This is a genomic window from Sphingobacterium puteale (genome assembly GCF_003627955.1).
Taxonomy (GTDB): Bacteria; Bacteroidota; Bacteroidia; order Sphingobacteriales; family Sphingobacteriaceae; genus Sphingobacterium; species Sphingobacterium puteale.
On record NZ_RBWS01000028.1, the window covers coordinates 1 to 57,671 of the forward strand.

The window sequence follows — 57,671 nt, forward strand, 5'->3', positions numbered from 1 at the left end:
ATTTTGGCCGCTAACCTTATTATTCGGGGGAATACACGAAGATAATAAAACCCCAACTATTTATTTATCAAATAGTTGGGTTTTTTCTGAATATCCCAACCATGATAGTCAGCAGGAGGGGGATTTCTGCTCAATAAAAACAGATATTATAAAAAAAGCAGCGTTAAAGCTGCTTTTTTTATAATATAGATTGTAATTCTTTCAGATCGACGATCATATGCGGGACATCTTCGGGTTTTTCCATCCTATTAGGGTTAAAGAAGATTGCGTCCATGCCAACATTCATTGCCCCGCGTATATCCGCATCCAGGTTATCACCGACCATCAGTGACTGTGGTGCCTCTGCGCAAGTCGTCTTCAGCGCAAATTGAAATATTCTCGGATCTGGTTTGTTTACACCCACGACCTCAGAAATAAAGATATTTTTGAAATATTTATTCAAATTGCTTTTTTTCATTTTGGTCTCACAAGCTTCTTTAAAACCATTGGAGATTAAATGTAGGTTGTATTTCTCGTCCAAGTAAGCTAAGGTTTCATGGGCGTGGGGAAATAAATTCGTCTTTTGGGGACAAATAGCCAAGTATTCCAATTCAAATTCTTCTGGAAATAATTCAGGATCTACGCCTAATGCTGTAAAGGTATCGGCGAACCTTGCCTTTCTTAATTCGGGTTTTGAAATTTTTCCATGATGGTATAATCCCCAGAGTCGATGATTGTTGACCGTATAAGTTTCGATGAAACGGGTGGGGGATTCCTTGTCAAACAAGCTGTCAAACTTGTATTTAAAATATAATTCGTGGAGACTTTCTTCGGCATTCTTGTCAAAATCCCAGATGGTATGATCTAGATCAAAGAAAATATCCTTTTTCTCACGATTAAACATATGCAAATATACTACCTCCGGGGAGATTTTATCTTATTGTGAATCGGCTAATTTTCTTCTTTGTGTCATAATCTTCGGGATATTTCCGAATGCCTTGGTGAATAGCTATTTTTGTTACATGAAGAAAGCGCTTTTACTCTTTTATTTTCTTTTGTTTTATGCGATCATGCAGTTGATCTGGTGGGGGGTGATGTTCATCCGGTTTGACCCAAGCAAAAAGAATATGATTATAGGCGAGGGTATTTTCTTTTTGATCATTTTTTTATGGGGTGCATGGCGGCTAAAGCGTCTTGTAGAGCGCGAGCAGAAATTGCTGCAACAACAGCAGAATTTCCTTTTAGCCATCACACATGAGTTGAAATCTCCTTTAGCATCAGTGAAGCTTTATATTCAGACTATTTTACGACGGGATCTGGATAAGGAACAGCAACAGACTTTTTTAAGAAATTCATTAAAAGATATTGAACGGTTGGACGATCTGGTTGAGAATGTATTGATGACAACAAAGCTGGACAGCCGCAATTACAGCATGCCCAAAGAGGACTTTAATTTTACATCTTTGGTGGAGCAAATTGTCGACCGGCTTCAAAAAAATTCATGCAGTTCGCAGGTATTGAAACCTTATCTGGAATCGGATATTATTATCCATGGTGACAAATTTGCGATAAGTAATGTCGTGACAAACCTCATAGAGAACGCTATTAAATATTCACCGGCTTGCGCTATGGTGGATGTAAAATTATACACAGAGAACAATAAAATAATTTTTTCTGTTGCTGACCACGGTATTGGTATCAGTGATGAAGAGAAAAAACTTATCTTTAATAAGTTTTATCGCGTGGGAAGTGAAGCAACACGGAAAACCAAAGGTACTGGTTTGGGGTTATATATCGTGAAAACCGTGTTGCAGAAGCACGACGCGACCATTAAAGTTAAAGATAACACTCCTAAAGGGAGTATTTTTGAAGTAACATTTGAAAGAAATGCAAAGTAAACAAAGAATATTACTTGTCGAAGACGAAGAACACTTGTTAGAAGCTATCAAGTTGAACCTCGAAATGGAGGGTTACCGTGTCACTACGGCGACTGACGGAAAAAAAGCATTGAAAGTTTTTAAGGAAGAACGTTTCAATCTCGTAGTTCTGGACGTTATGATTCCTGAAATTGACGGATTCCAAGTTGCTGAAACAATTCGACTACAGAATACCGAGGTTCCGATCATGTTTTTGACTGCCAAGAACAGTAGCGAAGACCGTATCACAGGGCTCAAAAAAGGGGCTGATGATTATCTGGTAAAACCTTTTAATCTGGAAGAGTTGATTCTTCGTGTTGGAAATTTGGTCCGTCGTGGAATGAAACCGGATGATCTAAAAGAATTGAATTCTTATCAAATCGGTGATAAAACCATCTATTTTAATTCTTATGAATTGCATCACGCAGATGGAACGATTACCTCTCTGACGAAAAAAGAAACCATGCTATTGAAGCTGTTGATCGAACGTCGTAATGAAGCGGTTTCCCGTGAGCAGATTTTAGAGACTGTATGGAATTATGACGTCTATCCTTCAACGCGTACCATTGACAATTTCATTTTGACATTCCGGAAATATTTTGAACCTGATCAAAAACACCCGATCTATTTCCATTCTATCCGAGGAGTTGGTTATAAGTTTACCGACAATAACGCATAGCAAATAAAAGATGATGACAATTAAGGCTAGAATAGCCGTTATTTTTATTGCTGCATTACTTTTGGGTTATGGTTTATATCAAGGACATTATCAGACAGCTGTCTTGCTGGCTGGTGGAATTGGTTATCTAATTTGGAGCCATTTCCGGGAGGGCTCAGTTTTTTTGGCAACGCAAGCTTTTCATAGACAAGACTATGAGAGAACAAAAAACTTGTTATCCGAAATAAAAAATCCAGATACCCTTCGTAAGGGGCGCCGTAATTTCTATGAATTTATGATGGGAAATATTGCCTTAAAAGAAGAACGTATCGATGAGGCTGAATATCATTTTCAGCTCGCTTCCCGTCTACCTTGGAAAAAAGATAATGAAAAAGGCATGGTAATGATCAATCTGGCCAATATTGCACTGCGAAAGACAGATTATGAAAGAGCAAAGGCATATACAGATGTGGCCAACAAATTGCATTTAACCGCAAGACAGGTCAGTATTATTACAAAAATAGAAAACGAAATTTCAAAACATTTATAGTGATTAGTACTTTACAAAACGACTTATTGATTAGAGCTGCATTCTCGCAGCAAACGGAGAGACCTCCGGTGTGGATGATGCGTCAAGCTGGGCGCTTTATGAAAGAATACTGGGATATCAAAAACAAGTATTCTTTTCTTGAAATGTGCAAAACACCAGAGATTGCAGCGGATGTAACGATGTTGCCTGTGGATTTGTTGGGAATAGATGCAGCAATCTTGTTTTCGGATATTTTGGTTACAGCAGAAGCAATGGGTGGAGATCTGTCATTTGAACAAGGTGTAGGTCCTCGTTTTTCTAATCCAATTCGTTCTGTCAAGGGGGCAGAAGCATTATCAATTGACTGTTTGGATAAACTGCAATATGTAGCTGATGCCATAAAAGTAATTCAGCAACGCCTTGATAATCGTATCCCATTGATCGGTTTTGCGGGAGCGCCTTTTACCATTTTAAGCTATTTGGTCGAAGGTGGTTCGTCAAAGGATTTCAAGTTGACGAAGTTGATGTTAAACAATCAACCTGAATTAGCACATATGATCCTTCAAAAGATTGCTGATGTCACTGTCGCCTATCTTAACATGCAGATCGAGGCAGGTGTAAATGCAATCCAATTGTTTGATAGCTGGGCATTGGCTTTATCCTGGAATGATTATCGTGATTTTTCACATTATTACAACAAACAGATTATCTCCAAGTTGAACCGCAAAGATATTCCGGTAATCTCTTTCTGTAAGGGATCATCTGTCTTTGCTCCAATGATGGTGGAGGCGCAGCCAGATGTGGTTTCAATCGATTGGAATGCAGATCTTAAAAATATGAAGCAATCCTTGCCACAGGGAATAGCTGTTCAAGGGAATTTAGATCCGTTTGTACTATATGCTGAAAAACCTGTTATCAGAAAGAAAATTATAGAATTATTCGAACGTATGCGCGGAGAGAATGGTTTTATATTCAATTTGGGACATGGTATTATGCCTGATATCCCTTTTGATAATGTAAAATATGCAATCGAGGTGGTGAAAGAATTTCGCTATTAAATTTTCAATTGCGATTATCCAAAGAAAAGATTTTAGCGATATATCCGAATAAAATGAAGACTTGCTGTAACTGGCAGGTCTTTTTTATGTGATGATGATTTGCTGTGAACAACTAAAATTTAGTTGATTTACCTCTATGAAGTATTTGAACCCAGCTTTTACGGAATATAGTAAATAAGCCGAAATAAAAGGCTCAAACAAGTTCCAGTCTTTTGTATACTCCATGTAAGATTTTTCTAATCAAAGCTTAGCTTTATTGATTGCCCCTAACTTTTCTTACTTTTGTACCCATGGTCTATTTATACGCAAAAGCAGTTCATATTATTTTTGTGGTTTGTTGGATGGCTGGATTATTTTATATTGTTCGCTTATTCATTTACCATACCGAAGCTAAATCCAAATCTGCGGAAGAGTATGGGGTTTTGCATAAACAATTTATACTGATGGAGAGTAAATTGTGGTGGATCATCACTACACCAGCCATGTATCTCACTATTGTGGCTGCTCTCGTTATGCTGTATATCAATCCGGGATTATTGACCATGGGCTGGATGCATGTTAAGCTCACTTTTGTATTAGGGTTGATTCTTTATCATTTCGCGTGCCAACATATTATGTTTCAGTTAAAAGGGGAATCATCGACTTGGTCCTCGACCAAATTGCGTCTTTGGAATGAGCTGGCGACCGTCTTATTATTTGCAATCGTATTTACAGTTGTATTAAAGTCTGCTCTCAATTGGATATTTGGTGTCCTCGGACTTTTAATATTGTCGATTTCCTTAATGATGGCTGTGAAGCTCTACAAAAAGTTCAGAAATAAAAGTAATTCGAATAAAACGTTAAATTCATAGTTTTCTTAATCCTTTTCTATTCTCGTTAGTCGAACGATTATAAATTAAAAAGGAATATGTACAAAAGACTTTTGACTGTGATCATGTTGCTTGCTATTGCAACTGGGGTATTTGCCCAACGTTATAGACCTTATGGAGGAACATTAAATATCTATTCTATCGATGTTCCTTTCTTTCTTTATATTAATAATGTTTTGTACAATAATAGACCCTCCAACGATATTCGTGTGCCGAACTTACAAAATCCAAGGTACAATCTCCGAATAGTATTTGCAAATAGACAGCGTAGAACTCTAAACGGAACTGCGGTGCAGCTTGTTAATCGAAATGGCCAATATCTTGATGTCGTATTTTCCGTAAGCAGCCGTGGGGGGAATCGAGGGATTGTACTGGAGTCCATGAATCCTGTAGGTCGATATAGTGATAATTACCGTAATGGGGATAACTACGGTGATGATGATTACAACGAGGATAGATATTATCGGGATCAACAACAAGACGAGCGATATGACGAGTCTGAGCATGATATAAATAATAATCGACAAAATCAGGGAGATCCGATTGACGATAATGATTATCTGCAAAAAAACGATGCGAACCAGTTGAATGATCTGCTCAATCAAAAAGAAAATGATCATGACCGCTTGCAGATCGCTGCGCAGGAATTGGAAAATAGGAGATTGCGCAGTTCCGAAATCATAGACCTCATGGAACTATTTATAAGAGACGACAACAAATTGGCTTTTGCTAAATACGCTTATCCAAGCTGTGTGGATAAAGAGAACTATGATAAGGTAGGTGATGCGCTGTCATTTAGTTCAACTCGGGAAAAATTGACAGCATTTATTAAAACTCAGCGTTAGTTTGCCTGTTGGTTTGGATTGAAATTAACCTTTTTAATTCCAATTGCCTATGAACGAGGTCAAATGAGATTAGCTATATGAACAAAGGGGCTATCTGCATCAAATTTCCAAGCAACAATGGATTTTGTGGTATGAGTAACCCCTTTCAGTTAAGCTATGTCGTATTTATTCGGCGAAACAGATGTATTTCAATTCCATGTACTCATCTAGGCCATGTTTTGATCCCTCACGGCCGACGCCAGATTGTTTTACCCCACCAAAGGGGGCTGCTGCATTCGATATTAATCCCGTGTTAACACCTACCATGCCCGCCTCCAATTGTTCGGCAACACGGAAACAACGATTGATATTGGTACTGTAGAAATAGGAGGCAAGACCAAATTCAGTCTGATTGGCCATGGCGATACCATCTTCTTCTGTTTTGAAACTGAATAATGCACAGACTGGACCGAAAGTTTCCTCGTGAAATATTAGGGCCTCTTTAGGGATATTGGTCAGTACAGTTGGCTGGAAGAATAGGTCTTTGATTACATTACCTCCAGTTGCCAGTTCTGCTCCATGCTTTAGAGCATCTTGGACGTGATGTTGTACTTTTTCCAAACCTTTGGCATTGATCAAAGGTCCAACTTGAACACCCTTATCTAAGCCGTTGCCTACCTTTAATTGACCCACAGCATGGGCTAGTTTTGTAGCGAAATCGTCGTAAACGTCTTCCTGGACCAAAAAACGGTTGATTGAGACGCAGGTTTGTCCGGAATTACGAAACTTACCGGCGATAGCACCTTCCACGGCGGCATCAATATCTGCGTCGTTAAAAACAAGAAAAGGTGCATTTCCTCCGAGTTCCATGGAGACTTTCTTAATGTTTGAGGCGGACTGTTCGATCAATGTTCTGCCAACCTCAGTAGAGCCCGTAAAAGATAGTTTTCGCACCAGGTTGTTGGTGGCAAGTTCCTTTCCGATACCAGCACTGTCCTTTCCGGTAATAACGTTAAAGACACCTTTTGGCAGGCCTGCCTCTTCGGCTAGTTTGACCAACGCGATTGCGGACAAAGGTGTTTGGGAGGCGGGTTTGAGTATAACTGTACAACCTGCAACAAGTGCTGGAGCGACTTTTCGAGTAATCATGGCTAAAGGGAAATTCCAAGGCGTAATTGCTGCGACGACACCGACTCCTTGTCGGATGGTCATCATTCTTATCCCTTTTTTCTGAGTGGGGATCGTTTCCCCATAGGCTCTCTTACCCTCTTCTGCAAACCACTCAACAAATGAATTCCCGTAATCTACTTCTACTTTCGACTCGTTGAGCGGCTTTCCGCTCTCAAGTGTTATAATTTCTGCAAGTCGGTCTTTATTTTGTTGAATGAGATTGTACCAATTGCGAACAATAAGACATCGTTCCGAAATTGTTGTATTTTTCCAGCTTTTCCATGCTTTATCAGCAGCCTGTATGGCTTTTGTGCAATCTGCAACCTTTAAATCAGGTAAGGATGCGATTGTTTTTCCAGTGGCGGGGTTGACGACATCAAACGTATTTTTTGATGTGATGAATTTTCCGTTTATATAGGCTTTGTCAATTAAGAGTGGATTTTTCATTGGATTCATTATTTTTTGTTAAGGCATCGCTTCTACATGTGCCCCTTACTTATTTATTCTTGTGGACATATCATCATCTTGGTCTGCTTGGTATATCAGCTGCTTTTGGAACAAAATTCTTCTACCTATTGTTTCGCAGACAAACGATTTTATGGGAAGCTTTATCTAGACGAATTTTTTTCGTTGCTGCTCATTGGGAACCGCACAATACTTATTTGTGCCAAACCATTTGTAACGATTTTTTGCAAAGTAATCATAACCTGCGTCACGCCATTTTTTGGGTAGTATTTTTAAAAAATAAACGATTGAATAGGGAAGACCTAAAGTTTTGCAGATATTCAATATCGCTTCGCTTTTGATATATCTACCTGCGGGTGATAAATAAATGATGGAATCTATATTTTTTGGAATCGCATTTAAACTATTTTTAGCAAAGTCAGACTGTAAGGAACTAAACAGAAACCTATTATTGGTATCTATTTTCAATAGAATTTGAACAAAACGATTACAAACTAAGCAATCACCGTCAAAAAAGATGATATGTTTCCCTTGCGTATCCATTAATATAAAGTTACTTCTATTTCCCGAAAGAACTGCCATGATAACATCACATCTTTCATAAAAAAGCGGTGTTTTTCCCTAGAAAAACACCGCTTTTGAAATTCTTTCGGATCTTTATTATAAATTCTTCATAATGGTATGCCCCATACGATCCCTTTTTGTTTTCAGATATTCCTCATTATAGGGGTTCGCTGTTATTTCAATTGGAACGTTTTCTACAATTTCTAAACCATAACCGACGAGTCCTGCACGTTTTGTAGGGTTATTGGACATCAGACGCATTTTAGTTACCCCAAGGTTTCGCAGGATCTGTGCTCCTACACCATAGTCTCTCAAATCAGCTTTAAATCCAAGTTGCACATTGGCATCAACAGTATCTAATCCATTCTCTTGCAATTTGTAAGCATGCAATTTATTGATCAGTCCAATACCACGGCCTTCCTGATTCATATAGACAATCACTCCTTTTCCTTCTTTTTGGATCATTTCCATTGCCTTGTGAAGTTGAGGCCCGCAGTCACAACGGCAGGAGCCAAAAATGTCGCCTGTCACACAAGAACTATGTACACGGACAAGAATAGGTTCGTCTTCGTTCCATTCTCCTTTATAAAGAGCAAGATGTTGTTCTCCAGTATCTTTTTGTGTAAAAGCTTTCATTTGAAAATCACCATATTGCGTGGGCATATTGACCGTTACTTCTTCATTGATCAACGAATCGTGTTTTAAGCGGTATTCAATAAGGTCCTCAATACTGATAATTTTTAGATCAAATTTTTTGGCAACTTCCATTAATTCTGGTAGTCTTGCCATTTCACCATCTTCTTTTAAGATTTCGACTAATACACCTGCTGGTTCAAAACCTGCCAAACGGGCAAGGTCAACAGTTGCTTCGGTATGTCCTGTACGACGCAGTACACCACCGTCTTTAGCAATCAATGGAAAGATATGTCCCGGTCTGCCTAACTCTTCGTAGTGAATATTTGGGTCGATCATTGCCTTGATGGTTTTTGAACGATCGGATGCCGAGATTCCTGTTGTACAGCCATATCCCTGTAAGTCAATAGAAACGGTGAAATTAGTCTCGTAAATGGCTGTATTTTGCCCTACCATAAGATCAAGATGTAAAGCATCAGCTCTTTCTTTGGTAATAGGAGCACATACTAAACCTCGGCCGTGGGTTGCCATAAAGTTGATAATTTCGGGAGTTGCGTTGCGGGCGGCGGTGACGAAATCACCTTCATTTTCACGATCTTCGTCATCTACGACGATAACTACTTTTCCTGCCTGTATATCAGCGATCGCTTCTTCGATCGTGTTTAATTTGAATTCCATTTATTGTTAAATTGTATTGATACAAAGTTAGTGTAGAATCTAATTTTATTTATAATAAGGCTGTCACAAATCTAATGTGACTCCTTTAATTTATTCTTTTTACCAAATTTCTCTTTGATCCACTTCCAGGTTGCTTCAGCTTTTAATTTATACTGATCTATATCAAATAGTGCTGAATCTGTGGTTGATTTATAGGTTAAAAATGCTGCTAGTGGCGTCAATATGATAATGGCCATCCACATACCCACAGCTGACGATATCGCACCATCTTTGGCTGTTTTTTCGGCGACAGTAGAGATGATATGATAGATTAAAAAGAAGATAATGGCCATAACGACCGGAAGACCGAGACCACCTTTTCTAATAATAGCGCCTAAAGGTGCTCCAATAGCAAATAAAAGAAGACAGGATACCGCTAATGTGAATTTTCTATGCCATTCGATCCGATACCGAATATCTTTGGTCTTGTAGTCCTTAAATTCAAGTGTACGGCTATTGAGATCTTCTTTTAAATAGTTTAGCTGGCTCAACGCATTCATGGTGACCTGAGTCCGTTGTTCAGGCGGCACTAAATCAGCTACTAAATCGTTATAAGGTTTAATTTTTGCTTCTTTTACTTTAGCTTGTCCTGGTTGAACGGCATTAAAATACTTTGAATAAATATTATAACGTGTATCCAGGGTTCTTGTAATTGCCCTGCCCATACTGTCAATTTTGATATGGTTCGAGTCAATGTACATGTCCAATTGCTTGAGATTTAGCATGGCATGGTGGCTTTTAAAAAGGCTTTCATCCGTTTTGCCTTGTTGAAAACTCCCCATGTCAAACTTCTGTTCCGTCTCCTTAAACTTAAATCGTGTGAATTGCTGGCGTGGATCGTATGTTTTTGAGTTCTTGGTTCGCGACTCTTCATAGCGTATTCCATCCTTCAATTTGAGGATCATATAGCTGTTGTCAGGCGAATTATAAATGTATCCCTCTTTAGCCATCAAAACATTGTTGGCGGTATTGCCCCCGCGATGATCATAAATCATCAGATCATATAGAATCGTTCCTTCCTTATTTTTTCCTCTTGCACGAATGGAGTATCCCGGTATTGTATTGTTAAAAATACCCGGTTTGATTAGAAAATCAGCTTTTTTATTGCGGACATCTGTCAATAGGGTTCCCATTTTTAGGTTGACAACCGGTAAGATGTAATCGGAAAATAGAAAGGAACTTGAGGCAAAAATTGCAACAAGTACAAATAAGGGAGTCATGGCTTTGCGTAGCGACACACCTGCAGCCTTGATCGCCACGAGCTCATAGCTTTCCCCAAGGTTACCGAAGGTCATAATGGAAGACAATAGCATGGATAAGGGCATTGCCATTTGAATCTGAACAACGCATTGGTACCCAATAAGCTCCATAATGGTATACCACTCGAATCCTTTTCCGATCAAATCATCAATGTATTTGAATAGAAAAAGCATCAATAATACAAACATCACAATAAAAAATGTGACGATGAATGGTTTAATGAAAGCTTGAAGAATAAGTAAATGAACTTTTTTCATCCGTGACGCTAAGCAAATTGATGCCTTTACATTAAAGCATCTTCCAGCCAAGGAGCTCTTTTAGAGCCCTTGGTGAAAATATATTGCAAAGATAGGTTTTTTTATGCACCTATAACACTCTGAAGATAGACGATTGAATTTTTCCAGATTAATTTTCTATTTTCCAAGTCCTCTTCTTTAGCAAAATCTGTTATTTTAAGTGCAACATCGTTTGTCAGCTCATCCTGATCTATCTCTAGATCGAAATAGTATGGATCATCATCGAGCCACTTAAAACGCACTGATTTGTTTTCTTTGGAAGCTACGATTTTTGCGCGATGCGGTTCATCATCCCAAATGAAGGTATAAACAGTGTCTTTGTAGTTTACATCATCTGCAAACCATTGAGCCAGTTCGTTTGGTTCTTGCAAATACGGAAATAAAATTCTAGGTGAAGAGTTGATGATATATTCTAGTTGGAATTTTATTTTATCTGCCATATAAATGTTTTTTTAAATTTTAGTTTGTTTAAATCAAAAATAAGCTATATTTGCATTCCCAAAATGGCGGGGTAGCTCAGATGGTTAGAGCGTTGGATTCATAACCCAAAGGTCGGCAGTTCGATTCTGCTCCCCGCTACAAATCTCTTTCCATTTTGCTTTCTATTGCATAAACTTATTATTTGTAATAATACATATTTATTTTGTTATTGCAAGTTTTTTTGTGAAAAGTTGAAGGCTTTTTCACAATTTTTTGAATTAAAAATCTTTACCATCTTATCCCGACTTTTTTTGCGATTGAGTCATTATTTTACTTTGTTAAGAATGAGTTTGTTGTGTGGGATGTAGGTTTTTGGTCGTAATAAATCCTTAAAAAAAATAAAAAAATCTTTTGAATTGACAGGTGAAGTGGTATATTTGCATACCGAAACGGCGGGGTAGCTCAGATGGTTAGAGCGCAGGATTCATAACCCTGAGGTCGGCAGTTCGATCCTGCTCCCCGCTACTTAAAGAAGGAAAGTCTAATTTCAGACTTTCTTTTTTTTTGATACTAAATTTTTGGAATAGTCCCGGATCAATCAGAATTCTCCTTAAATCAACTGGAACCGTTGCTTGAGCTTTAGAAGATTCACTGGTTTATATTCCTTAAGGTTTGTGCACTAGCAATTTTATATTATTTGCTTACGTTTCCATCCTAAGCGCTGCCTATCGACAGCCATCTGTTAGTGGTCATGCGTTGTTATCTAATACAATTTTCGTGGGAGCGATGCCTGATACTTGCTCATAATAGGTTGCGATATTAAATGTATATTTGCGCATTTTCTTACCTATTATTCTATTACTATAATGAACTTCAGGCCTATTCTTATTCTAGTGTGGCTTATCATCGGCTATCCTGCTATTGCGCAAAAGCCAGCAATAACCCATGTTGTCACGCACAACCGTATTGGTGTCCGGGGGATCTGCAGCAACCCGATGTAATTGATTTATTCACAAAGCCGGGACGGCATACTGCAGTTTTGCGCATGGAACCCTATACTGCAGCTGATATTCATGGTAATTGCTTAATTGTCATCAAAAGTGAGGCTTTTCCAATCGTCTTTTTGGAGGTATTTGAGCATGATAAAAAATAATAACCAACCAATCGCCGCTAAACCCCAAACCAATAGTTCGTATTGAAAAATCACTTTATGAAGATAACCCAAAAGTCCCAGCAAGCCTAAAATCAATAAATTGACCAGCGCTTTGGAACTGGACTGACTTGCTTTGGAAAAAGGATAATTTTTGACCAGAAAGAGCATGATGAGAATACTTTCTATCCCACCGACAGCTGAGGACAGCAATAAATCATTTATCGAACTGATACCAAATAAAGGAACACAGATACAGAAAAACAAAATGTTAAATGGCAGCACATATTTAACGAGGCAGGCTTTAAGAACCCCCGTCATAAATTGCCCCGGACGGTCTATTGGAGCAGCATAATAGATCCAGGCTGCTTTATATTTATTGCTCTGCGTGATCAGCTGAAATACCGTTAATATGGTCAACAGTGACAGATAAAACATGATAATGTATAGGCCCGAGTCTCTTAATTTGTCCAGTGTCTCTGCGAATGGTAGCCCCTCGCCGGTCCGTAAAAACAGGAATATAAAATAGATGGGAAGATAAGCTAAAGAGGGATAGAGTTGCTGTTTAAATTCTCTTGTTTTTGAACTTATAAGCCATACAATACTAAATCCAGCCTCTTCAAGCGGAGATGAGCATATACTGGCACCCAATTTTTTATAGAATGGTCGTTGTTTACCAGTGTTTGAAATCGAGTGACCAGTTTCAGATAACGGTGTATCACTACTTGCTAGAGCAGCTATTTTGGCATTAAAACCTCTGGAAAATAATTTTGTACAAGCATAAATTCCAAAGAAAGGAACAACTAAGCCCAAAATGGAAAATATAATGGATTGTAGGCTATGGTCGCCCTGAAGCAAAGACTGAAAAGAGGCGACCCAGGTACTGGGAAATATCCATAGAAATTTAAGCTGTTCAATTGTCAGCTGTGACTCAACAATTGTTTGAATCAGATTGGGACCAAGATAATAGGCTAGAAAAATGATCAGTGAAAGTCCGATCTGTATATAGGCAATAATATCTTTAAATTTTTGGATGGACAGATATTTGATGCTGATCATATAGAACCCGTTGACAAAAACCAGCGCAATCAGTGTACTCAATAGAAGTTGTAGAATCAATAGAAAAATGCCCGTTATATCCCAGTTAAATAAGACATACACCACTAGCGGCAGACATAATGCAATAATCTGATTGAAAAGTTTAATGGCGATAAATGTTATTCGTGATAAGGCCACTGTCCTATCGCTTACGGGCTTTGGCATAATAATGTACTGGTCCCTCGTGTCTAAAAGTATGGGTGAAAAGTCTGATACCAATGTAATGCTAAGCATGCTGGTAAAACAGAGTAGCATAAGAGCAAGAGCTAAGTAACGATCTGGAATAAGGATGAGAATAACCATGAACATCAGGCCAATGATCATATACATAATAAATTGTATAATGGAGGTAGAAGAGGAGGATTTTCCGGTGTTCCGTTTTTTAAATGTGATCGGTTTTCTGTTGTCTAGCGTAACTTTAGTCTCTAAAATAATTTTAAACTGTGCATAGTTCACACCTAGGCTTTCCCAGATACTCCTAAACAGAAGAATAAATCGTAAGATAAATTTTTCCATATTATTGAATAGCGCGAATGATGTTAGATGCATCCAGTGCACCATTATCGGTATTGGTTAATTTGGCAAATATATGTTCAAGTGATTCATTGGGATCCGACTTCAGTTCATCGATAGTACCATCCGCAATGATACTTCCCTGATTGATCAACAGGATTCTATCGGAAACTTTTTCAACGACGTCCATCATGTGAGAACAGTAAAAAATAGTTTTACCTTCTTTGGCCAACAATGATATGAGTTCTTTTACAAAAATCACCGCGTTGGCATCGAGTCCGGACAGGGGCTCATCCAGGATGATGATCTGCGGGTTATGGATAATGCCAGAAATTAAAAGTACTTTCTGCCGCATGCCTTTAGAAAAGGTATCCATTCTACTTGTAGCGTTTGCGGCGAGTCCAAATGCACTCAATAATTTTAAGGATCGCTCTTGAATTGTAAGATCGTCCATGCCGTATAATTTTCCGATAAAATCAAGGTATTCCATCGGAGTCAATACTTCGTATAGCTCCGCATTTTCGGGAACGTATCCGAGCAGGGATTTTATCGAAAGAGGATCCTTTTGAATATCGATACCATTGATCTCGACATGTCCGGTAAAATCTTCGATCAAGCCTGTTAAGATCTTAACTGTCGTGGATTTTCCTGCGCCATTAGGGCCTATATAGCCGATGACCTGGCCTGGGAATATATCCAAATAGATTCCTTTTAGAATTTCTTTAGTTCCGTATGATTTTTTTAGGTCAATAATACGAATGAGCGGTAAGGTACTTTCCATGTATTTAAAACTTTCAACATAAACTTACATAAAAATAAAGAGTTACCCACTTATTTGAATGTCGAATTCCATATTTTCTTTGCAAAAATGTAATATAAAATAAAAAAGGAATAAAAAAGGAGTCCTAAGACTCCTTTCAAAACTACTTTATAATCGGAAAACTACCTGTCATTTTTTGGATATCCCTCTTCATCAAGATCCTCTCTTAGATCTTCTTTGTTCTTGGCCAATTTTTTATCCAATGGGGATAAACGGTCATGTTTGAAGGTATCTATGCGCATATGTGCATCCTCGAGATCCTCTTCCTCCAAATCTTCACGATCAGCATACTCATCGCCTACAAAAGGGTTGGAATCGTCATAACTTGAATCATCGTCTATTGCCCCTTCAGATAGTGTATCATAATCTGCCGGATGATCATAATCCGGATCATTGTCATCTACATCCAGTTCATAACTTTCCAGCTCTTCATTATAAGTTAAGTTTTGCTCTGAATCTGGGTAATCTGATTCGACCTTTCCCTTTGTTTTTTTGTGTTCTGTGCCAGCCATAATGCTCTGATTTATCTACAGTAATAAAACAGGTTGGAAGATAAAAAGTTTTAAAAATTAATGCTGATAATTAGGAAAATGCATTGTTTTTTTAGCTCGAAATGACTTTGAAGTAACTGCCATAAAAACGTAAAATTTGTCCTGATAAAGCAAACAAATGGAGAACAATTATGTTTTATTAAAAACAGTAAATATTGGCCACTATGATTTTCAAACGTTTAAATTATCAGACATTACAGAGTTTACGTCTACAAGGGTATAATATCCTGTTGACTATCGGGCGTTCGGAAGATGAGAACCCAATTTATTTTCCCATGAAATTGGAGTCGTTCAATTCTACACAGGCAAATGCCAATGGGGGGGAAGAACACATGGTTCAAGGTCAAAAGATATTGATTTTAGACGAAGCGATACAACGATCATTGAACAATGACCTCAACGGAATCATTCAGCTTGATCATTAACTAGATCCTTTCTTCGATCTTTTATAAGCGCTTGGGGTCATATTTCTTTTTTTCTTATAAAAGTTGGTGAAGTGGCTTTCGTCGTTAAAGCCCAGTTCATCTACAATCTGTTTCATTGTGTATTGGCTAGATCCTAACCTGTCTTCAATAAGTTGGATACGGATATCATCAATATATAATTTGTAGCTTTTCTGCTGTCTTTTCTTAAAAAAAGCGCCGAAATAATTAGCTGAAATCTGAAAGTGATCTGCTATATTTTTAATTTGTAGTTTGTCAGGGAAATAGATGTTCTGTTGAATATAGGCCTCTATTTCCAGAGACATTTCACGAGACTCATTGACCGGTAGGTTCAGTTCTTTCAATATATTTTCAATGAATGCAAACAGCGACATCACTTGATGGAAAATAAATGTGGAAGTTGCCGCCTCTTCAGATTCCGCCTGTTGATAAATCAACGACAAGACTTTTTCGATTATCTTGCGGTTTTCTTTTTTTAGGGACAGGCTTTTATTTAGTAATGTTTCCGAATTGAAAATATGTTGCGGATTGTGGGACAGACAAAAATTTTGCTGTATATGATGCAGATCTTTGAAGTAGTGACTTGAGAAATATAAAATAAATACAGTTGAATCTTTCTTGGTTTCAAGTATTTCTGAACTAGTGTTCAGGAAAAGTAAATTTTCTTTAAGAAATTTAGCCCCGGTATTTTTCGATACCAAGAGACCTTCCGAGATATAAACTAAAGCAAAATCAAAGCCTAATTCGTGCAGATTGATCTTTTGTTTATGTTTGATTTTTTCAGGAAGGAAGAGTAAGCTCATTAGACGTATGTAGATTTTATTGTAAAAACTGTTGATGAATCTCAGAATGCCGTGATATTCTCTGTCGGAATTGCCCGCAATAATCACGCGAATACCTTTAGTGTTAAACAGGATTGGCGAACGGTATCAGCTATCGAACGCATCCCAATATCATGTATATCCAGCTGGCATCGAAGGGCAAATATCGTTATTTTGGCCTTATACCCGTTGGTTTTTACGGGAAAAATTGGATGTTTTTGAAACAGGGAAATCATTAGGTACTTTTTGCATTTCGCGTCATTTTCTCAATATTATCCCATTGTTCCTCGGGAATAATATCCAGACCGTTAAACTCTCCTGCGCCTTTTAACCATTCTCCACCATCTATTGTTATCACATCGCCATTGATGTAACTCGAATAGTCAGACACAAGATAGGCGGCGAGATTTGCTAGCTCGTCTAATTGACCTAGACGGCCAAGGGGGATCCGTTTGGTCGGAGATAACAGTTCTCCCAATTCGCCAGGAAGCAGGCGTTCCATAGCACCGGAAGTCTGAAAAGGCCCCGGGGCAATAGCGTTTAAACGTATCCCTTTCTTGCCCCATTCGACGGCAAGAGATCTTGTCATGGCTAAGACACCGGCCTTGGCTGTAGCCGAAGGAACAACGTATCCCGAACCCGTCCAGGCATAGGTGGTTACGATACTGAGTACCGTTTTGTTTTGATCCTTATTATCGATCCAGCGTTTGCCTAGTGCCAATGTGTAATTTATACTTCCCTGAAGTACAATTCCAATGACGGACTCAAAAGCACGATGACTCAGGCGTTCGGTGGGGGATATAAAGTTTCCCGCAGCGTTGTTGATTAAGATGTCTATGCCGCCCAGTTGTTCATACCCATAAGCAACTACACGTTCTACATCTTCATAATTCCGAACATCGCCTGCTATGGCGAGGCATTTGCCCTGATGTTTGTTAGACAATTCCCTTGCTGTATGTTGAATCACATCATCCTTTCGGCTGCTGATCAGACAGGAGGCGCCTAATTCCAAGAAATAATCAGTCATCGCTTTTCCTAGCCCAGTACCGCCGCCTGTAATTAAAATGCGTTTGCCTTTTAGTGAATCGTCTTTTAGCATGCCCATATCTTATTTCGTTTTTATATAATTTAAGTTACATAAATTTGAATTAAAAAAAAAGCGGTAGCTGACAGACAGGGAAATGCGGAGAATGATAATAAATGATGAGGAGATAAGGCTGTAAGGAGTAGCCGTCTATAAATAAAAACAGGGGCTATTTTGTGAATAGTCCCTGTTTTTATTTATCCGATCTATTGCTAGAAAGGGAGCTTGCTTATGCGCCTAATTGTACGCGTTTGAAAGCAGTTACAGTCAATCCTTTAGAAACTGAATCTAAGAATTGAGCGATATTTTTAGAAGAATCTTTTACAAATTCTTGGTTCAATAAAGTGGTGTCTTTGAAGAATTTGTTCAATTTACCTTGAGCGATTTTCTCAGCCATATCTGCCGGTTTTCCTTCAGCAATGATTTGTTCTTTCGCGATAGCGATTTCACGCTCGATTGTGTTTTGATCAACACCATCTTTATCAATTGCAATAGGGTTCATCGCTGCGATCTGCATTGCAACATCTTTACCAGCTTCTTCAGCACCAGCTGCATCAGCAGAAAGACCTACCAATACACCTAAACGGTAGTTACCATGGATATAGGCGATTACTTTCTCTGCAGAGATTGTTTCGTATTTAGAAACGTCAATTTTCTCTCCGATTACACCAGTTTGCTCGATCAAAGCATCAGCGATTTTCTTGCCATCAAGTTCCAAACCTTTTAATTCTTCCAAAGAAGCGGGTTTGTTATTTAAAGCAAGGTCTGCGATTTTTTCTGCGAAAGCTACGAAATCTGAGTTTTTCGCCACGAAGTCAGTTTCACAGTTTACTTCAACTACGATACCTGATTTACCATCGGCAGTTGCTTTAGCGATGATAACACCTTCGTTAGAGTCGCGATCCTGACGGCTAGCAGCTACTTTAGCACCTTTTTTACGCAAGTAATCTACAGCAGCTTCGAAGTCACCATTAGACTCAACCAAAGCTTTTTTACAATCCATCATACCAGCGCCAGTTTGTTGACGCAATTTGTTTACATCTGATGCAGAAATTTGTACTGACATGTTTATTTCTTTTTATTATTGTTTACTACTGAAAATTTTGTACAATATTAACCTAAAACATGTTAAGCTAATATGAAGTTTAACATTCCTTGATCATCAAGTGTTGTTAAACCAAAAAACCGGACAGATAGGCTAGTTCAAGAAAAGTAATCTTTTCCAGAAACTAACGCTACGCTATCCGGTTTGGAATAAAAATATTATTCTCCGTCTTTCGCTTTGCGAGGACGTTTAGCTTCTGAAGCTTCACTATTGTCAACTTTTGCTTTAGCAGCAGCAGCATCTTTTTCAGCTTCTTCTTCTTTGTCGCGTTTGCGCTCGTCCAAACCTTCTTGGATTGCTTGACCAATAATGCTTGCGATTAAGCTAATAGATTTACTAGCGTCATCATTCGCGGGGATTGGGAAATCAATGTTTGAAGGATCAGAGTTTGTGTCTACCATCGCGAAAGTAGGGATGTTCAATTTCATTGCTTCAGAAACAGCGATGTGTTCTTTTTTCACATCAATGATGAATAAAGCAGCTGGCAAACGGTTTAAATCAGCGATACCTCCTAAAAGGTTTTCTAATTTGATACGTTCACGTTGAATCATCAACTTTTCTTTCTTAGACAATACATCATAAGTACCGTCTTTTTGCATTTTGTCGATGTTAGACATTTTTTTGATAGACTTACGAACTGTAGCGAAGTTAGTAAGCATACCACCTAACCAACGTTCAGTAACGAAAGGCATATTAACCTCTTTAGCTTGCTGTGCGATGATTTCTTTTGCTTGTTTTTTCGTTGCTACGAATAAAACTTTACGACCTGATTTTACGATTTGTTTAATAGCTGAAGCAGCTTCTTCTAATTTCGTAAGAGTTTTGTTCAAGTCAATGATGTGGATACCGTTGCGCTCCATGAAAATGTACTTAGCCATTTTCGGATCCCATTTACGTGTAAGGTGACCAAAGTGCACACCTGCATCCAATAAATCTTGATAAGTAGTTCTTGCCATTTTTTGATCCTCCTTTGATTAACGTTTACTGAATTGGAATCTTCTACGAGCTTTACGACGTCCTGGTTTCTTACGCTCAACCATACGGTCATCACGTGTTACTAAACCTTTAGCGCGTAATGCAGGTTTAACTTCTGGGTTAAGCTCAACCAAAGCTTTAGCGATCGCTAGACGAACAGCTTCTGCTTGACCTTTAACACCACCTCCGTTAACGTTTACTTTTACATCAAAGTTTGCTAATTCACCAGCTACGCCTAATGATTGTGTAGCGATGTATTGCAAAGGTAATGTTGGGAAATACTCTTTGTAGTCTTTACCGTTTATAACAATGTTTCCGCTACCAGCAGTTAAGTAAATGCGGGCAACAGCAGTTTTTCTTCTTCCTGAAGTGTTAGTTGTTGACATGTCGATTCTCCTTAAAATTTAACTGGTTTTGGATTTTGTGCTTCATGCTTGTGCTCAGTACCAGCATAAACGTAAAGGTTCTTAAATAATTGACGACCTAAACGGTTTTTAGGAAGCATACCACGAACAGCTTTCTCAATGATGCGTTCAGGGAATTTAGCCATTAACTCTTTAGGAGAAACGAAACGTTGACCACCTGGATATCCAGTGTAGCGTACGTAAACTTTGTCGCCTAATTTGTTTCCTGTCAATCTAATTTTGTCTGCATTGATAACAATAACGTTATCTCCACAGTCTACGTGTGGGGTGAATGTAGGCTTGTGCTTACCACGAATTACCTTCGCGATGTTGCTCGCCAAACGCCCCAAAATCTCTCCTTCAGCGTCAACAACGATCCACTCTTTGTTAACGGTGTTCTTGTTGGCAGAGACAGTTTTGTAACTTAACGTATTCACTTGCTTTTGTTTAAATAATTTGTAAAATTTTATTTATCTTCCCCTTATCACAAGGGTCTGCAAAGGTACATCTATTATTCTATATTTTAAAATCTATTTCACTTATTTTATTGAAAACGAGCCAAGTTTCTTGCGGACTGGGCTAATCTCAATATTTTTACAACTTACGCGAATGAATATTGTTACATTAGTTAGTATATTGCAGGAAGAATTTTTAATTATTTAGTGGAAGTAGATGAGATTGACTTTTTTAAATAAACGTGTTGTTTTAAGTTTTGTTGGATTTCTCTTTGGTACCGTCAGCGCTTTACAGGCGCAATCATTAGAAAAAAAAAGTAGACCTTATGATACGCGACTCAAAAATGTGCAAGAGATATTAAAGCAAGGGAAAATTGGTCCGGGCGTGGATTCATTGGATGCTATACTCGCAGATTACCCCAAAGCAGATGATATCTATTTTACAAAAGCGATCCTTTTTGCTCAAATGAGAAATCAGGACGGCGCGATTGATGCAATAAAAGCCGCGTTGGAAATTGAACCGAAACCCGAGTACCTCAGCTTCGCCATAGATGCATTCAAAAGCAAAAATGATGCAGATAGTGCATTGATCTATTTGGATAAATTGATTGATTTAGATGATAATAATACTGCTTCATTAAAGCGTGAACGAATGATGCTACTTTTTAACGGAGGACATAAGGACGCGGCGTTGGAGTATTTTTATAAAACAAAGGAAATTGAATCTGCTTCCGATACATTGGATATGGTGGGTAGTGTGCTGTTGAACGATGCCGGTAATCACAAGGCAGTAATCGACCTTTTGAAACCTTGGGCTGACAAAGGAACCAAATTGGCCCAAGTATATGGGCAATTGGCGCAGGCTTATAATCTTTCCAAAAACTCAAAACTTGCCTTAGAGTATATCAATAAAGGAATTCAAACTTCAGAGGAAGATTTTCTTTATTTTGATTTAGCAGATCTGTACCGCTTTGATAAAAAGATCAAATTATCGTTCGATGCCTTAAAAAAAGGCTTTCAATCTAAAAAGATTGATTTTGGTGATAAAAATAGAATCATCATGACTTTGTTGGGCCCAAAAAGCCCCTACACAAATGCGCAGCTTTTGGAGTTGGCTAATATCTTAGTTGAGGTTCATCCGCGAATAGCGGAGAGCCACATGGCCAAAGGACAGGTATTGTGGCTCAATGAAGATAAAACGGCGGCGCAAAGTTCGTTAGCTGTTGCCGTAACTATGAATCCTTATCAGATCGATGCTTGGCGGATGTTAATGAGCTTGGATATGGATAAGGGCGAGTTTGATCAAGCTATTGCTCATGGTGGTGAAGCCCTGCATTATGTGGCCAATAATCCGACCATACTCTATTTTACCAGCATGGCCTATCTGATGAAGAAGGATACAGAGAATAGTCGCAAGTTCATGGAGGCTGCATTAAATAACGCCCAGGATGAAACTCCTTTTTTACAAGCCAATATCTACGGTGGGCTGGGCGATATCTACAATACATTGAAGATGTATAAAGAATCGGATGCAGCTTATATGGAAGCGATTCGACTGGATAGTACAAATGTGACGGCCATGAACAATTTAGCGTACTATTTATCGTTAAGAAAAGAACGACTCGATGAAGCGACAAAGTACGCTGCTATGGCTACCGCAATGCAGCCTAATAACGGGACATTTGAGGATACTTATGCCTGGGTCTTATTTGCCGACGGTAAATATGAGGATGCGTTAGTCTGGATTCAAAAGGCTCTAAAAAATACAAATCCGCAGACTGCAGTATTACTGGAACATTACGGCGATATTTTGGTTAAGCTCGGTAAGACGACAGAAGCGGTGAAGCAATGGAATCTGGCATTGGAAAAAGGGATGGATTCTGAAGAGAGTAAACAGAAACTAAAAAAGAAGATTGAGACTAAAAGTTATGTGGAATAAAATTGTTTGGGTAGGTATTCTGGTTCTTCTGCTTTCTTCCTGTAGCTCAAAAAAGAAACTGCTGAAAGGAGCGGATCTCAAATCAGAGAATGAACTGGTCATTAAAGATGATACACGGGAGGCAAAGAAAACGACTTTGCGTAATCTTTTTTTGACCAATTTAAATTACTCGACCTTTTCAGGGAAAGCAAAAATGCGGCTCGACCTCGGCAAGGATAACTTCGATGTCACCTCTAATATCCGGATTGAAAAAGATAGAAAAATCTGGATTTCGATATCAGCAACCCTTGGGATCGAAGTCGCTCGTATGTTAATAACACCAGATAGTGTCCAGATCCTGAATAAGTTTCAGAGCGAATATCTGGTCAAACCATTTGACTACCTATACCGTTTTGCCAGCCCGGATCTTACTTTTGCTAATCTACAGGATTTATTATTGGCGAATCTGTCTATTAACCTCTTGTCAGATATTGATGCGGTGAACTTTCAGCAGGATCCGAATTCTGTACAATTGGACGGAACATTGAATGAGCTTGATTTTCTATATAAATTGAACAATAATAATCGGCCTTACCAGTTCCGGTTGTCACAGTTGTCGAAGAAACAGTTGCTCGAAGCAAACTATGGTGAATATGCAATGGCCTCTGGACAGGAATTTCCGATGCTGTTAAAAATGATTATCTCCGATGGAAGTCAGGAGATAAAAACAGAAATTAATTTTAACAAGGTTACGTTTAATGAACCTGTTGAAATGCCTTTTTCAGTGTCATCGCGATATAAAGTAATCCGATAAGAAGTGATCTATTTCCGTTAGATTTATTACTTTCGCATTTAGTTTGCTAGTGTTGATGAATATAATGGAGCTGGGAAAAAGGCAAATACGAAATAAATAGTACTGTAAATGAACTTTAAGAAGACGATATTTGGTATAGTAGCATTCATTTTGATGATTGGTATTTCGGCGGCACAGACAAGGGCTGAGCTGGAAAAGCAACGGGAGAAACTCAATCGCGAAATTGCTGAATTGCAGAAAACTGTTAAAGAAATTGCCAAGGAAAAATCGTTGACACAACAGCAGGTGACAGCATTGAGTAAGCAAATCAACTTACGTGAACAAAAGATAAATACTATTACTTCTGAGGTAGCAGTAATCAATAAACACATCAATGCCAATACAGCTGCAGTTAACAAATTGAAGGCTGAACTGGAAAAAATGAAACGTGATTATGAAAAAATGGTCATGTTTGCTTTTCGTAACCGTAATGCCTACAATAAGTTGATGTTTATTTTTGCTTCCAAAGATTTTAACCAAGGATTTAGACGTGTTAAATATTTGCAGCAATTTAATGATTCCCGAAAATTGAAAGCCGCTGATATTGAGAATACAAAGAAACAGATTGAGCAAAAAATTGCGCAGTTGAAGGCCGATCGAAATAAGCAGGTCGCACTTATGAAGGAGCAAGAAAATGAGAAGCGAACCATCGCTCAACAGCGCTCTGTTTACTCTGGGCAACTGAGCGAGCTTATTGTTACGGAACGTGGCGTGAAGAAAGATATTACACAAAAGCAAAAAGAGGAGCGTCGTATCAATGCAGCGATCAAAGAAATCATAAGACGGGAAATTGAAGCTGAAAGAAGGCGTGCAGAAGCTGCCCGCCGTGCTGCTGAGGCTGCTGCCGCGCGTAATCGGAAAGCCAATGAGTCGGCAAATGCGTCGAAAGGTAAAAACAATACGAATACGAAGAGTGGCAATACCGCGCGTAAATCAGATTCTGAGGTCTTGCGTAGCACACCAGAAGCGATCAGGCTTTCCAATGATTTTAGATCTAACCGTGGCAGCTTGCCTTGGCCAGTTTCCAATGCGAAGGTCATGCAGGGCTTTGGTGGAGAAAGTGTTGGTAGAAATGTAAACTGGGATCACGAATCAGTGAAAATTCAAACGTCCACTGGTGCTGCTGTCAAAGCTGTTTTTGCAGGTGAGGTAAGTAGTGTGTTGACGATGTATGGACAGCGTATTGTGATGATCAAACACGGTGAGTACTTTACAGTATATAATAATTTGGGTAGTGTAAGTGTGTCTAAAGGGCAAAAGGTAAGTACAGGTCAAACAATAGGTACGGCGGATGTGGATTCAGATACGGGCGTACCAATGGTAGACTTTTCTGTTTATCAGGGATCAACCCCACTGAACCCGATGTCCTGGTTGGCGAGATAAGAAATAATTACTATATTTAATAATTATCATTACATTTGTAAGGAGAGAGAAAAGATTTAGTTTAAAAGAATTGAAAAACAAGAAATTATAGTTATGTCAACATCATTATTAATCATGGGAATCGGGGGGCAGGAGTTAATTATCATTGTAGTAATATTGTTACTATTATTTGGTGGCAAGAAGATTCCTGAATTGATGCGCGGATTGGGTAAGGGCGTGAAGGAATTCAAAGAAGGCCAAAAAGATGAGTCTTCCCCTGAAAAAAAATCCGAAGTAGAAGATAATACCAAATAAGGGAGATCACCGCCCTAGTAATATAGATACGATTTTGTGTTGAGCAAAATCGTATTTTGTTTTATTCTGGACCTATAGCTGAATAGGTCAGAACCATTTTTATACTAAAATCCATTTCTAAACGTTTAGATTATTGTTGATTTTTAAGAGAAAAAATCGAACCTGGATTTAACAGTAAATTTATGATCGGAAAACAGACGTTAATTTCAATACTAGGAGGGGTGTGCTATATGCTGCCGCTCATGGCTCAAGAAAGCGCTGTAGAAGGCATGAGAGAAGCCACGCATCAAATCATCCAAGAAAGGATTGAAAAAGAAAAACAGGAGATTTATCAATACTTAGACAGTGTTAAATCTTCAGGGAATAACCGAAATGATGATGTTACTATTACTGACGAAGAAATACAACTTGTTCGCAAACTCAAAGCAATAGAGCGGGAAATACCTTTAGATTACTCACCACGGGTAAAAGATCTGATCTCCAAATACACCTCTGATAATTACAATCCATATATGTGTAGAATGATGGGGCTTGGTCAGTATTACTTTCCAATGTTTGATCGTATTCTGGACGAAGTTGGAGTGCCTAGGGAGCTGAAATACCTCAGTGTGGTCGAATCGTCATTGAACCCCAGGGATATTTCGAGCGCCGGTGCTACGGGGCTGTGGCAGCTGATGTATTATGAAGCAAAGACTTATAACTTGACTGTTGATAGTTATACCGACCAACGCATGGATCCCATTGCTTCTAGTTACGCGATCGCGAAGATATTGAAAGAGGCGTATGACCAATATGGTGACTGGCTTTTGGCAATTGCATCCTACAATGGCGGAAAAGGTGCTGTGGGCAGGGCAATTCAACGATCGGGTAAGGAAAAGCCTACCTTTTGGGATATTGCCCCCTATCTTACCCAACAAACCCAAAATTACATTCCCAAATTCATAGCCATGACTTATGCGATGAAATATGCGGAGGAAAACAACATAAATGCTGCTGATACTGAGCTTTCTCTACGAACTCAAGCATTGGAGGTCAATAAACGGATCTCTTTAAACCAGATTGCGGAAGTGATGAATGTATCCAAAGAAACACTTCGTGCGCTAAATCCGAGCTTTAAAAAGAATATTTTAAATGGTACGGAAGAAACACCTCTAAGATTGGTATTGCCTGTATTGGATAAGAAAATAGCGGCCGAAGAACTTTACGCTGCGCTTACTACACCTATTCCTGCTGCGGTATCAACGGCGAGCAGTGCTGGCGCCAATGAACCTGCCGAGCTTTTAAAAGGCGGTAAATACAAGGTTAAAGTAGGGGAAACATTCGCTTCCATCGCTGAAAAGTTTGAAGTTACTGTTCAGGATATAAAATCGTGGAATAACCTACGCGGAAATCAAATCGTACCGGGACAAAATCTAACGATCAAGAAAGAAGATAATTATATCAATACAAGACTAGCACACAATGCTGAGAAATCGGTCAAGAAGAGCCAACAACGTGCTTCTACACGTACAGCATACTATGTGGTTAGAAAGGGGGATACCTTATCTCAGATAGCCAATAAAAATGGCGTATCTGTTAGCCGATTAAAAAGCGATAATGATCTGAACGGAAGCCGGATTAAGCCGGGAATGAAACTGAAAGTGTCAAAGAAATAGCAACATGGTTATACCAACCATGCTGCATCTTCTTCGTTATCAAATTCTTCTAGGGTAACCGTAACATGTTCTTTTAGGATCGTGGACAATTTGGTGCCATAGTAGTCACTGAAGATCGGGAACTTGTGGTGACTCCTATCGATCAGTACGGCAGTTCTCATTTTCTTCAATGGAACATTCAGGAATACACCCAAACCGTAAGCCAGCGCTCTGCCACTATTTAATACATCATCCACTAGGATAATCGTTTTGTCTTTTGCCATGTCAACAGGTAAATCCGTGCTCGCACTCAATGACCGGCTTGTTTTCTTCATGGTCACTTTAATCAAAAGAATTTCCTTGTCTGAGATCTCCTTTAATATCGCCTGAAGGCGTTGTGCAAATACATAACCCCGATCGGCAATTCCAACCAAAACAAGTGTTTCGTCTTCAAAATTGTCTTCTAAAATCTGATAGGCAATACGGATAGACTTCTGTTTTATTTGTTCTTTATTTAAGATGAGCGTTTTCTTTGAAGACATAATAGTATTTCGATGATTATAGGGTAAAAATAGGATATTAAATTGTATAAAAAAAGTCCAAAGCCGTTTAAAGCTTTGGACTTTTGTATCTCGATAACGGAATCCTTAATTCAGTTTATTATCTTTTTCTGCTTTTAATATTTCGGCAGTGAGCGATTTGTTGTCTTCTGGCAAACGGCCACCATTATAATAATAGCGTCTCCAATAAGGTTCGTTTAAGTTGCTGATCATTACGCCTTTGCTGGACGAAGCGTGAGCAAATTTGTTATCACCAATATATACCCCCACATGAGTGATGCTTCTGCTTCTGATTTTGAAAAATACCAAATCACCTGCTTTCAATTCATTTTTCTCTACTGTCTTTACTTGCGAATACTGATTACGGCTGTTGTAGCCTAAAGAGGTGTTAAACACCTTGTCGTATAATTCGTAAGAAAATTTAGAACAATCAATACCTCTTTTTGAGTCTCCGCCCAACCGATATGGCGTACCTAGCCATTCGTAAACAAATTGATAAAGTTTTGTATTTGTAGTTGCTGAGACTGCAACTCCCATGATTTGTGAGAAGTATTCTTTGGCGAGGTTATCAGGATCTGATTCTGGTTTGGAGTTTCTGTTGGTTTGTGCCTGCGACACTAGACATAAGCCGATAAATAGCATTGACGCTATAAATTTCTTTGTTTTCATTAAATCGCTTTTTTGTACAACATTTAACTTTTTAATATTCAATACTGTCATCTATTTTGGACAGCACTGTTGCGAATATAATACAATATCAGTTCAGGGTCAAATTTTTTTTAGGCGATTTAACGAAATTTTAACAATTTTAACATCTTTCTTAACGCTTTTTGGACATATTGAAATTTAATCGGTCTGTCGAACTTTTACTACAGCCATATAGCGGTATCAGTTCCGATCAACCAATCGGCTTATGGTAGAATATCATTCTTTAAGGCTTGTTTTTGTGAATCTGAAAAAAAATATTAATTTTCTTTAGGAATGTGATAATATTTGTTCTATATTTACTGCACATAAGCAATAACAATGAGCACAAACACAATTATTACAACGATTATTATTACCACCGGGATAAAACTTAGGAGGAAGTAGTTTCATTGTATATAATTGTAGACACAATATTTCGAAGCGCTTTCCTCAAAAAGGAAAGCGCTTCTTTTTTATCACATAAATCAAACTAAACAAACGGTATAAATCAGTATGAAAGTTTTAAAATTCGGAGGAACTTCAGTCGGAACAGTAGAAAGTCTCAAAGCAGTCTTAAGCATTGTTAAGAAATCCTATGATGCTAAGGAAAAGCCACTGGTGGTATTATCTGCGATGTCAGGAGTAACAAATTTACTAACCCAGTTGGCAGAGGAAGCTGCAGAAGGAAAGTCCTTTTCTGATGGGCTTAAATCTTTGGAGGATAAACATTTTGCAGTAGTGAAAGAGCTCCTCGCAGTCAAGTTCCAAAATCCGGTTTTCACCAAACTTAAGTTATTTTTCAATGAGGTCGAGGATCTGCTCCAGGGAATTTTTGCACTGAAGGAGCTCAGTAATCAAAGTAAGGATCTAATTCTGAGTTATGGTGAGCGATGCTCGAATTATATGGTTTCTAAAGTAATGGAACAGTATATACCGGAGTCTCTATTTATTGATGCCTCGCATTATGTAAAGACCGATTCGGACTTTGGCAACGCTCATTTAAATGAAACCCTGACGGAGCAGCTCGTGAAATCAATGTATATCACACACAGTGATAAATTGCTTTTTGTAACCGGTTTTATCGGTAGCAATGAGAATGGTCGCATCACTACCTTGGGAAGAGGTGGATCGGACTATACTGCTGCCATTTTTGGATCGATTCTAGATGCGACAGCTATTGAAATCTGGACTGACGTTAACGGCATGTTGACTGCAGATCCCCGGATCGTGAAAAAAGCCTTTTCACTCCCGGTGCTTTCCTATACTGAAGCAATGGAGCTTTCTTATTTTGGTGCTAAGGTAATCTACCCACCAACCATGATACCCGCATTTTTGAAGAAAATTCCGATTGTCATCCGCAATACTTTTGAGCCTGATTTCTCGGGTACGGTAATCCAATTTGACAGCGGAAAAACTGCGTTGCCGATCAAGGGGATTTCTTCTATCTCGGATATTTCTGTCATCAATTTAAGTGGATCAGGAATGATTGGCAAGTCTGGGTTTAGCGGGCGACTTTTTACGCTGTTGGCAAGGGAGCAGATTAATGTTGTATTGATCACGCAGTCTTCTTCGGAGCATAGCATCACCTTTGCGGTTAATCCCTCGGATGCGAAGCGAGCGATACAGTTGATTGAAATTGAATTCGAACTGGAAATCCAAGCAAATAAGCTGGTCATTCCTGCTATAGAGGATAATCTTTCTGTATTGGCCATTGTTGGCGAAAATATGAAACGGACTCCGGGGATGTCCGGAAGGTTATTTGCTGCTCTTGGACGAAATGGTATCAACGTAAGAGCTATAGCACAAGGGTCATCGGAATATAATATTTCCGTCATCATCGGTAAAGAAGATTTGGCCAAAGCGCTCAATGCTGTTCACGATGCTTTTTTCGCGGAATTGAAAAAAACATTGCACGTGTTTAATATCGGTACAGGTAATATCGGGGCAACGTTATTTAAACAATTGGAGGATCAACATGATTTTCTGCTGGATAAGAACGATATCGAGATCAAAGTGGTTGGAATTTCCAACAGCCGTAAGATGTTGTTTAATACCGAAGGTGTAGAACTAAATAATTGGTCGGCTGAGCTCGAAAAAAATGGTTCCGAGGCTGATCTGGCTTTATTTATTGAAAAAATGAAAGCCTTAAACTTACCAAACTGTGTGTTTATTGATAATACAGCAAGCAAGTTGCCGGCCACGTATTATGAAGATATCTTTAAATCCAATATCTCCATCGTAACCTGTAATAAAATCGCGAATTCTGGAAAGTATGCACAATACAAGACGCTTCGCGATACTGCCCATAGACATGGGGTTGACTTTTTCTATGAGACGAATGTCGGTGCCGGGCTACCTATCGTAAGGGTTCTTAAAGACTTGATGTTGAGTGGCGATCGTATCTTAAAGATTGAGGCCATTCTTTCCGGTACGATATCTTACATCTTCAACAATTTTAAAGACGATGCTACCTTTTTCAATGTTGTAAAGCAAGCGCAAGAGTTGGGTTATACCGAACCGGATCCAAGGGATGATTTGGGGGGAATAGACTTTATGCGTAAAATGTTGATTTTGGCAAGAGACGCTGGCTACGCCGTTGAAGCGGAAGATGTAGATCTGGGACCGATTCTTCCGGAAGCCTGTCTGAAAGCCGATACCGTGGATGCCTTCTATGCGGAATTACAGAATGAGAATGCTTATTTTGAAGATATGAAAGCAAGAGCTGCCCTTGAGAAGAAGGTAATACGTTATATCGGAAAGCTTGAAAATGGAAAAGTTTCTATCGCGATCCAATTTGTAGATGAAAACCATCCTTTTTACGCGCTATCGGGTAGTGATAACATTATTTCTTTTACCACAGAAAGATACAAAGAACGCCCTTTGGTTGTCAAGGGGCCCGGTGCCGGTGCCGAAGTGACTGCGGCGGGTGTGTTCGCGGATTTGGTTAACGTTGGAGCATAAGACTATTTTGAAGTAAATAACGATTGAAGTAATGGCTAATAATTTAAATGTAGAATATCTAAAAGGTAAAGTCATCGATTTGGACAAGATGCTGCCGGAAGTTCGGGTATTTGCTCCTGCAACTGTTGCGAATATGATCTGTGGTTTTGATATACTGGGTTTTGCTGTGGAGCAACCTGGAGATGAAGTTATCATGCGGCGAAAGCAGCAACCCGGAGTCACCATAAAAGAGATCACAGGAGATGATGGTAGGCTCCCGCTCGAGCCAAGTAAAAACACCGTGTCTGCTTGTGTTCAGTATCTGTTGCAAGCGTTAAATATTGCGTCGAAAGTCGGTGTCGAAATTGAATTGCACAAGCACATGCCAATCGGATCGGGTTTGGGCTCCAGTGCGGCGAGTACGGTGGCAGGACTTTTTGCGATCAATGTTATGCTTGGCAACCCATTAACGAAAGAAGAATTGTTACCGTTCTGTGTCGAGGGGGAGCGGTTAGCCTGTGGTACAGGTCATGCCGATAATGTTGCGCCGGCACTTTATGGTGGTATAACGTTAATCAGGGGCAATGAGCCTTTGGATGTTGTTTCTATTCCTTCACCGAAGGAATTAGTGGCAGCAGTGGTGTTTCCACAGGTCGATGTCCCTACACGTGATGCACGACAATTAATCAAAGATAAAGTCTTGCTAAAAGATGCTGTGACGCAATGGGGCAATATTGCCGGATTGGTAGCGGCTTTATTTAAAGAAGATTATGATCTGATTTCCCGGAGCATGAAGGATATTCTTATAGAGCCTACGCGTGCGATATTGATTCCGCAGTTTTATGAAATGAAGGAAATCGCCCTAAAGCATGGAGCTCTGAGCTTTGGTATATCAGGTTCAGGCCCTTCGGTCGTTGCAATGACACGGGATGAGCAGATCGCCCAAAAGATTGCAGACAGCATCCAGGCTCATCTCAAGGAAAATGAAATTGAGAGCTTTGGCTACGTCTCAAAAGTAAATATAGAAGGACCGAGAGTATTAAATTAAAATTTTGCCATACCGTGTTTATAAAAATAGTACATGGAAATGGCGTCTGACTGATCTATGACGACTGTATAATATGGGGAGATCATATTCAGTATAGATGTATATTAAAGTAAATATAAAAAGATGAAGTTTTACAGTACAAATAATAAAGCATTGGCTGTCTCTTTCAAAGATGCCGTATTTAATTCGCTGCCAGTAGATAAAGGTCTATATATGCCCGAACAGATTCCGCAATTGGATCCCTTGTTTATCAAAAATATACAACAATACTCTCTACAGGAAATTGCGTTGGAAGTCGCTTCAACACTTTTGGGCAATGATATTCCCAAATCGGATTTAAAGAAAATCATCGATGAAGCGATTAATTTTGAAGCACCCGTAAAATTCCTGACCGATAGTACGGCTGTACTGGAGCTATTTCATGGACCTTCTTATGCTTTTAAGGATTTTGGAGCTCGATTTATGAGCCGTATTATGGGATACTTTTCTCAAGCTGATGATAAATTGTTGGATGTACTCGTCGCAACTTCAGGCGATACTGGAGGAGCTGTGGCATTAGGTTTCTTGGGAGTAGAGGGGACTCGTGTGACCATATTATATCCCAAGGGCAAAGTTTCCGAGGTACAAGAGCTACAGTTGACAACAAACGGGCAAAATATACGCGCCCTTGAGGTCGATGGTACATTTGATGACTGTCAGGCGCTCGTGAAACTGGCGTTTAATGATGAAGAGCTCAATCAAACATTGCGACTGACATCTGCCAATTCAATCAATATTGCCCGATTGATCCCGCAAACCTTTTACTATTTTTATGCTTATGCCCAACTGAAATCCCAAGGTATCAATGAAGTCGTATTTACCGTGCCAAGTGGTAATTTTGGAAATATTGGCGCAGGTTTGTTAGCTTACAAAATGGGGCTTCCTGTCAAACATTTTGTGGCAGCGACAAATGTCAACGATACAGTGCCACGATTCCTTTCTTCAGGACAATACGAACCCAAACCTTCTGTCCAGACGTTGAGTAACGCCATGGATGTTGGAAACCCAAGCAATTGGGTGCGGATTCAGGATCTTTTTGCAGGTAATCTGGCAGAGTTAAAAGCTATGCTCTCTTCTTATACCTTTACTGACGAAGAAACAAAAGCTGGGATGGAAAAGCTCGTTCAAGAAACAAATTATATTGCCTGCCCTCATACGGCTATTGCTTGGTTGGGTGCGAAGGCTTACGCGAGCGAATTTCCCGGAAATTATGCTTCGGTATTCTTATCGACTGCACATCCTTGTAAATTTCCGGATGCGATAGATACAGATGTGTTCGCAAAAATTGTATTGCCGAACGGTGCAGAAGCGTTGCAGGGAAAAGAAAAATTAGCGGAACCTTTGGCGGTCAACTTCGAAGCGTTCAAAAGATATCTAATCAACCATAACTAAACTTGGAGGGCTCCATTAGGAGCCCTTTTTTATGCCAAGATAGTTGTCTATGTAATTCTTTAATTCGAGCTTTTTGCTTTTATCGGAAATAAGCTCATAGAGTAGAACCGGCTCGTATCTTCCAAAGCTAATAAAATCACCATTTTCTTCTGTTAACGTATTTAACCATGCACTGACATCAATGGTATTCTTGGTTGGATGAAAATCGAATACTCGAAGATCTCCACCTAGGACAAATGCTGAAATTTTCCAATCTTTTGCAACTTTATTCTCGAGTATGGTCTTTTTCTGCAGGTATTTGATCAATTTTGCTGATGCTCCTTTGGAACAGCTAATTATAATGTGTGTCCCATATTTTTTTACGATATCGGTCGGAGTATTGTTATTGACAAAGTTGATAAATTCTTGAAGCTGAAATACTGGTTTTTTAGCGCTAAACTCATAAGTTCCATAGGAAAAATTTTCAGCATAATAATGTGAAAGCTGAATATCCTCGCTCGATTCTGGAATGTTTGTGAGTATTTCTGTTTCGGTCGTACCGAATTTCTCTGCGGTGAAGCCGAAATACAGTTCCAGCTCGCGTAATAATTGATCTTTTGACATATTTTCTCTGACTTTCCCACCACCGGTTGACCCAAATTGTCTATAAATTTCGGTAGATTGACTTAGTTTTTTTGTGTCGAGGATTTTTGCACGCAGGCCTTTATTGACAAAAAGTAGGTTCTCTTTTGCATCATAACCATAGCCGACCATAAAATATGGTTCAGCTTTAATTTCTTGACTGACTTTCATTTCTATTTTCTCAAATGAAGTCGAATTGACAACCTCAAGATCTTCCTCATTTTTAATTGTGGGTTCAGGATCAGATTTTTTGCAATAAAATATAATAGCGATAATTGCTGTAGTTAAAAAAAACATGTTTTAAATTCATTTTGTAAATATACAAGAATATTTCTTTCAGAATACTTTTTTATTACACTAAAGAATCTAAGTTTTACAATTAATAAGTTAATTTTGCAGTAATGAAATCAGTTTATTTGAATAAGGGTAAAGATAAGGCTGCTTGGCAATTGCATCCTTGGGTATTTTCGGGAGCAATTAAATCATTGTCCGATAAGATAGAAGATGGCGAAGTTGTTGGTGTATACAATGCGGAGCGTGAGTTTATTGCATACGGATTGTTTCACAATAGCTCCCGGGTAGCGATTCGTTTATTGGAATGGAATCCACAAGCTCAGATTGATGCGGATTGGTGGCGCAGCCGTATTCAAAAGGCGGTGATAGCTAGACAACATTTGCTGCAGGAAGGCATTACCAATACCGTTCGTTTGATTTTTGCCGAGGCAGACTTTCTTCCTGGATTAATCGTGGATAAATATGCTGATTTTATTTCTATTCAGATTCATTCTGTGGGAGTAGAAAAAGTTAAAGATATCGTTATTTCGGAGCTAAATACGCTGTTAAATCCTACTGGAATCTATGAACGCAGTGATCTGAAATCTCGTGAACATGAGGGCTTACCTGATACCAATGGTCTTTTGTCGGGGGCGATGCCGCCTGAATTTGTAGACGTCATCGAAAATGGTCTTCATTATAAAGTAAATATTATTGACGGTCAAAAGTCAGGATTTTACTGTGACCAGCGGGAAAATAGATTGTTGACCGCACAATATGTTGCTGATAAACGTGTATTGGATTGTTTCTGCTATTCTGGTGGGTTCACGTTGAACAGCTTAAAAGCTGGAGCAAGTCAAGTCGTGTCGGTGGATAGTTCATCATTGGCCATTGAAACGCTGGAAAAAAATGTCGTCGAAAACGGATTTGAGCCAAACCGGCATAAAGCAATATTGTCAGACGTCAATAAGCAATTGCGCAAATTTATAGATGAAGGGGAAAAATTTGATTTGATCGTTCTGGATCCACCTAAATATGCGCCTTCGCGATCGGCTTTGGAGCGTGCCTCACGTGCTTATAAAGATTTAAACCGTCGGGGTTTAATGCTGTTGAATAGCGGTGGATTATTAGCCACTTTCTCTTGTTCCGGCGCAATGGATATGGATACATTTAAGCAGGTGCTTGCCTGGGCAGCCTTGGATGCAGGCAAAGAAATACAATTTATTCGACAATTCCATCAGCCTGAGGACCATCCTGTACGGGCTTCCTTTCCTGAAGGTGAATACCTCAAAGGATTGTTGGTACGCATAATATAGATAAATGCAGATATACAGGGTTGATTTGATAAATCGACCTTTTTAATTTAAGCGAAATCATGATCAAAGAAAAAGAAACCAGACCTATTTTTTCTATTTTGTTTGCCGTGAGCATGGTGCACCTGCTGAATGACCTTATTCAGGCTGTAATTCCTGCTACCTACCCTTTATTAAAAGAAGAGCACCACCTGAGTTTTTCACAGGTAGGGATGATTACACTGGTGTATCAGATTGCTGCGTCAATTTTTCAACCTGTTGTAGGCTCTTTTACTGATAAGCGTCCGGTGCCATACTCACAGATTATCGGTATGTCCTTTTCCCTTGTGGGCATGTTGCTGTTTTCCCAAGCGCATACTTATGCATGGATCTTGTTTTCCGTTTTCCTGGTAGGTATCGGTTCCTCGATCTTCCATCCTGAATCTTCGCGCGTAGCCTATATGGCTTCGGGCGGTAGAAGGAGTATGGCGCAATCTATATTTCAGATAGGCGGAAATGCAGGTACAGCTTTGGCACCTATTATCGTTGCTTTTCTGGTATTACCTCGCGGTCAGCAGGCCATTGCCTGGATGTGTTTATTTACAATTGTTGGTCAGTTTATCTCCTACTATATTGGTACTTGGTATAAACGTAGGCTTGCAAATGTTTCCAGAACGACAAAAAGAATTATTCGTGTACCGGATCTACCCAATTCACGTATTGTTACTACCGTTTTTATTCTATTGTTATTAATCGTGTCAAAGTATTTCTACATCGCCAGTATTACAAACTATTTCCAGTTTTACACCATGAAAAAATTTGGGATTAATGAAGTTGAAGCACAGGTATATCTGTTTTATTTTCTGATAGCTGTTGCGGTTGGTACGTTGCTGGGTGGAGCGTTCGGGGATCGTTTTGGACGGAAGTATGTGATTTGGTTCTCGGTTTTAGGCGTGGCCCCCTTTGCATTGGCTTTACCCTATGTTGGTCTCACGATGACTGGAATACTGATTGTCATTATCGGATTGATATTATCTTCAGCCTTTCCGGCCATTATTGTCTATGCGCAGGAATTATTGCCTAAAAAGCTAGGAATGGTTTCAGGGCTATTTTATGGTTTTGCATTCGGCATGGGCGGGATAGGATCTGCCGTTCTCGGTTGGCAGGCGGATCATACCTCCATCGGGTTTATTTATCACCTGTGTTCATATTTACCCTTGATAGGCATCGTTGCTTATTTTCTTCCGGATTTACAAAAGACGCCTTATAAAGAGATTTAGCATGCGATTTATTAATAAATGGGAGGGCGGATATTGTCAAAATATCCACCCTCTCGTTTTTTTATTTGATGCAATCCATCCATGCTGCGGCCATCATTTGTGCTCCCGCTAGCGTAGGGTGTACACCATCCGCTGCCCAATAGGCACCTGGAGCTGTCTTTTGTGCGTTATCAAAGATTTTCTGATAGGGAAGGAGTATCGCATTGAATTCTTTTGCGATTTCACGTGCACTCTCCTGATAGGCTAGAAATTTAGGATACCAGGCATCTGTGATATGGCCAACCCCTTTTACGGCAAAAGGTTCTCCAATAATCAGTTTGACATTCGGAAGTTTCTGCAAGGTTTCCTGCAACAATTGTTGGTATTGGGATTTATATTCTTCAACAGTTGTTTTGGCTCCGCGGTCTATGGTTCGCCAGAAATCATTTACACCGATTAAGATACTTAATACGGTTGGTTTGATTGCTAAAGTATCCTCAGCCCAGCGTTTTTGAAGGTCGGGAACACGATTGCCACTGATTCCGGTATTGTAAATTTTTAGATTCTTTGCGGCATATTTATTCAATAGTTCGCTTGCGGCCAATAAAGCATAACCGCGACCCAAGGCGTTGGTGTCATTGGCTTTTCTGTTATCCCTATCGCGGCCCACATCCGTAATGGAGTCACCCTGAAATAGGATGACGTCTCCATCATTCAAACTTATTTTTGAAGATTTGAAGCTTTCTCCATAGGCGTAAGCTTCGTTGCCCAATAAATTAGCACCGGTCAAAAGACCGGCACCAATTATGCTTTTTTTGATAAATGATCTGCGGTTTGTGCTCATTATTAGGTTTTTGTTATGCTTTAAAGTTACATACTTTTAGCATATTTTTCCAAACCTTTTACAATGATGTTACAGGCTTTTTCTATTTCAGCTTCGGTAATGGTTAACGGTGGGGCTACACGAAGTGCCGTTTCACAATGAAGGTACCAGTCGATCATCACTCCCTGTTCAGCACAATACTTACTCACACTATAGACTTGCTCAAAGCTGTCCAATTGTAAGCACATCATAAGTCCCAGCCCACGGATTTCTTTGATTGCCGGATGACTGAGTTTTTCCCGAAAGAAATTGGCTTTATAAGCCACTTGTTCTACCAGCTTCTCTGATTTAATTACAGCAAGCGATGCACGTGCCGCGGCGCAACTTACAGGATGGCCTCCGAAGGTCGTAATATGGCCCAACATGGGGTTGTCTTTGATGACGTCCATCACCTCTTTGGCGGCAACGAAAGCACCCAAAGGCATGCCTCCTCCAATGCCTTTCGCCAACATGAGGATATCCGGCACTATACCAAAATGCTCAAACGCAAATAACTTGCCCGTGCGGCCAAAGCCTGTCTGGATTTCATCAAATATGAGCAGTGTGCCTGTCTCATCGCAACGTTTTTTTACAGCTTGTATATAGGCTATATCAGGAACTCTGACACCGGCTTCTCCTTGAATGGCTTCTAGGATGACGGCAGCAGTTTTATCTGTAATATTCGCTAAATCCTCGGGATCATTAAATGTAATAAAGTCTATTTCCGGAAGGAGTGGGGCATAAGCCTGACGGTATTCATCATTCCCGATAAGGCTAAGGGCACCTTGTGTACTACCATGATAAGCCTTCTTGGCTGCGATAATTTGCCTTCGTCCGGTATACTTCTTCGCTATTTTCATAGACCCTTCTACAGCTTCTGCACCACTGTTGGTCAGGTATACCGATTGAAAATTTGGAGGTAATTCCGCCAATAACTCTGTTGCAAACTGGACTTGTGGCGCTTGTATAAATTCACCATAGACCGTGACATGCAGATATTGGTCGAGTTGAGCCTTTATTGCCTCGAGCACTTTGGGGTGGCGATGCCCGATATTACTCACATTAAATCCGGAGACAAGATCCATATATTCTTCTCCATTGGGGCCATATAGGTAAACACCTTCGGCTTTAACCACTTCAATCAATCTAGGTGAGCTAGAGGTCTGAGCGGTGTTCATTAAAAATAATTCTCTGTTGCTTAACATGATTTTACAAATGTCCGAAAATAAAAAAGAAGTCTTTAAGACTTCTTTTTTATTTTCGGGATTACCTTCCTCTATTTTTTAAAGATTTATAGAGATGTTCCCTGAACTCCTGCTCTACTTCAAAGAATTGCGATGCTCGGGCATTGCCTATTACTTTGGCAAATTTTGCACGGTACTCTTTCTTTATCTGTACCTCTTTGGCATCATACTGTAATACATCCCTCGATCCACCTCTAAAACTGTTTTTAGGAGCACCATTTAATTTTTCTTTCCGGATATCCCATAATGTTTGGCTATATTCATTATAGAGCGGAAAAAATTGCTGTGCTTCTTTCGGAGTCAAATCTAGTTCTTTAGTGATGTAAGCTATTTTTTCATTTTCAATAGCTTGGAAACGATTTTTGTCTTGTGCAAAGCCCAAGGCAATAGAAAATATACTAAAGAACAATGTTATCCATATGTATTTTTTGTTGAACATCATTATAAGGTATAGTTTAGATAATCTTCTATCTCTTGTTTAGATATATTAGTGCCAAATCCTTTTGTCGGAAGATTTGTTTCATCCGTATATTGGGACATATATATAATGTCATCTCCTGAAGCAGAAGCAGAAAGATAATTAATAATTTCCTGCTTTGGTATTTCAGATAAATGTTGACTCAACTGTTCTTCGGCTAATTTATCTTGCTCTTGAGTAAAAGCATTTTGTTGCTGGTATTGGTATCCCCAATACCCCCCAAGGGCTAACATAGCTGTGAACGATGCTGCTACGGTATATCTAGCATACCATTTTTTTTGTTTCCCTAAGTGACGGATAGGCGTTGAATCTCTTTCTTGTTCAGCTTCCTGAATAGCTCCAATAATCTTATCTGAAAGATTATCAAAATAATGAGAGGGAATATCAAAACCTGCTGCAGGAATGGCATCTTTTAATTTTTCTTCAGTAACACGGGCTAAAATACTTGCTTCAAGATCTGAATAATAATTTACAGGAACAGCAAAGCCTTCTGTTGAAACAATATCCTTTAATTCTGCTTCCGCAATGTCTGTAGTGATATTTTGCTCAAGCGTTTGAAAATAACCTGTTGGCACTGTAAATCCATCCGATTGGATTTTTTCTTTTAAGTTTTCTTCTGAAATTCGATGAAAGATATCTTCTGTTAATATCCCAGCATATTGTTCAGGAATAGTAAAGCCCTCCAAAGCGACCTTGTTTTTGAGGGAATCCTCCGCTATTTTGCTCAGCACGAGATCTGGGAGTGAATCAAAGTATCCTTCAGGAACCTCAAATACAGATTCATCCTTGCATTCCATCCACTTGACTTGCCCTATTATTTTAGATTCTAAATCACTGAAATAATTTTCAGGCAAGGCAAAAGGATTTTTACGCAATGATTCTGGAAGATGATTAAACTCCAGCCCATCATGATATGTGCTATTTTCCTTCATAGTATCTATTAGAGCCTATTTGCGCTAAAAGGTTTAATCGTGGTTGTTAAAAAAAGACTCTATTTTTTTTACGGCCAAATGATAGGAAGCTTTTAATGCTCCAACACTTGTACCCAGTACTTCAGAAATTTCCTCATACTTCATATCTTCAAAATATTTCATGTTGAAAACCAATTTCTGTTTCTCGGGCAATGTCAATAAAGCCTGTTGCAATTTCATTTGCGCTTTGTCGCCATTAAAGTAATTGCCATCAGCAAGTGTTTCTGCTAAATAAGCAGTCGTGTCGTCGTCCAACGACACGTTCTGCTTTTGCTTTTTTTTATTTAAGAATGTAATACATTCATTTGTAGCGATCCGATATAGCCAGGTATACAATTGTGAATCTTCACGGAAGTTTCCAAGGTTCTTCCATACTTTGACGAAAATATCCTGCACCACATCATCTGCATCGTCATGATCGATGACCATTCTTCGCACATGCCAATAAATCTTTTGTTGATATTTTTTCAACAATAAACGGAAAGCTTCTTCTCGCGTACTTTCTTCAGCGAATTTTGCTATAATTAAAGCGTCATCCATATATTGACCTGTGTAGTTTTCTTATTTTCTATTGATTGCCTTTTGAGCAGCAGCAACAATAGCGTCAGCGTTTAAACCATATTTCTCCATAAGTTGTGCTGGAGTACCGGATTCTCCAAAGCTGTCATTTACGGCTACATACTCTTGTGGGCTAGGTAATTCTTTTGCTAATACCTGTGCAACGCTATCGCCCAATCCGCCTAGACGGTTGTGTTCTTCAGCAGTCACGACACATTTTGTTTTTGCAACAGATTTCAAGATCGCTTCCTCATCCAACGGTTTGATGGTATGGATATTGATGATCTCGGCACTGATACCCAATTCAGCCAATTTTTCACCTGCTTGAATGGCTTCCCATACCAAGTGGCCTGTAGCGATAATGGTTACATCTGTACCTTCATTTAATAAGATTGCTTTTCCGATGACAAATTCCTGGTCCGCAGGTGTGAAATTAGGAACTACCGGACGGCCAAAACGTAAATAAACCGGACCTTCAAATTTTGCTGCCGCAATAGTAGCCGCTTTTGTTTGATTGAAGTCACAAGGGTTAATTACAGTCATTCCGGGTAACATTTTCATTAATCCAATGTCTTCCAAAATTTGGTGTGTTGCACCATCTTCACCTAAGGTTAATCCCGCATGGGAAGCGGCAATTTTTACATTCTTACCTGAATATGCAATAGATTGACGGATTTGGTCATAAACGCGACCTGTAGAGAAGTTGGCAAATGTACCTGTGAAAGGAACTTTACCACCAATAGTAAGTCCAGCAGCGATACCCATCATGTTTGCCTCAGCAATACCGATTTGGAAAAAGCGCTCTGGGAATTCTTTGATAAAATCGTTCATTTTCAATGATCCGATCAAATCAGCACATAATGCTACCACATTTTCGTTTTGTTTTCCAGCTTCCAATAAGCCAGCTCCAAAACCTGAACGTGTATCTTTTGACTCTGTGTAAGTATATTTTTTCATTTCTAGTAATCTCCTAAAGTTTCAGTAAGTTGATTCAATGCCGACGCCAATTGTTCGTCATTTGGAGCAACACCGTGCCATTTATGAGAACCCATCATGAAATCAACACCTTTTCCCATCTCTGTGTGCAATAAGATAACAACAGGTTTACCTTTTCCAGTACGTGATTTTGCTTCTTCTAAGCCAGCAACTACCGAAGCCATATCGTTTCCTTTAGTCACTTCCATCACATCCCAGCCAAAAGCTTCCCATTTAGCACGAAGATCGCCTAATGACAGTACCTGATCTGTAGATCCATCGATCTGTGCATTATTGTAATCAACTGTAGCAATCAAGTTGTCAATTTTGTTGTGCGGTGCATACATTGCAGCTTCCCAAACTTGGCCTTCCTGCAATTCACCATCCCCCATTAATACATAAACTAGATTATTGTCTTTATTCAATCTTTTTGCCTGTGCAGCTCCAATAGCAACAGATAGTCCCTGACCCAAAGATCCCGACGCAATACGGATGCCCGGAAGGCCTTCGTGTGTCGTTGGGTGACCTTGAAGTCTAGAATTGATTTTTCTGAATGTTGCCAGTTCGTTTACTTCAAAATACCCCGCACGTGCCAATGTACTGTAAAATACAGGTGAAATGTGTCCGTTTGACAAGAAGAATAAATCTTCACCTTTTCCGTCCATATCAAAGGAAGGATTACGTTTCATTGCATTGAAATAAAGCGCCACAAAGTAATCTGTACAACCTAATGAACCACCTGGGTGTCCTGATTGACAAGCGTGTACCATACGTACGATATCACGTCTTACTTGTGATGCAATTTGTTCTAGTTTGTTAATATCTGCACTCATTTTTTTTGTTGGTTTCACAATTGGTCGTAAAGTTAACTATTTTTAAGCTAGATGCTTGTTAAAAAGTGAATTTCTTTATTTTGATAAGCCTGCAGCCTGTGAACTGCCTCCATTTTAACTTTTGACTTTTTAATGTTGACTTTTTTGTACCTTGCTTTTAATTATAAGACCCACAATTTTCAAGATAATGTCCAATCATTTTAAACGCTTCTTGCTTGTTGCTGCATTTTCTGCATTACAATTCTATTCTTTCGCTCAGAATAGAGCCATTTATCATAAAGATTGGATCGACTTCAATAAAAATGGTAAAAAGGATGTCTATGAGGATTCCAAACAATCCATAGCGAGTCGTGTGGATGATTTATTGAGCCAGATGACAGCCCATGAAAAGGCTAATCAAACCGTTACCCTTTATGGGTATGGACGAGTTTTGAAGGATGAACAGCCTGCTGCCACCTGGGACAATGAAATATGGAAGCATGGATTGGCTAATATTGATGAAATGTTAAACAGCTTAGCCTATAATAGGTCAGCAAAAAGTCTCTTTTCTTATCCCTTCAGTCGCCATGCTGTCGCGTTGAATAATGTGCAAAAGTGGTTTATTGAACATACCCGCCTGGGAATCCCTGTTGATTTTACGAATGAAGGAATACATGGTCTAAACCATGATCGGGCGACACCATTACCTGCTCCGATCAATATCGGAAGTACCTGGAATACCAAATTGGTGAGAACCGCTGGTGAGATTGTCGGAAGAGAAGCGAAATACTTAGGCTATACCAATGTTTATACGCCTATCCTCGATGTTTCGCGCGATCCACGATGGGGGCGCGTTGTGGAAACTTATGGTGAAAATCCCTTTCATATTGCAGAAATGGGCAAGCAGGCTGTATTGGGTGTTCAGCAAAATGGTATTGCGTCAACGTTGAAACACTACGCCGTTTATTCTGTTCCCAAAGGAGGACGCGATGGAAATGCGCGGACAGATCCGCATGTCGGTTTTCGTGAAATGCATGAACTCCATTTATATCCTTTTAAAAGAGTGGTTAAAGAGGCCAAACCGCTTGGGATCATGAGCAGTTACAATGACTATGATGGTGTACCGGTCTCGTCAAGTAAATATTTTCTGCAAGATTTATTGCGGAAGGATTATGGATTTGAAGGTTATATTGTTTCCGATAGCGAAGCGCTCGAATTTATCAGCAGTAAACATCATGTAGCCAGAGATTATAAAGAGGCGATCCGCCAGGCTTTGGAAGGCGGACTTAATGTCCGGACGAATTTTGATCCACCAAGTACATACCTGACTCCCTTGATGGAACTTATCAACGAAGGTGGGCTCGACATGAACGTATTGAATCAACGTGTTCGGGAGGTGCTGACGGTTAAGTTTAAACTGGGACTATTTGATCATCCGCTTATCGATAATACCGGTTTAGCTGATCAGAAAGTCCATACCCAAGCCGATGAAAATATTTCTCTGCAGATGAACAGAGAATCCATTGTTCTGCTAAAAAATGAACAGCATCTCCTCCCTATTGATATCAATAAATACAAGCGGATTTTGGTCACAGGCCCCATGGCCGAGGCAACAAATTACACGACAAGTCGCTATGGTCCATCAAATAATCCAATAACAACTATTAAGGATGGTATTATAGCATATGCCAAGGACAAAGCACTGCAGGTAAACTATACGGTAGGAGTGGATGTTGTCGATAAAAACTGGCCTGAAAGTGAAATTATCCCAACAGACCTATCTAAAGAGGAAATCCAAAGTATGACCACTGGTGTCCGGCTTGGGCAGGAGTCAGATTTAATTATTGCCGTCATGGGCGAATCAGAACGTGAAGTTGGTGAAAGCCGGTCTCGCTCAGATCTCAATCTACCTGGTAAACAGCGTGATTATTTGATGAAGTTAAAAGAGACCGGAAAGCCTATCATTCTGATACTCGTAAATGGAAGACCGTTGTCCATTAATTGGGAAAATAAATACTTGCCAGCCATTGTGGAGAGCTGGTTTCTCAGTGGCCAATCTGGACGTGTTGTGGCAGATATGATATTTGGCGAGTATAATCCAAGCGGAAAGCTTCCGATTTCTTTTCCCAAATCTGTTGGACAGATTGAAATGAATTTCCCGACCAAACCCGCGGCACAGGCGGGGCAACCTGGTGTGGGGCCCAATGGCTGGGGAAATAGTCGGGTTGTTGGATTCCTTTATCCTTTCGGTTATGGTTTAAGTTATACCGATTTTCAATTTTCAAATTTGCGGCTGAATAAAAAGCAAATACGACCAACGGATTCGTTGACTGTTACGGTGGATGTACAAAATATTGGAAAAAGAAAGGGAGCGGAGGTCGTTCAACTATATGTCAAAGATGTGGTTTCTTCAGTTACAGCTTACGAGATGGATCTTCGTGGTTTCGAAAAAATCGAATTGAATCCCGGCGAGAAAAAGTCTGTCCAGTTTTCAATTTTACCAGCACATCTCGAGTTGTTGGATCAATACAACAAGTGGACTGTAGAGCCTGGGAGATTTGAAATCTTTATCGGAAATTCATCCGCTAACCTGCCGTTGAAAGATTCTTTTGATGTCGTCAACTAGTGATGTAATTGTGCTTGCATCAATAGAGGTATCAAAACGCGCTAAAAAGAAAAAGGATCCAGTAGATGTGCCGGATCCTTTTTCTATTTCATTGGTTCGCATGAGTCCTACATTGCTTCTGCAACGACTTCCGTCACACCTGGAACCATCCGTTTTAATAAACCTTCGATACCAGCTTTTAACGTGATCGTCGATGAAGGGCAACCACTACAGGATCCCTTTAATTCAACGGTTACGATACCTTCGTTGAAGGATTTGTAATGAATGGCACCGCCATCCTGTTCAACGGCTGGTCGTACATAATCATGTAATACCTGTTGTATTTTTACTTCTGTTTCTGTGCCTTCAAAGTTTACTTCTGAATCATGATGCACAACTTTTACTGCAAGCTCAGATTCAACAGCACCTTTTACAAAGTCTTTCAATAAGGCTTCAATATCTTCCCATTCCGCATCTTCTGTTTTGGTAATGGTCACAAAATTGCTTGCGAAGAATACACCGTTTACAAAATTGAATTTGAACAACTCCTGTGCGAAAGGTGAATCTTGTGCAGCTTCTTTATTTGGAAAATCCACACTACCGTTGATCAATAATTTATTGACCAAAAACTTCATGGTTGAAGGATTGGGAGTAGATTCTGTATATACGTTGATAGTAGCCATTTAAGTTTTATTTTTATTCCAAACAAAGATATATCAAAAGAAGCGTTGTTAAGGTCATCTATAAGTCAAAGCTTATAAAGTGACACCAGTGTAATTAGAAGGGCTGATTGCTTTTAATTCCGCTTTTACCTCTTCAGATACATTGAGATTGTCCACAAAGGATGCAATGGTCTCTTTGGTCACCTGTGTATTGGTGCGTGTTAGATCTTTCAGTGCTTCATATGGTTTTGGATAGCCTTCCCTGCGCAAGATCGTTTGTAACGCTTCGGCAACAACAGCCCAATTATTTTCAAGATCATTCGCTAAGGCCTGTTCATTCAATATTAATTTGCGTAAACCTCTCAATGTCGATTTTACTGCAATTAAGGTATGTGCAAATGGAACACCGATATTACGTAACACAGTTGAATCTGTTAAGTCCCTTTGAAGACGTGAAATCGGTAATTTGGCCGCTAAATGTTCAAATATAGCATTTGCGATGCCTAAATTTCCTTCTGCATTTTCAAAGTCGATTGGATTGACTTTGTGCGGCATTGCAGAAGAGCCAATTTGACCAGCAGTGATTTTTTGCTTAAAATATTCCATGGAGATATAAGTCCATATATCACGGCATAGATCAATGACAATATTATTGATTCGTTTTAATGCGTCACAGCTAGCGGCAAAATTGTCATAGTGCTCAATTTGGGTCGTGGTTTGTGAACGATCCAGTCCTAAGATTTTATTGACAAAGTTATTGCCGAATTCAATCCAGTTGGTTTCTGGATAAGCTACATGATGAGCATTGAAATTACCCGTTGCCCCACCAAACTTTGCTGAATACGGTACGGTATGTAAAAGCTGTAACTGACGCTCTATACGTTCGACAAAAACATACAATTCTTTACCTAAGCGAGTTGGAGATGCGGGTTGTCCGTGGGTACGGGCGAGCATGGGAATGTCGGACCAAGAGGTTGCCAAAGACCTTAATTCATGGAGCAATTCATCAATGACCGGTGTATAACTTTCTTTGATAGCCTCTTTCCAGGAAAGTGGAATGGCCGTGTTGTTGATATCCTGAGATGTTAAGCCAAAGTGGATAAATTCAAGATAATCCTGCAACCCTAGTTTTTCAAATTGATCTTTTAAAAAATATTCAACAGCTTTAACATCATGATTGGTAACTTTTTCGGTATTCTTGATCCATATTGCATCTTCTTCCGAAAAATTTCGATAGATATCTCTTAATTTTTCGTTCAACGTTTTATCGAAATGTTGCAACTGAACGATTCCTGATTCGCTTAATGCTATAAAATATTCGACTTCGATGCGCACTCGATATTTTATTAAGGCAAATTCAGAGAAAAAAGCTGCAAGCTCATTGGTGTTATTGTAATAGCGTCCGTCAATAGGCGTAACTGCTGTTAAGGATGATAAAGCCATAGATTGAATGATTTTTGGCAAAGGTAAAAAAATGCTTGGAGCTTAGCAATTTAATTGGGATAGATATAAAAAAAGCCTCCGTTAACGGGAGGCTTTTTATGCTGTTGAAATTCTGTTTCAAAGAATTAATGAGCAGCTTTAGTTGAGTCAACAGCAGTTTTAGCTGAGTCAACAGCAGTTTTAGCTGAATCAACAGCAGTATTAGCTGAATCTAAAGCAGTGTTAGCTGAGTCTAAAGCAGTGTTAGCTGAATCAGTAGCTGCGTCAGTTTTTTTACCAGTTTCACCACATGAAGCGAAGGCTACAGTTAAAGCCAATCCTAAGAAACCTAATTTGAATGCGTTTTTCATTTTATTAAAATTAAAAGTAATTTCTAAATCTTGTTATTTAAGACTTGATACCTGTAAATGAAAAAGGTAACCCTACTCTTCAATATTTTTTTAAAAAAAGAGGCTTCTCTTGCGAAAAGCCTCTCCGAATACGTTATTCAGTTTCTAAAATTATTATTTAGTAGCAGCTGAATCAACTTTAGCAGTAGCTGAATCAACTTTAGCAGTAGCTGAATCTACAGTAGTTTTAGCTGAATCTAATGTGTTAGCAGCAGAGTCAACTAAAGCAGATGCTGAATCAGCAGCACCTTCAGCTTTTTTCTCAGTGTTGTTACAAGATGCGAAAGCTACAGTTAAAGCTAAACCTAAGAAACCGAATTTTAATGCGTTTTTCATTTTCTAATTTTCTAATTTAAATTGAAATATTTTCTTTTTCATTTGTTAATACACCGAACCCAAAAAGGTAACCCTTCAAAAAAATATATTTTCTTAAAAATATATAACTATTTGGTAATTAATGGTTTATTTATATAGGGTAATCTTCAAATTAGTCCTTTTAACTGATCTAATGGGCGAGAAATTAAAAAAAAGCCCAAACGAATGGATCGATATTCTTGTTTGGAGAGTTATTAGGGTAGGGGTAGGGGTAGGGGTAGGGATAGGAGAGCAGTTTGTTACTCGCTGACCGTTTGCACAAACAATTTTCAATTATTTTTATTAATTTATGAAGAAACGCTCTAAAAAGAATGACGATCATGTTTGATAAAGTTAAGAATATAATGGATTTGGCAAAATCAATAGACTTTGGCAAATTGGAGGAAATCTCGAAAAAGGTAGATCTAGGCGCTGTGATGGATGCGGTCTCGAAAATGGACGATAAACAGCTCCATGGTTTAATGAAAATGCTGAATGCCGGTAATCAGAAAAAAGAATTACCCCCTATCAATGGAGATTTCTACGATATGGATAGCAAATTAAATGGATCAGACCGCGAACTTCAACTAAAGGTACGTGAGTTTATGGAGGTGGAGGTAAAGCCTATTGTCAATAAATATTGGTTAAGGGACGAATTTCCTTTTGAAATTGTACCAAAACTAGCAGCCTTAAATATCTGCGGGTATACCTATGAAGGATATGGATGTATGGGCGGAAGTTCGCTGATGGAAGGCATTATTGCGGCGGAGATTGCTCGGGTAGACGCTTCAGTCGCTACTTTTTTTGGCGTACAGAGTGGTTTAGCCATGGGGTCGATTTATATCTGTGGATCGGAGGAACAAAAACAAGAGTGGCTGCCAAGAATGCAAAAGATGGAAGTAATTGGTGCTTTTGGTCTTACCGAACCGGAAGTTGGTTCTGGAGTCGCGGGCGGTTTGACAACAACTTGTAAGAAGACCGAGGAGGGATGGGTGTTGAATGGTCAGAAGAAATGGATTGGAAATTCAACCTTTTCTGATATCACGATTGTCTGGGCAAGAGATCTGGATGATGGCGAGGTGAAAGGTTTTATTATCCGTAAAGATAATCCTGGGTTCTCAGTTGAAAAGATCAAAGATAAAATGGCTTTGCGGATTGTGCAAAATGGATTGATTACATTAGACAACTGTATCATCCCCGAAACAGATCGTTTGCAAAATGCCAATTCTTTTAAAGATACGGGCAAAGTACTCCAGATGACGCGCGCGGGGGTGGCATGGATGGCTGTGGGCTGCGCACGCGGAGCCTATGAAAATGCTTTAGATTATACACGCAAAAGAAAACAGTTCGGCAAGCCTATTGCGTCTTTTCAGTTGATCCAAAATCATTTGGTCGAAATGCTTTCTAACCTTACAGCTATGCAAACGCTCGTCTTTAGGCTTTCTGAACTCCAGGACGCAGGACAGCTGCGGGATGAACATGCTTCACTAGCTAAGGTCTTTTGTTCATTGCGTACGAGAGATATTGTATCTAAGGCGAGGGAAGTCATGGGGGGGAATGGCATTTTATTGGAATATAATGTCGCCAGATTTCTTGCTGATGCGGAGGCGATATACTCATATGAAGGGACCAAAGAAATCAATTCATTGATCGTCGGAAGAAGTATTACCGGATTTAGTGCCTTTGTATAATACCGTTTTCTAGACCTAATTGTTGTGGTAGGTGCCAGATAAAATAACGAAGGCTTGAGTTATCTCAAGCCTTCGTTATTTTATTTTCGATGAAACCTCATCATAGCAATATCACCCATGATAAAAGTCAATGTATTTTCACTGACATCGTAGCTGTTTACTTTTTCTAATATAGAAAAGAAAGTCGCTTCGCCGCTACCCTCGCAAGCCATTTTTGTAGACATGATCGGTCCAAAACTTATTTGATGTCCATTTGTCTTAAATGTAGCGTTGTAATTATTACAACTGCTATTTCCATTTATTTTTCCGTCTACAGTGTTGAATGTCATCGTTGGTTTACGATTCGGATATAATCCCTCAAAAGCGATACGTGGTCCGGAAATGTAATCGAGTTCCCAGGTTCCGCTTAAATTTTGCTTTTCCTCCAATAATTTAAATTTTGCCAAGGGAGCCATTCTTGCTTTATTTAAACTGAGGATACCATTGTTGATGGTATAGTTGTCTGCGGTGATCAACGCTTTGGATAATCCTTGCTCGATTGACATGTCTGGGCAGGCCATCATCGTTGACATTCCCTGTGCGAATTTGATTTTTCCATCGGTAGAAAAAGTAAGTTCACCACCTATGCCGTTACAACCACCGCTGGCGCTGTATCTTTTCTCTTCCAATTTTAGGAAAGGGACTTTGCCATTGACCTGGTCGGCGACAGCTTTCCCTCCGATTTCTATTAATTGCCATTTTTTTCCAATAAGAAGGGCCGATGTATTGTCCGTGTTTTGTTTGTCTGAATTCTTTTTCGATACTGCGCAACTTGTAAGCGCAAGAACAGCCATCATCAATACCACAATGTTTCTAAATCTCATCTTTTAAATTTTTATATAAAACATTATTTCTAACGTTTGGTTTGGCAAAGCGCTACAAAAGGTGCTTAACAAAATAAGGCTTCCCATGGGGAAGCCTTATTTATCAGCCATGTAAATTGTACTATTTATTTTTGTTTTGTTGCGCTTGTTGCTGAGCACGCATCATTTCTTCCATTTTAGCTTGGAAGCTAGACTTCTTTTCAGCTTTTGGATTCTTTTTATTTTCCTCCAGTTTAGCTAAGATTTTATCGTCATTTACCATTGAACGGATTACTAACTGGGTCAAGAATGTAAATAATGCACTTAAAAAATAGTAATAGTTCAAACCAGCAGGGAAGCTATTCAAGACAAAGAAGAAAATCAAAGGCATAATATAACCCATGTATTTCATTTGACCAGTTGCGCCCGAAGTCGCATTATTATACCAAGTGGTCAATAATGTTGTCAGGGTCATCAAGATACACATCAAAGAGATGTGATTGAATGATCCAAAAATAGGTGCAAATGTAAATAAGGTATCATAGGTTGACATATCCTTCATAAACAAAAAGCTTTGTCCTCTCAGTTCAAATAAATTTGGAAAGAAATAGAAGAAAGCAATTGTAAATGGCATTTGTAGCACAAGAGGCAGACAGCCTCCGAGTGGATTCACGCCAACTTGTTTATACAATTTCATTTGCTCCTGTTGCATCAACATTTGATTGTCTTCACCGACTTTGGCTTTGATTTCATCCAACTGCGGTTTTAATACCCGCATTTTAGCCATAGATACGTATGACTTGTAAGTCATTGGCGAAAGAACCAGTTTTAACAATAATGTAAGTAATAGGATGACAATACCGTAGCTCATATGAAAACCATCCAAGAAATTAAATGCAGGCACGGTAATCCATTGATTGATCCAGCGCATAGGCCCCCAGCCCATGTTGATAATGGATTGGTAATCATTTCCTTCTGCTTTTAATACATTGTATTGATTTGGCCCAAAAAAGAAGTTCAATGAATAATTATTGTCTTTATGGTTGTCAAAAGCCAATTCAGCATTTGTATTGTAAAATTTTACGACATCGCCTTCCGTCGCATGTTTTACATCGATTTTCGCGTTAACGAATCCATCTTTTGCATTGAGGATATTGGAGAAATAATGTTGCTTAAAAGCAATCCATTGAACTTTCTTTTCCAGTGCTTCATCATCATCCTTCGATTCTGATAAATGGTCTACTTTATTATCTTCTTGATAATAAAGGGTAGATTTTTGTCTTTCAGATTCAATATTCTGTTCTTTTTGTCTAAGAACTGTACTCCAGTTCAATGTCAATGTTTTTTGACTCTGTGGGATCAGGTTTTGAATACCTTTTGTATTGACATCAAGAGCTACATTGTAACCTTTTCCGGCAATAGAATATACATACTCAATATATTGATCGGCACTGTAATTCAGTTTGAATTTTACTGATTGTTTTCCTTCACCGGAAACCTGGATATCCGAAGATTCTGTCGTAAAGAATAAATCGTTTGTCGAGACGTTCTGTCCTGCTGCATTGAAGAGGAAACCAAACTTATTATCTTCACCGTCAAAAAGCATCAAAGGTTTTCCATTGAAATTCTTTTCACCTTTGAGTTCGACTGATCTCACTTTACCACCTTTTGTACTGATTTTGGCAATGATGGCATCATTTTCAAGTGTAATGATTTTTTCAGTTCCAAATTTTGATGCACCAAAAGGTTTTTTTAGTTCAGCTGAATCTGCAATCGCTGCTGTTTGCGCTGTTTTAGCATTTGCGGTAGAGTCATTTGAAGCAGGAAGTCCTTTAGTGGCCTTTGCTTTAGCCTCTTGTCGCGCTTGTTCTTGTTTGATTTCTGATTCTGAAGGCTTCATCAGGTAAAAAGAACCAGTGATGATGGCAAACATCAGAACCAAACCAATTAGGGTATTTCTATCCATTTTTAATAATTAAACTTAATTAATTTTATCCTTCTAATACTACTTTGATTTCTTGTTGGCCAAAGCAGCGGCTACAAAGCTAACAAAAAGTGGGTGAGGATTTGCAACAGTTGACTTTAATTCTGGGTGAAATTGTCCGGCAACGAAAAAAGGATGGTTTTTCAATTCGACAATTTCGACTAATCCAGTCTCCGGGTTGAAGCCTGAAGCGATCATTCCTGCTGCCTCATATTGTTTTAAATAGTCATTGTTAAATTCATAACGGTGACGGTGTCTTTCGGAAATTTTTGTTTTTCCATAGATCGTAAAGGCTTTTGTTCCTTTTTTAATTTCACAATCGTAGGCGCCCAAACGCATTGTTCCCCCCATATTGGTAATATTTTTCTGCTCTTCCATCAGGTTAATGACCGGATTGCTCGTGTTGGCATCCATTTCAAAACTATTGGCATCCTTCAATCCCAATACGTTTCTTCCAAATTCGATAACCGAACATTGCATACCCAGACAAATACCAAAGAATGGAATGTTATTTTCACGTACATATTTGATTGCGTTTAATTTGCCGTCCAGGCCACGTTCGCCAAAGCCTGGAGCAACCAATACGCCGTCCATACCTTTTAGCTTTTCAGCGACGTTTTCTTTTGTAACACTTTCGGCAGCGATATAACTCACCTTTACTTTACATTCGTTTGTTGCGCCAGCATGGATAAATCCTTCGGTAATGGACTTATAGGCGTCCGGAAGCTCCACATATTTTCCGACCAGCGCAATATTAACCTCGCTTGTTGGGTTTTTGAGCTTGCCTAAGAAATTTTTCCAGTTTTCTAGATCCGGTTCGTTTTTATTGGAAAGTTTTAGCTTTGTTAAGGCTGTTTTATCCAGATTTTCTTTTAACATTAATAAAGGAACATCATAGATGGTCGAAGCATCAATGGATTCCACGACAGCATTGATGTTAACATTACAGAACTGTGCTAATTTTTTGCGGATTTCCTGAGATAATTTGTGTTCTGTACGGCATACCAAGATATCTGGTTGTACGCCATATTCCAATAATGTTTTGACGGAGTGCTGTGTTGGTTTGGTTTTAAGTTCACCGGCTGCGGCTAAATATGGGACCAAAGTTAGGTGAATAACCAAAGAATTATTCGCTCCCAGTTCCCAGCGTAGTTGTCTTACAGCTTCAACGAATGGAAGGGATTCGATATCCCCTACAGTTCCACCAAGTTCAGTGATAATGATATCATATTCACCAGATTCACCCAATAGCTGCATGCGGCGTTTGATCTCATCGGTGATATGTGGGATGACTTGAACAGTTTTTCCTAAATATGCCCCTTCACGTTCTTGTTGGATGACGTGTTGGTAGATACGACCTGTTGTTACATTATTCGCTTGTGAGGTAGGGACGTTTAAGAAGCGCTCATAATGGCCAAGGTCAAGGTCAGTTTCGGCTCCATCTTCAGTAACATAACATTCACCATGCTCATAAGGATTCAATGTTCCCGGGTCAATGTTGATGTAAGGGTCGAATTTTTGAATGGTCACTTTGTAGCCACGTGCCTGGAGAAGTTTAGCAAGGGAGGCTGCAATAATACCTTTCCCTAACGACGAAGTAACGCCGCCCGTAACAAAAATATATTTAGTCATAACAATTAAAGGATTTTCAATTTTATGTGGTCAAAATGACCAATAATAGTTGCTTTATGTACGGGATACAAAGATAGCAATTTTTTATTCAATATTATAATTGAAAGGTTCACTGAATAAATAAATTAAAAATAGATGTTGCCCTGGTTATCGATTGTAGCCTTTAAATTGGGCTGCGATTTCGACTTAATCTCAACACGATAGAACTTGTTGGCATTGGAAAAGACAAGTTGATAGTGCTTACAGATATTAATTATTTCAGGGTATAATTTGCTCAATTCATCAAGAGATGTTGCAAAGCGCTTATTCACATTTCCGTAAATTTGTTGCAGATAAAAAATATTCCAGACAGTCTTTTCTAATGCCAAAAATTGTTCATCTACGAATTGTTGGTCATCTTGATCCACAAATTTGATATGTCCCCATCGTTCGGGATAATGCATGTTAATCAGACCAATGGGCGACCATACCCAGTTTTCTTCCGCAAGTGGCTTACCTGTATTGTCCTTTCTTTTGCTATAACCTTTCTCATGGATATCATAGTGCCATTGTACGCGGGAAAAATTTATCTTCCACATTTCATTTGCCTTGATTTGATTCCCCTCGCCAAAATACTTTAGGCTTTTGACCGGAATTTTCATTTCGACAGTCCAAAAATTATCGATATCGGTCGGGTTATTTATTGTTCCAGCATGATAAACAGCACTTTGGATATCTTTGGTGTCCCAGTTTAGGTTAGCTTTCCCACCGAAACGATAAGGTTTGGTCATGAGGAGATCCATGATCGTGTTCAGCGCATTGACTTCAATTTCAATATATTCAGGAGATTGCAGATTAGGTTTCAGAAATACCTCAAAGTCATTGTCATGATAGATTATCGTGTCTTTCTGTCTGAGGTAACCCTTGATGTGAGTTTCTTCCAACTTAGCAAACAGATAGAGATTTTCGTTATCCCAGAGCATTTTGACACGAGTTTCTAGCTCAGGTTTTGGTTTACTGTTTCCTTCTATATCTTTGAATGGATTTGTCCATGCTGCCTTTGCCCAAGATATTTCGTCATCTTTACCGTCAATTTCGATCGCAGTCTGAGCTTTTTGGACAAAGTAAATCTCTGGCTTGGACTGTAATTGGAGAAAATCACCTACATTTCGCTGTGCAAAAATGGTTGTCGTCTGTAAAGTAAGAGCTAATATAAAAAAAACAGTTTTCATCAAGATATTGTATGTCTATTAGTCACCAAGAAATTTATGTAAGCGCTTAATGGGGCTGTCTTTATAAAATCCTAAAATTTCCATTGATTTCTATGTATGGAAGATTGGTGGTGCTAAAAGTAAGTAAAATGTTTTAGCTAAGCAAAGAAGGGTAATTCTTTTTAAGAGATCAGATTAGATTGTCTTAATTTTATTACATGGGGTCCTATATTGCTCTCTAAGTGGTAGGGGGATCGGAGTAGATTGTCCCGGGTAGGAAGATGGTTGATATGGTAGAAATAAAAAAAGGCTTTGAATTTCATCAAAGCCTTTTTTTATGCTGTGGTAGTCGTAATTAGATTCTTTTTGATTTAATACGAGCAGCTTTACCGGTAAGGCCACGTAAATAGAATAATTTAGCGCGACGAACTTTACCATAGCTGTTTACTACAATTTTTTCAATGTTTGGTGAGTTTACAGGGAAAATACGTTCAACACCTACACCGTTTGAGATTTTACGAACGGTAAAAGTAGCGTTAGCACCTTCGCTGTTTAATTGGATTACTACACCTTGGTACACCTGAACACGCTCTTTATTTCCTTCGCGAATTTTATAATGAACGCTGATGGTATCTCCGGCTTTGAAAGCGGGAATTTCATTTCTTACTACCGCTTGTTCTTCTACAAATTTTACTAAATCCATGATTTCGAGTAATTATTAACGATTTATATCCTGTAAAAATCGGAATGCAATATTACGACTTATTTTTTGAATATGAAAATACTTTTTAAAAAAAGTGTCGACTGTTATTCAAATCGGACGCAAAGATATGAAAATGAAATGGATAATCTAATGTTATTTTGAATATTCCTTTATATGATTATTTGGCCGTGTTTTTAGGCCTGAAAATGGCTCTTATAGAAGCTGCTGATAAAAATATTGGTCAATCAATCAGTGATTTAGTGTAAAAAATGAATTAAGGTATTGACAAATTCAAAAATTGATTCGATATTTGTGCCACACAAAACAAAGGTGATACCTTTTCGGGGTGTAGCGTAGCCCGGTATCGCGCCACATTTGGGATGTGGAGGTCGTAGGTTCGAATCCTGCCACCCCGACTGAAAAGCTCTAACGAAAGTTAGGGCTTTTTTTGTTTTTATCGTTCCTGTGTATGTTTCTTCTTGGCTCCATTATTGTGTCAATTCAGTTGCCGATAGCAAGCAAAAGAATAGGGGATCGTGGAACGAGATGGATATGACCTATAAATAGCCTTTTACGGGCCAATTTTTTATCACGATTTACCCAATGTGGATGGAATTCTTTAGTTTTGGCTCTACTAGCTAAGGAAGATTACACTATTGCCTCCTCGGCAAAGGAACGTTTGGAAAAACTCAGAAATACGGACGAACAATGATATTGAAAGAAAGAATCGGCGACACCTACCTGAAATACCTGTTTACTGGAGTACTTTCGGCTATGTTAGCTACAGGACATGCGCAGGAAGTGGTGAAACAGCAGAAAGAGAAGCAACAGCCGCAACAAAAAGAAAAGCAACAGCTGCCCGGACAACGAACTGTAGAGCAAGTCCAGACGATGGATTCCATTGATGTCGTACGCGATTATCGGCCGATGCTGGCTGATGCCGTCAAGGTGCGCAGGAGTCCAAATATGCAACTTATCAACCGCGAAGCGATCGAGACGGAGCTGCGCCAGATCGCGACCAGCACCTATTTGGCACAACAAAAATATAAACAGGCATATTACCATGAGTTGATGAAACGTCATCCGGACGCTTCGCAAAGTAATATCGACAATTACCGCATCAGCTATCTGGCCTATGGAGCCGGCGAATATAAAAGAGCGAGCGGTATGATGGAATCGATGAAACCTTCTGATGCCTTTTATCAAGGAGCGATCATGACCTTGGGCCATATCGCCCTGGAAACGGGCGACAAGCAGGCGGCGCGAAATGCCTTCGTCAAAGCGACGAAACTGGGTCTCGATCGGC

At 39.2% G+C, this 57,671-nt stretch carries 55 protein-coding genes and 3 tRNA genes (1 of these 58 running past the window's edge); 24 read left to right on the forward strand and 34 right to left on the reverse strand.

Annotated features, from left to right (window positions below):
• A partial coding sequence (locus D7322_RS28835; protein WP_220700182.1) for a hypothetical protein occupies nucleotides 1-184 on the forward strand: 184 nt, incomplete at its 5' end.
• Here D7322_RS28835 and D7322_RS26220 read toward each other — a convergent pair.
• Nucleotides 179-883: a YjjG family noncanonical pyrimidine nucleotidase gene (locus D7322_RS26220; RefSeq protein WP_121127152.1), complete on the reverse strand. Its 705-nt coding sequence runs from the start codon at nucleotides 881-883 to the stop codon at nucleotides 179-181. The two genes, D7322_RS28835 and D7322_RS26220, sit on opposite strands and share 6 nt — an antisense overlap.
• Before the next feature lie 118 nt (nucleotides 884-1,001).
• Here D7322_RS26220 and D7322_RS26225 point away from each other — a divergent pair, with 118 nt between their 5' ends.
• The 6 genes from D7322_RS26225 (at nucleotide 1,002) to D7322_RS26250 (ending at nucleotide 5,854) form a co-directional block, all read left to right on the forward strand.
• The gene (locus tag D7322_RS26225) at nucleotides 1,002-1,877 is read left to right on the forward strand and encodes a sensor histidine kinase (RefSeq protein ID WP_121127153.1); all 876 of its coding nucleotides are present in this window, start codon (nucleotides 1,002-1,004) and stop codon (nucleotides 1,875-1,877) included.
• Nucleotides 1,867-2,574, forward strand: coding sequence for a response regulator transcription factor (locus D7322_RS26230; RefSeq protein WP_070563139.1), 708 nt, complete (start codon nucleotides 1,867-1,869; stop codon nucleotides 2,572-2,574). The genes D7322_RS26225 and D7322_RS26230 overlap by 11 nt, the downstream gene beginning before the upstream one ends.
• Before the next feature lie 10 nt (nucleotides 2,575-2,584).
• The gene (locus D7322_RS26235; protein ID WP_245971480.1) at nucleotides 2,585-3,103 is read left to right on the forward strand and encodes a hypothetical protein; all 519 of its coding nucleotides are present in this window, start codon (nucleotides 2,585-2,587) and stop codon (nucleotides 3,101-3,103) included.
• Nucleotides 3,103-4,140 (forward strand): uroporphyrinogen decarboxylase, encoded by a 1,038-nt coding sequence (gene hemE, locus D7322_RS26240; protein WP_121127154.1) that lies wholly within the window; start codon nucleotides 3,103-3,105, stop codon nucleotides 4,138-4,140. Before D7322_RS26235 ends, hemE begins: the two co-directional genes overlap by 1 nt.
• Before the next feature lie 290 nt (nucleotides 4,141-4,430).
• Nucleotides 4,431-4,991, forward strand: a complete 561-nt coding sequence (locus tag D7322_RS26245; RefSeq protein ID WP_121127155.1) for a CopD family protein — start codon at nucleotides 4,431-4,433, stop codon at nucleotides 4,989-4,991.
• 56 nt (nucleotides 4,992-5,047) lie between these two features.
• Nucleotides 5,048-5,854, forward strand: coding sequence for a DUF4476 domain-containing protein (locus D7322_RS26250; RefSeq protein ID WP_121127156.1), 807 nt, complete (start codon nucleotides 5,048-5,050; stop codon nucleotides 5,852-5,854).
• A 165-nt stretch (nucleotides 5,855-6,019) separates the two neighbouring features.
• Here the strand turns inward: D7322_RS26250 and D7322_RS26255 are convergent, their stop codons facing one another.
• From D7322_RS26255 to D7322_RS26275, 5 genes are all read right to left on the reverse strand, one after another.
• Nucleotides 6,020-7,450 carry an NAD-dependent succinate-semialdehyde dehydrogenase gene (locus tag D7322_RS26255; protein WP_121127199.1) on the reverse strand — a complete coding sequence of 477 codons (1,431 nt, stop codon included), beginning with the start codon at nucleotides 7,448-7,450 and terminating at the stop codon, nucleotides 6,020-6,022.
• 165 nt (nucleotides 7,451-7,615) lie between these two features.
• A complete protein-coding gene (locus D7322_RS26260; protein WP_121127157.1) occupies nucleotides 7,616-8,050 on the reverse strand; it encodes a thiol-disulfide oxidoreductase DCC family protein in 435 nt (144 codons plus the stop codon).
• 78 nt (nucleotides 8,051-8,128) lie between these two features.
• The gene (locus tag D7322_RS26265; RefSeq protein ID WP_121127158.1) at nucleotides 8,129-9,343 is read right to left on the reverse strand and encodes a bifunctional 3,4-dihydroxy-2-butanone-4-phosphate synthase/GTP cyclohydrolase II; all 1,215 of its coding nucleotides are present in this window, start codon (nucleotides 9,341-9,343) and stop codon (nucleotides 8,129-8,131) included.
• A 71-nt stretch (nucleotides 9,344-9,414) separates the two neighbouring features.
• Complete coding sequence (locus D7322_RS26270; RefSeq protein ID WP_121127159.1) at nucleotides 9,415-10,899, reverse strand: LptF/LptG family permease; 1,485 nt, start codon at nucleotides 10,897-10,899, stop codon at nucleotides 9,415-9,417.
• Between the two features lie 101 nt (nucleotides 10,900-11,000).
• Entirely contained in the window at nucleotides 11,001-11,378 is a 378-nt protein-coding gene (locus tag D7322_RS26275; RefSeq protein ID WP_028070596.1) for an START-like domain-containing protein, read from the reverse strand.
• 65 nt (nucleotides 11,379-11,443) lie between these two features.
• On the opposite strand from D7322_RS26275, the gene D7322_RS26280 reads away from it, so the two are divergent.
• Nucleotides 11,444-11,517: transfer RNA gene (locus D7322_RS26280), tRNA-Met, on the forward strand.
• A gap of 292 nt (nucleotides 11,518-11,809) precedes the next feature.
• Nucleotides 11,810-11,883, forward strand: a tRNA-Met gene (locus D7322_RS26285).
• 559 nt (nucleotides 11,884-12,442) lie between these two features.
• Here D7322_RS26285 and D7322_RS26290 read toward each other — a convergent pair.
• The 3 genes from D7322_RS26290 to D7322_RS26300 all read right to left on the reverse strand — a co-directional run bounded on the left by D7322_RS26290 (nucleotide 12,443) and on the right by D7322_RS26300 (nucleotide 15,451).
• A complete protein-coding gene (locus D7322_RS26290) occupies nucleotides 12,443-14,122 on the reverse strand; it encodes a hypothetical protein (protein ID WP_147430551.1) in 1,680 nt (559 codons plus the stop codon).
• Between the two features lies 1 nt (nucleotide 14,123).
• Nucleotides 14,124-14,900 (reverse strand): ABC transporter ATP-binding protein, encoded by a 777-nt coding sequence (locus tag D7322_RS26295; RefSeq protein WP_121127161.1) that lies wholly within the window; start codon nucleotides 14,898-14,900, stop codon nucleotides 14,124-14,126.
• A gap of 161 nt (nucleotides 14,901-15,061) precedes the next feature.
• The gene (locus D7322_RS26300; RefSeq protein ID WP_121127162.1) at nucleotides 15,062-15,451 is read right to left on the reverse strand and encodes a hypothetical protein; all 390 of its coding nucleotides are present in this window, start codon (nucleotides 15,449-15,451) and stop codon (nucleotides 15,062-15,064) included.
• A 203-nt stretch (nucleotides 15,452-15,654) separates the two neighbouring features.
• Here D7322_RS26300 and D7322_RS26305 point away from each other — a divergent pair, with 203 nt between their 5' ends.
• Nucleotides 15,655-15,915 (forward strand): hypothetical protein, encoded by a 261-nt coding sequence (locus D7322_RS26305; RefSeq protein WP_121127163.1) that lies wholly within the window; start codon nucleotides 15,655-15,657, stop codon nucleotides 15,913-15,915.
• Here D7322_RS26305 and D7322_RS26310 read toward each other — a convergent pair.
• The 6 genes from D7322_RS26310 to rplM all read right to left on the reverse strand — a co-directional run bounded on the left by D7322_RS26310 (nucleotide 15,912) and on the right by rplM (nucleotide 20,759).
• Nucleotides 15,912-16,736 carry a helix-turn-helix domain-containing protein gene (locus D7322_RS26310; protein ID WP_121127164.1) on the reverse strand — a complete coding sequence of 275 codons (825 nt, stop codon included), beginning with the start codon at nucleotides 16,734-16,736 and terminating at the stop codon, nucleotides 15,912-15,914. The genes D7322_RS26305 and D7322_RS26310 overlap by 4 nt on opposite strands.
• A 253-nt stretch (nucleotides 16,737-16,989) precedes the next feature.
• Nucleotides 16,990-17,853: an SDR family oxidoreductase gene (locus tag D7322_RS26315; RefSeq protein ID WP_121127200.1), complete on the reverse strand. Its 864-nt coding sequence runs from the start codon at nucleotides 17,851-17,853 to the stop codon at nucleotides 16,990-16,992.
• A gap of 214 nt (nucleotides 17,854-18,067) precedes the next feature.
• Nucleotides 18,068-18,904, reverse strand: a complete 837-nt coding sequence (gene tsf, locus D7322_RS26320; RefSeq protein WP_108636732.1) for a translation elongation factor Ts — start codon at nucleotides 18,902-18,904, stop codon at nucleotides 18,068-18,070.
• Nucleotides 18,905-19,101: 197 nt separating this feature from the next.
• Nucleotides 19,102-19,899, reverse strand: a complete 798-nt coding sequence (rpsB, locus tag D7322_RS26325; protein ID WP_104385702.1) for a 30S ribosomal protein S2 — start codon at nucleotides 19,897-19,899, stop codon at nucleotides 19,102-19,104.
• A gap of 18 nt (nucleotides 19,900-19,917) precedes the next feature.
• Nucleotides 19,918-20,304: a 30S ribosomal protein S9 gene (gene rpsI, locus D7322_RS26330; RefSeq protein ID WP_108636733.1), complete on the reverse strand. Its 387-nt coding sequence runs from the start codon at nucleotides 20,302-20,304 to the stop codon at nucleotides 19,918-19,920.
• Between the two features lie 11 nt (nucleotides 20,305-20,315).
• Nucleotides 20,316-20,759, reverse strand: coding sequence for a 50S ribosomal protein L13 (gene rplM / locus D7322_RS26335; RefSeq protein WP_077437655.1), 444 nt, complete (start codon nucleotides 20,757-20,759; stop codon nucleotides 20,316-20,318).
• 235 nt (nucleotides 20,760-20,994) lie between these two features.
• Between rplM and D7322_RS26340 the strand changes: the two genes are divergently transcribed.
• From D7322_RS26340 to D7322_RS26360, 5 genes are all read left to right on the forward strand, one after another.
• Nucleotides 20,995-22,716 carry a tetratricopeptide repeat protein gene (locus D7322_RS26340; protein ID WP_121127165.1) on the forward strand — a complete coding sequence of 574 codons (1,722 nt, stop codon included), beginning with the start codon at nucleotides 20,995-20,997 and terminating at the stop codon, nucleotides 22,714-22,716.
• The gene (locus D7322_RS26345; protein WP_121127166.1) at nucleotides 22,706-23,509 is read left to right on the forward strand and encodes a DUF4292 domain-containing protein; all 804 of its coding nucleotides are present in this window, start codon (nucleotides 22,706-22,708) and stop codon (nucleotides 23,507-23,509) included. The genes D7322_RS26340 and D7322_RS26345 overlap by 11 nt, the downstream gene beginning before the upstream one ends.
• Before the next feature lie 108 nt (nucleotides 23,510-23,617).
• Nucleotides 23,618-24,931 carry a murein hydrolase activator EnvC family protein gene (locus tag D7322_RS26350; RefSeq protein WP_121127167.1) on the forward strand — a complete coding sequence of 438 codons (1,314 nt, stop codon included), beginning with the start codon at nucleotides 23,618-23,620 and terminating at the stop codon, nucleotides 24,929-24,931.
• A 93-nt stretch (nucleotides 24,932-25,024) separates the two neighbouring features.
• On the forward strand, nucleotides 25,025-25,225 hold the full coding sequence (tatA, locus tag D7322_RS26355; protein WP_108636737.1) for a twin-arginine translocase TatA/TatE family subunit: 201 nt from the start codon (nucleotides 25,025-25,027) through the stop codon (nucleotides 25,223-25,225).
• A 182-nt stretch (nucleotides 25,226-25,407) separates the two neighbouring features.
• Entirely contained in the window at nucleotides 25,408-26,880 is a 1,473-nt protein-coding gene (locus D7322_RS26360) for a LysM peptidoglycan-binding domain-containing protein (protein ID WP_121127168.1), read from the forward strand.
• Between the two features lie 8 nt (nucleotides 26,881-26,888).
• Here D7322_RS26360 and D7322_RS26365 read toward each other — a convergent pair whose 3' ends face one another.
• Both D7322_RS26365 and D7322_RS26370 read right to left on the reverse strand, forming a co-directional pair.
• A complete protein-coding gene (locus D7322_RS26365; protein WP_121127169.1) occupies nucleotides 26,889-27,401 on the reverse strand; it encodes a phosphoribosyltransferase family protein in 513 nt (170 codons plus the stop codon).
• A gap of 105 nt (nucleotides 27,402-27,506) precedes the next feature.
• The gene (locus tag D7322_RS26370; RefSeq protein ID WP_121127201.1) at nucleotides 27,507-28,088 is read right to left on the reverse strand and encodes a C40 family peptidase; all 582 of its coding nucleotides are present in this window, start codon (nucleotides 28,086-28,088) and stop codon (nucleotides 27,507-27,509) included.
• A gap of 531 nt (nucleotides 28,089-28,619) precedes the next feature.
• On the opposite strand from D7322_RS26370, the gene thrA reads away from it, so the two are divergent.
• The 3 genes from thrA (at nucleotide 28,620) to thrC (ending at nucleotide 33,525) form a co-directional block, all read left to right on the forward strand.
• Entirely contained in the window at nucleotides 28,620-31,067 is a 2,448-nt protein-coding gene (gene thrA, locus D7322_RS26375) for a bifunctional aspartate kinase/homoserine dehydrogenase I (protein ID WP_121127170.1), read from the forward strand.
• Nucleotides 31,068-31,155: 88 nt separating this feature from the next.
• Nucleotides 31,156-32,094 (forward strand): homoserine kinase, encoded by a 939-nt coding sequence (locus tag D7322_RS26380; RefSeq protein WP_121127202.1) that lies wholly within the window; start codon nucleotides 31,156-31,158, stop codon nucleotides 32,092-32,094.
• Nucleotides 32,095-32,217: 123 nt separating this feature from the next.
• Nucleotides 32,218-33,525: a threonine synthase gene (gene thrC, locus D7322_RS26385; RefSeq protein WP_121127171.1), complete on the forward strand. Its 1,308-nt coding sequence runs from the start codon at nucleotides 32,218-32,220 to the stop codon at nucleotides 33,523-33,525.
• A gap of 15 nt (nucleotides 33,526-33,540) precedes the next feature.
• Here thrC and D7322_RS26390 read toward each other — a convergent pair whose 3' ends face one another.
• Entirely contained in the window at nucleotides 33,541-34,443 is a 903-nt protein-coding gene (locus tag D7322_RS26390) for a hypothetical protein (protein WP_121127172.1), read from the reverse strand.
• A gap of 104 nt (nucleotides 34,444-34,547) precedes the next feature.
• Here D7322_RS26390 and D7322_RS26395 point away from each other — a divergent pair, with 104 nt between their 5' ends.
• Together D7322_RS26395 and D7322_RS26400 are read left to right on the forward strand one after the other, a co-directional pair.
• Nucleotides 34,548-35,735, forward strand: coding sequence for a class I SAM-dependent rRNA methyltransferase (locus D7322_RS26395; protein ID WP_121127173.1), 1,188 nt, complete (start codon nucleotides 34,548-34,550; stop codon nucleotides 35,733-35,735).
• Nucleotides 35,736-35,794: 59 nt separating this feature from the next.
• Nucleotides 35,795-36,991 (forward strand): MFS transporter, encoded by a 1,197-nt coding sequence (locus tag D7322_RS26400; RefSeq protein WP_183078858.1) that lies wholly within the window; start codon nucleotides 35,795-35,797, stop codon nucleotides 36,989-36,991.
• Between the two features lie 61 nt (nucleotides 36,992-37,052).
• Here D7322_RS26400 and D7322_RS26405 read toward each other — a convergent pair whose 3' ends face one another.
• The 7 genes from D7322_RS26405 to D7322_RS26435 form a co-directional block, all read right to left on the reverse strand.
• Nucleotides 37,053-37,814: an SGNH/GDSL hydrolase family protein gene (locus D7322_RS26405; protein ID WP_121127175.1), complete on the reverse strand. Its 762-nt coding sequence runs from the start codon at nucleotides 37,812-37,814 to the stop codon at nucleotides 37,053-37,055.
• Between the two features lie 26 nt (nucleotides 37,815-37,840).
• Nucleotides 37,841-39,037, reverse strand: a complete 1,197-nt coding sequence (locus D7322_RS26410; protein WP_121127176.1) for an aspartate aminotransferase family protein — start codon at nucleotides 39,035-39,037, stop codon at nucleotides 37,841-37,843.
• Between the two features lie 61 nt (nucleotides 39,038-39,098).
• Nucleotides 39,099-39,518 (reverse strand): hypothetical protein, encoded by a 420-nt coding sequence (locus D7322_RS26415; protein WP_245971482.1) that lies wholly within the window; start codon nucleotides 39,516-39,518, stop codon nucleotides 39,099-39,101.
• Nucleotides 39,518-40,486, reverse strand: a complete 969-nt coding sequence (locus D7322_RS26420) for a hypothetical protein (protein WP_121127177.1) — start codon at nucleotides 40,484-40,486, stop codon at nucleotides 39,518-39,520. Before D7322_RS26420 ends, D7322_RS26415 begins: the two co-directional genes overlap by 1 nt.
• Before the next feature lie 33 nt (nucleotides 40,487-40,519).
• The gene (locus D7322_RS26425) at nucleotides 40,520-41,065 is read right to left on the reverse strand and encodes an RNA polymerase sigma factor (protein ID WP_104385686.1); all 546 of its coding nucleotides are present in this window, start codon (nucleotides 41,063-41,065) and stop codon (nucleotides 40,520-40,522) included.
• Nucleotides 41,066-41,086: 21 nt separating this feature from the next.
• Nucleotides 41,087-42,040: a transketolase family protein gene (locus tag D7322_RS26430; RefSeq protein WP_121127178.1), complete on the reverse strand. Its 954-nt coding sequence runs from the start codon at nucleotides 42,038-42,040 to the stop codon at nucleotides 41,087-41,089.
• A gap of 2 nt (nucleotides 42,041-42,042) precedes the next feature.
• Entirely contained in the window at nucleotides 42,043-42,891 is an 849-nt protein-coding gene (locus D7322_RS26435; protein WP_121127179.1) for a transketolase, read from the reverse strand.
• A gap of 187 nt (nucleotides 42,892-43,078) precedes the next feature.
• On the opposite strand from D7322_RS26435, the gene D7322_RS26440 reads away from it, so the two are divergent.
• Complete coding sequence (locus D7322_RS26440; RefSeq protein WP_121127180.1) at nucleotides 43,079-45,496, forward strand: glycoside hydrolase family 3 N-terminal domain-containing protein; 2,418 nt, start codon at nucleotides 43,079-43,081, stop codon at nucleotides 45,494-45,496.
• A 107-nt stretch (nucleotides 45,497-45,603) separates the two neighbouring features.
• Here D7322_RS26440 and D7322_RS26445 read toward each other — a convergent pair whose 3' ends face one another.
• The 4 genes from D7322_RS26445 to D7322_RS26460 all read right to left on the reverse strand — a co-directional run bounded on the left by D7322_RS26445 (nucleotide 45,604) and on the right by D7322_RS26460 (nucleotide 48,305).
• The gene (locus D7322_RS26445) at nucleotides 45,604-46,158 is read right to left on the reverse strand and encodes a NifU family protein (RefSeq protein ID WP_121127181.1); all 555 of its coding nucleotides are present in this window, start codon (nucleotides 46,156-46,158) and stop codon (nucleotides 45,604-45,606) included.
• 72 nt (nucleotides 46,159-46,230) lie between these two features.
• Nucleotides 46,231-47,580, reverse strand: coding sequence for an adenylosuccinate lyase (purB, locus tag D7322_RS26450; RefSeq protein WP_121127182.1), 1,350 nt, complete (start codon nucleotides 47,578-47,580; stop codon nucleotides 46,231-46,233).
• Nucleotides 47,581-47,705: 125 nt separating this feature from the next.
• Nucleotides 47,706-47,930, reverse strand: a complete 225-nt coding sequence (locus tag D7322_RS26455; RefSeq protein ID WP_108636751.1) for a hypothetical protein — start codon at nucleotides 47,928-47,930, stop codon at nucleotides 47,706-47,708.
• Between the two features lie 153 nt (nucleotides 47,931-48,083).
• Complete coding sequence (locus D7322_RS26460; RefSeq protein ID WP_121127183.1) at nucleotides 48,084-48,305, reverse strand: PG1828 family lipoprotein; 222 nt, start codon at nucleotides 48,303-48,305, stop codon at nucleotides 48,084-48,086.
• Between the two features lie 359 nt (nucleotides 48,306-48,664).
• Between D7322_RS26460 and D7322_RS26465 the strand changes: the two genes are divergently transcribed.
• Complete coding sequence (locus D7322_RS26465; protein ID WP_394342610.1) at nucleotides 48,665-50,014, forward strand: acyl-CoA dehydrogenase family protein; 1,350 nt, start codon at nucleotides 48,665-48,667, stop codon at nucleotides 50,012-50,014.
• 80 nt (nucleotides 50,015-50,094) lie between these two features.
• Here the strand turns inward: D7322_RS26465 and D7322_RS26470 are convergent, their stop codons facing one another.
• The 5 genes from D7322_RS26470 to rplS form a co-directional block, all read right to left on the reverse strand.
• Nucleotides 50,095-50,877, reverse strand: a complete 783-nt coding sequence (locus D7322_RS26470; RefSeq protein WP_121127185.1) for an META domain-containing protein — start codon at nucleotides 50,875-50,877, stop codon at nucleotides 50,095-50,097.
• A gap of 121 nt (nucleotides 50,878-50,998) precedes the next feature.
• The gene (gene yidC / locus D7322_RS26475) at nucleotides 50,999-52,822 is read right to left on the reverse strand and encodes a membrane protein insertase YidC (RefSeq protein ID WP_121127186.1); all 1,824 of its coding nucleotides are present in this window, start codon (nucleotides 52,820-52,822) and stop codon (nucleotides 50,999-51,001) included.
• A gap of 39 nt (nucleotides 52,823-52,861) precedes the next feature.
• A complete protein-coding gene (locus D7322_RS26480) occupies nucleotides 52,862-54,472 on the reverse strand; it encodes a CTP synthase (protein WP_121127187.1) in 1,611 nt (536 codons plus the stop codon).
• Nucleotides 54,473-54,597: 125 nt separating this feature from the next.
• Nucleotides 54,598-55,683 (reverse strand): carbohydrate-binding family 9-like protein, encoded by a 1,086-nt coding sequence (locus tag D7322_RS26485; RefSeq protein WP_121127188.1) that lies wholly within the window; start codon nucleotides 55,681-55,683, stop codon nucleotides 54,598-54,600.
• Nucleotides 55,684-56,017: 334 nt separating this feature from the next.
• Nucleotides 56,018-56,365 carry a 50S ribosomal protein L19 gene (gene rplS, locus D7322_RS26490; protein ID WP_077437627.1) on the reverse strand — a complete coding sequence of 116 codons (348 nt, stop codon included), beginning with the start codon at nucleotides 56,363-56,365 and terminating at the stop codon, nucleotides 56,018-56,020.
• Between the two features lie 342 nt (nucleotides 56,366-56,707).
• Here rplS and D7322_RS26495 point away from each other — a divergent pair.
• Nucleotides 56,708-56,781: transfer RNA gene (locus D7322_RS26495), tRNA-Pro, on the forward strand.
• A gap of 292 nt (nucleotides 56,782-57,073) precedes the next feature.
• On the forward strand, nucleotides 57,074-57,671 hold the beginning of the coding sequence (locus D7322_RS26500; protein WP_121127189.1) for a tetratricopeptide repeat protein. Its footprint extends 1,967 nt past the window's final position; the window shows 598 of its 2,565 coding nt (coding positions 1-598); the start codon lies at nucleotides 57,074-57,076; its stop codon lies off the right edge, out of view.

What these genes read in the sequence shown, in the direction of transcription:
- rpsB (WP_104385702.1), bottom strand. Translation starts at nt 19,899, where the DNA reads ATGGCAAGAACTACTTATCAAGATTTATTGGATGCAGGTGTGCACTTT.
- D7322_RS26405 (WP_121127175.1), bottom strand. Translation starts at nt 37,814, where the DNA reads ATGAGCACAAACCGCAGATCATTTATCAAAAAAAGCATAATTGGTGCC.
- D7322_RS26365 (WP_121127169.1), bottom strand. Translation starts at nt 27,401, where the DNA reads ATGTCTTCAAAGAAAACGCTCATCTTAAATAAAGAACAAATAAAACAG.
- D7322_RS26250 (WP_121127156.1), top strand. Translation starts at nt 5,048, where the DNA reads ATGTACAAAAGACTTTTGACTGTGATCATGTTGCTTGCTATTGCAACT.
- purB (WP_121127182.1), bottom strand. Translation starts at nt 47,580, where the DNA reads ATGGCTTTATCATCCTTAACAGCAGTTACGCCTATTGACGGACGCTAT.
- D7322_RS26350 (WP_121127167.1), top strand. Translation starts at nt 23,618, where the DNA reads ATGAACTTTAAGAAGACGATATTTGGTATAGTAGCATTCATTTTGATG.
- D7322_RS26295 (WP_121127161.1), bottom strand. Translation starts at nt 14,900, where the DNA reads ATGGAAAGTACCTTACCGCTCATTCGTATTATTGACCTAAAAAAATCA.
- D7322_RS26360 (WP_121127168.1), top strand. Translation starts at nt 25,408, where the DNA reads ATGATCGGAAAACAGACGTTAATTTCAATACTAGGAGGGGTGTGCTAT.
- D7322_RS26465 (WP_394342610.1), top strand. Translation starts at nt 48,665, where the DNA reads ATGTTTGATAAAGTTAAGAATATAATGGATTTGGCAAAATCAATAGAC.
- D7322_RS26485 (WP_121127188.1), bottom strand. Translation starts at nt 55,683, where the DNA reads ATGAAAACTGTTTTTTTTATATTAGCTCTTACTTTACAGACGACAACC.
- D7322_RS26340 (WP_121127165.1), top strand. Translation starts at nt 20,995, where the DNA reads ATGAGATTGACTTTTTTAAATAAACGTGTTGTTTTAAGTTTTGTTGGA.
- D7322_RS26315 (WP_121127200.1), bottom strand. Translation starts at nt 17,853, where the DNA reads ATGCTAAAAGACGATTCACTAAAAGGCAAACGCATTTTAATTACAGGC.
- D7322_RS26345 (WP_121127166.1), top strand. Translation starts at nt 22,706, where the DNA reads ATGTGGAATAAAATTGTTTGGGTAGGTATTCTGGTTCTTCTGCTTTCT.
- D7322_RS26395 (WP_121127173.1), top strand. Translation starts at nt 34,548, where the DNA reads ATGAAATCAGTTTATTTGAATAAGGGTAAAGATAAGGCTGCTTGGCAA.
- D7322_RS26310 (WP_121127164.1), bottom strand. Translation starts at nt 16,736, where the DNA reads ATGAGCTTACTCTTCCTTCCTGAAAAAATCAAACATAAACAAAAGATC.
- D7322_RS26445 (WP_121127181.1), bottom strand. Translation starts at nt 46,158, where the DNA reads ATGGCTACTATCAACGTATATACAGAATCTACTCCCAATCCTTCAACC.
- rplS (WP_077437627.1), bottom strand. Translation starts at nt 56,365, where the DNA reads ATGGATTTAGTAAAATTTGTAGAAGAACAAGCGGTAGTAAGAAATGAA.
- D7322_RS26480 (WP_121127187.1), bottom strand. Translation starts at nt 54,472, where the DNA reads ATGACTAAATATATTTTTGTTACGGGCGGCGTTACTTCGTCGTTAGGG.
- D7322_RS26460 (WP_121127183.1), bottom strand. Translation starts at nt 48,305, where the DNA reads ATGAAAAACGCATTAAAATTCGGTTTCTTAGGTTTAGCTTTAACTGTA.
- D7322_RS26370 (WP_121127201.1), bottom strand. Translation starts at nt 28,088, where the DNA reads ATGAAAACAAAGAAATTTATAGCGTCAATGCTATTTATCGGCTTATGT.
- D7322_RS26265 (WP_121127158.1), bottom strand. Translation starts at nt 9,343, where the DNA reads ATGGAATTCAAATTAAACACGATCGAAGAAGCGATCGCTGATATACAG.
- D7322_RS26290 (WP_147430551.1), bottom strand. Translation starts at nt 14,122, where the DNA reads ATGGAAAAATTTATCTTACGATTTATTCTTCTGTTTAGGAGTATCTGG.
- D7322_RS26470 (WP_121127185.1), bottom strand. Translation starts at nt 50,877, where the DNA reads ATGAGATTTAGAAACATTGTGGTATTGATGATGGCTGTTCTTGCGCTT.
- D7322_RS26420 (WP_121127177.1), bottom strand. Translation starts at nt 40,486, where the DNA reads ATGAAGGAAAATAGCACATATCATGATGGGCTGGAGTTTAATCATCTT.
- D7322_RS26300 (WP_121127162.1), bottom strand. Translation starts at nt 15,451, where the DNA reads ATGGCTGGCACAGAACACAAAAAAACAAAGGGAAAGGTCGAATCAGAT.
- D7322_RS26275 (WP_028070596.1), bottom strand. Translation starts at nt 11,378, where the DNA reads ATGGCAGATAAAATAAAATTCCAACTAGAATATATCATCAACTCTTCA.
- D7322_RS26270 (WP_121127159.1), bottom strand. Translation starts at nt 10,899, where the DNA reads ATGAAAAAAGTTCATTTACTTATTCTTCAAGCTTTCATTAAACCATTC.
- tatA (WP_108636737.1), top strand. Translation starts at nt 25,025, where the DNA reads ATGTCAACATCATTATTAATCATGGGAATCGGGGGGCAGGAGTTAATT.
- D7322_RS26415 (WP_245971482.1), bottom strand. Translation starts at nt 39,518, where the DNA reads ATGATGTTCAACAAAAAATACATATGGATAACATTGTTCTTTAGTATA.
- D7322_RS26410 (WP_121127176.1), bottom strand. Translation starts at nt 39,037, where the DNA reads ATGTTAAGCAACAGAGAATTATTTTTAATGAACACCGCTCAGACCTCT.
- rpsI (WP_108636733.1), bottom strand. Translation starts at nt 20,304, where the DNA reads ATGTCAACAACTAACACTTCAGGAAGAAGAAAAACTGCTGTTGCCCGC.
- D7322_RS26400 (WP_183078858.1), top strand. Translation starts at nt 35,795, where the DNA reads ATGATCAAAGAAAAAGAAACCAGACCTATTTTTTCTATTTTGTTTGCC.
- D7322_RS26455 (WP_108636751.1), bottom strand. Translation starts at nt 47,930, where the DNA reads ATGAAAAACGCATTCAAATTAGGTTTCTTAGGATTGGCTTTAACTGTA.
- D7322_RS26425 (WP_104385686.1), bottom strand. Translation starts at nt 41,065, where the DNA reads ATGGATGACGCTTTAATTATAGCAAAATTCGCTGAAGAAAGTACGCGA.
- D7322_RS26230 (WP_070563139.1), top strand. Translation starts at nt 1,867, where the DNA reads ATGCAAAGTAAACAAAGAATATTACTTGTCGAAGACGAAGAACACTTG.
- D7322_RS26430 (WP_121127178.1), bottom strand. Translation starts at nt 42,040, where the DNA reads ATGAAAAAATATACTTACACAGAGTCAAAAGATACACGTTCAGGTTTT.
- D7322_RS26435 (WP_121127179.1), bottom strand. Translation starts at nt 42,891, where the DNA reads ATGAGTGCAGATATTAACAAACTAGAACAAATTGCATCACAAGTAAGA.
- tsf (WP_108636732.1), bottom strand. Translation starts at nt 18,904, where the DNA reads ATGTCAGTACAAATTTCTGCATCAGATGTAAACAAATTGCGTCAACAA.
- D7322_RS26390 (WP_121127172.1), bottom strand. Translation starts at nt 34,443, where the DNA reads ATGTTTTTTTTAACTACAGCAATTATCGCTATTATATTTTATTGCAAA.
- D7322_RS26235 (WP_245971480.1), top strand. Translation starts at nt 2,585, where the DNA reads ATGATGACAATTAAGGCTAGAATAGCCGTTATTTTTATTGCTGCATTA.
- D7322_RS26305 (WP_121127163.1), top strand. Translation starts at nt 15,655, where the DNA reads ATGATTTTCAAACGTTTAAATTATCAGACATTACAGAGTTTACGTCTA.
- thrA (WP_121127170.1), top strand. Translation starts at nt 28,620, where the DNA reads ATGAAAGTTTTAAAATTCGGAGGAACTTCAGTCGGAACAGTAGAAAGT.
- D7322_RS26245 (WP_121127155.1), top strand. Translation starts at nt 4,431, where the DNA reads ATGGTCTATTTATACGCAAAAGCAGTTCATATTATTTTTGTGGTTTGT.
- D7322_RS26255 (WP_121127199.1), bottom strand. Translation starts at nt 7,450, where the DNA reads ATGAAAAATCCACTCTTAATTGACAAAGCCTATATAAACGGAAAATTC.
- D7322_RS26225 (WP_121127153.1), top strand. Translation starts at nt 1,002, where the DNA reads ATGAAGAAAGCGCTTTTACTCTTTTATTTTCTTTTGTTTTATGCGATC.
- thrC (WP_121127171.1), top strand. Translation starts at nt 32,218, where the DNA reads ATGAAGTTTTACAGTACAAATAATAAAGCATTGGCTGTCTCTTTCAAA.
- D7322_RS26440 (WP_121127180.1), top strand. Translation starts at nt 43,079, where the DNA reads ATGTCCAATCATTTTAAACGCTTCTTGCTTGTTGCTGCATTTTCTGCA.
- D7322_RS26220 (WP_121127152.1), bottom strand. Translation starts at nt 883, where the DNA reads ATGTTTAATCGTGAGAAAAAGGATATTTTCTTTGATCTAGATCATACC.
- yidC (WP_121127186.1), bottom strand. Translation starts at nt 52,822, where the DNA reads ATGGATAGAAATACCCTAATTGGTTTGGTTCTGATGTTTGCCATCATC.
- D7322_RS26380 (WP_121127202.1), top strand. Translation starts at nt 31,156, where the DNA reads ATGCTGCCGGAAGTTCGGGTATTTGCTCCTGCAACTGTTGCGAATATG.
- D7322_RS26260 (WP_121127157.1), bottom strand. Translation starts at nt 8,050, where the DNA reads ATGGCAGTTCTTTCGGGAAATAGAAGTAACTTTATATTAATGGATACG.